Below are 51,699 nucleotides of genomic sequence, written 5' to 3'. Positions count from 1 at the left end.
TTTGAGTTGTGCCATGCTTAGCCATGTAGCAGGTGTACTAGCATCAGTATTTATATGCTATATAATATTTACATAGAAAATAAAAAGGTATATCTATCAGCAAAATATTAATTGACAATAATATATAAATTTTATAAAATTAATTTTAATAATAAGAGTAACCAAAATGTAAAAATAGTGTATAATACATAGTAGTTAAGATAAAACTAACAATATATACTAAAAAGCAGTGAAGAGAAGAGTAAATAGTAACTTTTTCTACAGAGAGCTAGTGTTGCTGAAATCTAGCGTTAAAGAAATTATTGAAGATGGCCTCAGAGCTTCTTATCTGAAATTATATTAGGATAAGGCGATTAGACCCGTTATAGTCTACTAAGATATCTAATCAATAATTTATAAGATTAGGTAAATTAGGGTGGTACCGCGTATAATCTCGCCCCTATGTATATCATAGGTGGCGAGTTTTTTAATTATATCAATAAATTATTAAAGTTAAATTGGCCAAGGGTGGCTGACATATAAGGAGGTAATAACTATGAGCAAGCCTAATTTTTATGTAACAACACCTATATACTACCCGAGTGGTAACTTACATATAGGACACACGTACACAACAGTTGCAGCAGATGCAATAGCAAGATTTAAGCGTTTCTCAGGATATGATGTAAAATTCTTAACAGGAACTGATGAGCACGGTGAAAAGATACAAAAAACTGCTAAAGAAAAAGGTATGACGGAAATAGAATACTTAGATGGAATGATAGCAGATATAAAAAAACTATGGAACACTATGGATATATCATATGATGATTTCATAAGAACTACAGAAGATAGACATAAAGTTATAATACAAAAAATATTTACTAAGCTTTATGAGCAAGGTGATATATACAAAGGAGCTTACGAAGGAAGATACTGTACTCCATGTGAAAGTTTCTGGACAGAATCTCAATTATTAGAAGGAAATAAATGTCCTGATTGTGGAAGAGATACTTATATAGCTAAAGAAGAAGCTTACTTCTTTAAATTATCTAAATATGAAGATAGATTAAGAGAATTATTCGCAGATCCAAACTTCTGCTTCCCAGTATCAAGAAAAAATGAAATGGTTGCAAACTTCTTAGACAAAGGTTTAGAAGATTTATGTGTAACTAGAACAACTTTTGACTGGGGTATAAAAGTACCGTTTGACGAGAAACATGTAATATATGTATGGGTAGATGCTTTATGCAACTACATATCAGCACTTGGATATATGAGTGAAGATGAGACTGAATACAAGAAGTTCTGGCCAGCAAATGTTCATATAGTTGGTAAAGAAATAATGAGATTCCATACTATAATATGGCCAGCAATATTAATGGCTTTAGGTGAAGAAGTACCTACACAAGTATACGGTCATGGATGGATATTATTTGATAATGATAAGATGAGTAAGTCAAAAGGAAATATAGTTTACCCAGAGCAAATGATAGAAAGATATGGAGTAGATTCATTAAAATACTTCTTATTAAGAGAATTTGCATTTGGTCAAGATGGAAACTATACTCATAGAAACTTTGTTACTAGATTAAACTCAGACTTAGCGAATGACTTAGGAAACCTAGTAAGTAGAACAGTAGCTATGGTTGAAAAATACAATTCAGGTATAATACCTATGGTTAATGTAAAAACTGATTTCGATGAAGATTTAAAAGAAGTTGCAAAAACTTCAGTAGAAAACTTCGAAAAAGAAATGGATAAACTTCAATTTAACGAAGCATTAGAAAGTGCTTGGAAATTAATAAGAAGAACTAATAAGTACATTGATGAAACTATGCCTTGGGCTTTAGCTAAAGATGAAGCTAATAAAGGAACTTTAGACACAGTATTATATAACTTATGTGAATCTATAAGAATAACAGCAACTCTTATAAATCCAATAATGAATGATACTGCTAAAAAGATATACACTCAATTAGGAATCACTAACGAAAACATAACAACATGGGAAAGCTTAAATACATTTGGACTAATAGGTGAAAACACTAAGGTAACAAAAGGTCAAGCATTATTCCCAAGACTAGACATCGAAAAGGAAGTGGAAGAATTGAACGAATTATTTGCAGAAAAGAAAGATGAAGTGGTAGAAGAAGCTCTAACTCACAAAGAAGAAATAACTATAGACGATTTAGATAAGATAGAATTAAGAGTAGGTAAAATAATAAGCTGTGAAAAGCACCCAAAAGCAGATAGACTTTTAGTTTCACAAGTTAAGTTAGGACCTGAAACAAGACAAATAGTATCTGGAATAGCTAAGTGGTATAAGCCAGAAGACATGGTTGGAAAAGAAGTTACTGTAGTATGTAACTTAAAGCCAGTTAAGCTAAGAGGTGTAGAATCTCAAGGTATGATATTAGCAGCTGGAGATGATGGAGACGATTTAGTATTACCAGAAACTAAGGGTGCTAAAGACGGATGCGAAGTTAGATAAGGAGAGTACAAAAATGTTATTTGACTCACACGCTCACTTAAACGATGAAAGATTTGATGAAGATAGAGACGCTTTAATACAATCTTTAAGAGAAAATAAAGTTGATTTAGTTGTAAATCCTGGAGCAGATATAGAAACATCAATAAGCAGTATTGAGCTTGCTAAAAAATATGATTTTATATATGCAGCAGTTGGAGTACATCCACATGATGTAGCTCAATTAGATGATACAGCAATAGATACTTTAAGAAAGTTAGCTACTGAAAATGAAAAGGTAGTTGCAATAGGAGAGATAGGATTAGATTATTACTATGATAATTCCCCTAGAGAAGTTCAAAAAGAATGGTTCAAAAAGCAAATAGAATTAGCGAATGAACTTAAATTACCAATAATAATACATGATAGAGATGCACATGGTGATACTTTTGAAATAATAAAGAATACTAAAAGCCCTGAAATAGGATGTGTACTTCATTGTTATAGCGGAAATGTAGAATTAGCTAAGGAATATATAAAAATGGGTTGCTATATTTCTATACCTGGAACAGTTACATTTAAAAACAATAAGAAGACGAAGGAAGTAGTAAAAGAAATTCCTTTAGAATACTTATTAATAGAAACTGATTCACCTTATATGGCTCCAGAGCCGCATAGAGGTAAAAGAAATGACCCATCATTAGTAGCGTTTGTTGCTGATAAGATTGCTCAAGAAAAAGGTATATCTTATGAGCAAGTATGTGAGGCTACTAAGGAAAATGCAAAGAAATTCTTTAATATAAAATAATAAATAAAGCCATCTAGATATAGATAAGTTTTAAAGCTTATAGATTATATTTAGGTGGCTTATTTTACATTTAAATGGTTGAAATAACCTATTAAAACAACCGATTAACCATAATGACGAATCCAAAATGGTTGATTAAAAGATATAATACAACCTTAATATAAAAATAAGATTTAAGCTAGAAAAAATAATAGAAGTCTAAATATGTAATAATATGTTTAAATATTAACGTTTTTCTGTTGAAAAAACAGCAAAACTGTAATAGAATAAAAAAGAAAATGATTTCATTGTTATAAATTTGGCATAGTTATTGCTTAATTAGTAAGTATAAAAATTTATAAGGAGGTGTAGTAATGATTTACGATTTTAACACAATAATGGATCGTAGTGATAACTACTCGGCTAAACATGATGAAGCAGCCAAAAAATTTGGGAGAGAAGATATAATACCTCTTTGGATAGCAGATATGGATTTAAAAACAGCTAAGCCAATAATTGATGCGATGATAGATAGAGCTAATCAAGGAATGTTTGGATATACATCAAGACCAGAAAGATATTTTGAGTTAGTTAAAGAATGGCAAAAAAAGAAAAATAATTGGGATGTAGATGTAAATTATATGTCTCACTCAACAGGTGTAATGCCAATGATGTGTCATTTCATGAGAGAGTTTTTAGGAAAAGGGGAAAAGGTTATAGTTCAACCTCCTGTTTATTCAGAGTTTTTTACAGCAGTAGAAGATTGGGGTGGAGAATTAGTATACAACCCTCTTGAGTATATAGATGGTGATTACTATATGGACTTTGATGATTTAGAAGCAAAGGCTAAACAAGGGGCAAAGTACTTAATAGTATGCAATCCACACAATCCAGTAGGAAGAGTTTGGACTAAAGAAGAGTTAACAAGATTAGGACAAATATGTTTAGATAATGGAATTATGGTTATATCTGATGAAATCCATTCAGATTTAATACTTTGGGATAATAAGCATATACCAATGGCCTCAATATCTGAAGAATTTGCTAAAAATACTATGACTTGTATATCAGCAACGAAAACGTTTAACTTAGCTGGACTACAAGTATCAACAACAGTATTCCCAACTATAGAACTTAAAGAAAAGTATGAAGATGTTCAAGGTAGATTAGATTCTAAAAGAAATAACTGTTTTAGTTTAGTATCTAATATGGCTGCATACGAATATGGAGAAGAATGGTTAGAACAATTATTAACATACATAGAAGGAAATATAGAGTATATTATTAATTTCTGTAAAGAAAATATACCACAAATAAAACCAAACAGACCAGATTGTACATATTTAATGTGGCTTGATTGTAAAGATTTAGGGTTAGAGGGAGATGACCTAGTGGACTTCTTTATAAATAAGGCTAGATTAGGACTAAATGATGGAAGAAGCTTTGGACAAGGTGGAGAAGGATATATGAGACTTAATGTAGCCTGCTCAAGATTATTATTAGAAAAAGCAATGAATCAACTTAAAGAGGCAATAATTAATAAATAAAATACATAAATAGGGGGAACAAAAATGGAAGCTAAAATGAAGCAAAAAGAGAAAAAAAGCTTTGTCTTAAAATCACTAGACGCAGTAGAAAAAGTAGGAAATTCTCTTCCTCACCCAGCTACACTTTTTATAATCTTAAGTGCAATAGTAATAGTAATATCAGCTATCATGGGTAGTATGGGTGTAAGTGTTTCTTATGATGCGGTAGACACTGCAACAGGATCTATAGTTCAAAATACAGTAACAGCTCAAAGTTTATTAACGGCAGATGGAATAAGATATATGTTCACTAACGTAATGGCTAACTTTACTGGATTTTTCCCATTAGGACCAGTATTTACAATAATTTTATGTGTTGGTGTAGCAGAAGGAACAGGATTCTTATCTGCAGGTTTAAGAAAAATTGCAGCAGTAACTCCAAGAAGATATGTAACAGCGATGGTTGTATTACTTGGAATAGTTTCAAACATAGCGTCATCTACAGGGTATGTTGTATTAGTTCCATTAGGGGCAATAGTATTTATGAGTTTTGGAAGACATCCAATAGCTGGACTTGCAGCAGCATTTGCTGGGGTTTCAGGGGGATGGAGTGCTAACCTATTAATAGGAAGTAATGATCCAATGTTTGCTGGTATATCCACACAAGCAGCTCATATGTTAGATCCTAACTATTTAGTTCAACCAACTTCAAATTGGTTCTTCATGGTAGTGTCAACATTCTTAATAACAGGAGTGGCTACTTATGTAACTGAAAAGATAATCGAGCCTAGATTAGGAGAGTATAAGCCAGAAAAAGGTGAAGGAGTAGTTGAAGATATAACTAATTTAGAAAAAAGAGGAATGAAATTTGGATTACTTTCTTTATTAGTGTATGTATTAGTAATAGCTGCATTAGTAGTACCTGAAAATGGTATATTAAGAAATCCAGAAACAGGTGGAGTTTTAACTTCTCCATTTATGAGTAGTATAATACCAATAATGGGTGGGGTATTCTTAGTACCAGGTTTATTCTATGGAATCGGTGCTAAAGTTATAAAAAATGATAAAGATGTAATTGACTTAATGATTAAAGGGATAAGTGGAATAACAGGATTCTTAGTACTTGTATTCTTTGCGGGACAATTTATAAAGCACTTTGAATATTCAAATATAGGAACAATAATATCTGTTAATGGAGCTCAATTCTTAGAAAATACAGGATTTGTAGGGTTGCCATTGATAATATGCTTCATAGTTTTAACAGCAATAATCAATATATTCATAGCAGTTGACTCTGCTAAATGGGTACTAATGGCCCCAATATTTGTACCAATGTTTATGAGATTAGGATTCTCTCCAGAATTAACTCAGGTTGTTTATAGAATAGGAGATTCTTGTACAAATGTTATAGCACCATTAATGCCATTCTTTGCATTAATAGTTGCATTCTGTCAGAAGTATGACAAAAAAGCTGGTGTAGGGACATTAATAACTACAATGATTCCTTATTCAATAGCATTCTTATTAGGATGGATAGTATTGTTTATAGCATGGTACTTCTTAAAGTTACCATTAGGACCAGGATCACCATTATTCTATCCTATGTAGTATCTGATTTTAAAATAAGATTAATCATATAAAAGAAAGAAGAGATTATCATGAAACCAAAGACTAGCAAAATAAAAAACTTACTTAAAAAACATAGCATAGATGGAGCTATAGTTAATTCTCCGGAAAATTTTACTTATATAACAGCATATTCTTCACATCAGCATACCGTATCTAGACAGCCTCACTTTGCAGTGGCTGTACTAGATAATAAAGAGGGAACAAAACCCGTAGCAATTGGTATGGATTTTGAGTCAGAAGCATTTTCTGATTACATGGATTGTATTGTAAAGAAATATAGTACGTGGGTAGGTGCAAAAACTTTTGATCAGGTAATAGCTAACCAAGAAGTAGCTCAAAACTCAAAATTTGTAACATCTTTAGATGTAGTTGTTGAGACAATAAAAGAGCTTGAGTTAGAGAATAAAATTATAGGTCTAGAATTAGACTATTTACCAGTAAACTACTATGAATCACTAAAGGAAAGATTGCCAGAAGCAAATTTTGTAAATATATCAAATATATTTTTAGAAGCTAGAGCAATAAAAGAAGATGATGAGATAGAATACTTTAGAAAGCTTGCAAGAGTTGCTGATGAAGCATTAAATTATACAAGTCAATTTGTAGACATTGGAGTAACGGAAAGAGAGCTATTTGATATTTACTGCAAAAAAGTAATGGAATCTGGTATATGTTTTCCAAGTGGATGGTCTTCTTTCTGCGCAGGAGAAAACTCAGGAAGGCTTTGTAGATCAACAGACAGAAAAATAAAAAATGGAGATATAGTAAAGTTTGATGGTGGGGTAAATGGTGATACTAACTTCTACACAACAGATTTTTCTAGAACTTGGATTGTCGGAGATGCACATCCAGTTGCTTATGAATTAAAAGAAAAACTTTGTGAGGCACAAAAGTTGATGATAGATGCTATTAAGCCAGGATTAACTTTTGCTGATTTATTTAAAATAGGATTTGATCATGTTAAGGCTGATTATAAATTCTATGAAAGAGGCCACTTAGGTCACAGTATAAGTATGGGACCTCAAACGGCAGATGCCCCGTTTGTTTCATTAAATGAAAAGAGAACTTTAGAAGAAGGTATGATTATTTGTATAGAAACACCATTTTATATGACAGGTTTTGGTGGATTTAACATAGAAGATATGATATTAGTTACCAAGGATGGGTGTGAGGTACTGACTCCACTTACTCCTCACTGGCAAAATAAAGATAACTGTAAATAAAACAAAAACTCTAAGGTGTAGACTACAAATCTTGCATCTTAGAGTTTTTTATATAGAAAATAGAGTACATTGAATCAATATAAAGAGATGGGTTATAATGAAGGCATCTTGTTAACAGCAGAGGGGAAACTTATGAAGAAAAAAGTATGTATAGTAACTTATGATAGGGATGCAGCTCTATTTTATGCAAAAATTTTATCCAAATTATTTGGAGATGTAATAGATATAGATACTATGTGGGTAGGAGAAAAACAAAGCTTCCAAAAAATTGGACATGATTTGTATGTAGTGACAACTTGTTCTTTTGGTGGAGATGTTATAGCAAAGTCAAAGTTATCAAACCAAAAAGATACAGTTATAATAGAAAGAACCATAGCTAAGAAAAGTTTAGAAAAATTAAAATCTGTTCCATGCGGAACAAAGGCATTAGTGGTGAATATAACACCTAGAATGTCGATAGAAACTATTGCTCATCTTACTGACTTAGGCATAAATCAAATAAAATTTATACCATATGATCCAGAAGATGATTATTTGCCAAACTATGATATTGTAATAACACCAGGTGAGACAAGATACACCAATAATCTTAGTAGGGAGATCATAGATATTGGTGATAGAGTTTTATCTATAAATACGATAGTAGAAATAGCTATCAAATTAGACTTGGAGAATTACTTGGAGACAGAAGCATTTAGAGAATATTTTCAAAGTCTTCCAAGAACCAATTATAGTATAGACCATCTGTTTAATAAATCTATATCTCTTGAAAGTAACTTCTCAATACTTCTTGAAATATTAGAGATGGGGATAATCGGTGTTGATGAAAATAATAATATCTATGCTTATAATCAGAAGGCAAAATCAATAACTAACCTAGACTCTAATAATATAATAGGTAAAAATGCAAATGATTGTTTAAGAGAGATACCTTTTGAAGAATGTAGATTAGAAATGAAAGAAATAAATAATAAGCTAATAAGGATAAATAACTTTGATATAGCATTATCTATAAGACCTGTTATTAGAATGGGGAAATATATGGGTGCTTTTGCTATTTTACAAAAATTTATAGAAGAAGAAAATAAGCAACTTAAAATGAGAGCTCAGCTATCAAATAAGGGACATTATGCTAAATATACTTTCGATGATATTTTAGGTGAATCTATTATCATTGAAAAAACAAAAAAAATGGCTAAAAAAATGGCTACTTCAAATGCTTCAATAGTGATTACTGGAGAAAGTGGAACAGGTAAAGAATTATTCGCCAATGCCATTCATAATGAATCATTAAGAAGAGAAAATCCATTTGTAGCAATAAATTGTGGAGCTATACCTGATAATTTACTTGAAAGTGAACTCTTTGGATATGATGATGGAGCTTTTACAGGAGCGAAAAAAGGCGGGAAGTTAGGTTTATTTGAATTTGCACACAAGGGAACTTTATTCTTAGATGAGGTAGAGGCTATGAGTCCGATGTTACAGATAAAGCTATTAAGAGTACTTCAAGAAAAAGAAGTGATGAGGTTAGGTGGAGATAAGCTTATAAGTATAGATGTAAGGATAATTGCTGCAACAAATGAAAAAATATCAGACTTAGTCGAAAAAGGCAAGTTTAGGAAAGATTTATATTACAGGTTATGTACTCTACCGATAGAGTTACCTCCTCTTAGAGATAGAGGTGAAGATATATTTTTACTAATAAATAAAGCTATGAAAGATTTTGGAGGGTGCTTCAAGCTTTCTAATGAGGTCGTAGATATATTTAAAGGACATAAGTGGGAAGGTAATATAAGAGAGTTAAGAAATTATGTAGAGTACTTTTGTTATATAGGTGATGAACTAATAAAATTAGAAGACTTACCAGTATCTTTTAAAGGAACTATAGGGTTAGAAGAAAGACCTATAAAAGTTAATGTTGCATGTGAAATAGATCAGTTAAAAAGAGTAGCTGGTAAGAGATTGGATCATTATATATTTGTATTAAATGAGGTAAACAAAGTATATAAGAGAAATATTTCGATAGGTAGAAAAGCTATTTCTGAAGAATCTAAACTAAGAGGAATTGATTTATCAGAGCAAGAAGTAAGGACTATACTTACAAAACTAGAAAGTATCAATCTAATATCTATTTCAAAAGGTAGAGGAGGTACTAAAATTCTTGAAGATGGAATTAGGTTGCTAGATAAACTATAAATAAAAGAGTTAACATTAATTAAAAAGAGAGTTCATCTTAATGATTAAAATCATTGTGACAAACTCTCTTTTTATATTATTTTAATAACAAAAACATCTTTTTTTCGATGAAATAAAGTCTATGAAAATTTGTTCGTATTTAGTTAATTTATAATTCTTACGATATACAACGTAATAGTTAAATTCAATATCAAGGTCAACTATACTTATCTTTTTTAAAGTAGAGCTTCTAAGTTCCTGTCTTATAGATACCTCAGGTAAAAATGAGAAGCATTTTTGTAATGATATAGAATTTTTAATAGCTTCTTGGGAATTAAGAGAATAAATAACATTTAAATTATTAAAATCTAATCCTTTTTTATTAAAAGCATCTTCTAATATGCTTCGAGTAGCAGATCCTTCTTCTCTTAAAATTAATTGTAAGTCTAAAAGATCATCTAGAGTAATCTTGTTCATTGGCTGATCATATCCACCTACCAAAGCTAATTTGTCAGATAGAAGTGGTATAGAAACGATATCCTCGCCAATGTTATGTTCTTGTATTATCCCAATATTTATATCGTGATTTCTTAATTTTTTTATAACCGTAGAAGAATTATTTAATTCTAGGGAAATATGTATATTCTCATGTATTTGTTTAAATGTATATATGCTACAAGGTAGAGCATATTCACCAATACTTTTACAAGAGCCTATTAAAAGAGGTTCAACATTATTTTTAAGATTTCTAAGTTGAGTGTGTAAATCATCTTCTAAAGATAGAACTTTATTTGCATATTCAAAAACTATCTTACCTTCCTCAGTAAGTTCAACACCTCGATAACTTCTCTTTAACAAGCTAGTACCCATCTCACTTTCAAGATTTTGTAATTGCATACTTAGTCCTGGTTGTGTCAGATGTAGTTCTTTAGCTGATTTGGATATACTTTTGTACTTGGCAGTCATATAAAATGAGCGTAAGTGGTCAAGATTCATGTAATCACATCCTACAATATTATGATAAAAATATTATATTTTACTTTGAGAAACTAGTCAAATTAATGTATGTAGATAGGTATAAGAAATATCTATCTATGTATAAGTAGCTCTTATTATCTATAACTACATATTTATAGTAAAATAGACTTATGAAAACATTAACACTAAGGGAGTGACTATAAATGAGTAAAAAGATTTTAATAGTTGGGGGAGTTGCAGGAGGAGCATCAGCTGCAGCTAGGCTAAGAAGACTAGGTGAAGACGATAAGATAATAATGTTTGAAAAAGGACCACACGTTTCATTTTCTAACTGCTGCTTACCATACCATTTAAGTGGAGCGGTAGAGAGTCATGAAGATTTAGTGCTTATGCATCCAGAGAAGTTCTTTAATCAATATAGAATAGATGCAAGGGTACATAATGAAGTTATTTCTATAGATAGAGAAAATAAATCAGTTAGAGTCTTAGATGTAATAACAGATAAAGAATATACTGAAACTTACGATAAACTAATACTATCACCAGGAGCAAAAGCAATAGTTCCTCCGATAGAAGGAATAGATAAGGTAGATTTATTTACAGTTAGAAATGTTGTAGATATAGCAAAATTAAATTACTTCGTAAAAGATTTAGAAAGTAAAAACATATCTGTAATAGGTGGTGGATTTATAGGTGTAGAGGTTGCTGAGAATCTAAAAGAAGCAGGATATAATGTTACTTTAATAGAAGCAGGCAAACAAATAATGAAGCCATTTGATTATGATATGGTTCAAATATTACACAAAGTGTTAGATGACAATGGAGTTGATTTAGTATTAGGAGATAAAGTAAGCTCGTTTGAAGAAAATACTGTGGTACTAGAATCAGGAAGAAGAATAAATTCAGATGCGGTAGTTATGGCTATAGGTGTAGCACCAGAAACTAAATTAGCTGTTGAGTCAGGCATAGAATTAGGTGAGACAGGAGCTATAAAGGTAGATCAAAACTATATGACAAATGATAATGACATCTATGCAGTAGGAGATGCTATTGAGGTATATCATGCACTGACAAACTCTACTACTAGATTAGCGTTGGCTGGGCCAGCTCAAAAACAAGCTAGAGCTGTTGCGAATCATATAAATGGTATGTCTGTAAAAAATACAGGATTTATAGGATCATCTGTTATAAAAGTATTTGATTATAATGCGGCATCTACAGGATTAAACGAAGGATTAATAAAGGCGTTAGGGTTAAATATAAAGTACGATGTAGTAAGAGTGATACCATCTGATAGAGTTGGATTAATGCCAGATGCTGCTCCAATGCATTTTAAATTAATATATGAAGTACCAACAGGAAAAATCCTAGGAGCTCAAGCTATAGGAAAAGGAACTGCTGATAAGAGAGTAGATGTAATAGCTACGGTTATAAAGTTTGGTGGAACTTTAGAGGATTTAACTGATTTAGAATTATGTTATGCACCTCCTTTTGGAACAGCAAAGGATGTTGTTAATCACGCGGCTTATGTTGGATCTAATCTACTTCACAAGAAATTTAAACAAGTATACGTTACACAGGTTAGGGAACTAGTTGAACAAGGCGAATGCATAATAGATGTTAGAGAAGAAAGTGAATATGAACAAGGTAATATAAAAGGAGCTATAAACATACCCCTTAGCCAATTAAGAGATAGATTAGAGGATATTCCTACAGATAGACCTCTGTACATACATTGTAAGAGTGCTCAAAGAAGTTACAATGCATCTCTAGCATTACAACAACTAGGATTTAAAGATGTATATAATGTAGCTGGAGGATTTTTAGGAATTTGCTTAAATGAATATTTCAACGATAAATCTACTGGAAGAGAACCAATAGTTACAAAGTATAACTTTAAATAAGATAATAAATTATAAGTGTATAATATAGATTTATAACCAGTGATTAATATAAAAAGTCCGCTCAAGAACAATTTGAGTGGACTTTTTATATTAATATTTTTAAGTGAAGATTTTTAATTTGATGAATAAGTAGACAAGCCTGTGAATATAATCTATGGAAAATAACTATAGATGAAGAGTTTGATATACATATGAGGGGGGAATTTACTTATGGGATTAAAGGATTCACTTAAAGATTCTATGATATTATTAGTAGGAGCTACGGTAGTAGTATTAGGATGCTATTCAGATCTTAATAAAGAGGTTAGTTTAAATGTAGATGGACAAGAATATAAATATAATACATTTTCTAAAAATGTGACTGAATTCTTGCATAATAAAAAGATAGATGTTAATGAATGGAGTAAAATAGATCCACCGATGGATGCAGAGATTAAAGATGATATGAAGATCACTATTGATAATAGATTTTCAATTAATATAAAAGATGGAAAAAAAGAAAAAGAATATTTGGTTAATCAAGGAACATTGGAAAATACGTTGGAGTCTTGTAATATATCTCTAGGAGAAAAAGATATACTAAATAAAGAACTTGATGAACATGTAAAACCAGACGAGACTATAGAGATTGTGAGAATAGTAGAAAAGGAAGAAGTAGCATTAGAAGATATATCATATAATGTAAGTAGCATAAAAGATAGTAATTTATTAAAGGGGAATACAAAAATAGTCTCAAAAGGCCAATCAGGACAAAAAGAGGTTAAATACAGAGTAACTTATAAAGATGGAACTAAGATTTTGAAGGAAAAACTATCAGAGAATATAATCAAAGAACCTATAGATGAAGTTGTAAAAATAGGAACACTAGAAGCTGAGACTATATAAATATTTTAAATAGTTATTTTTAATAATTAAATTGTTAAAAATATAAATGAAGCTATGGAATATAAACCATAGCTTTAACTTATGGCTTGATAAAATCCTCTAAAAACCTTAAAATATAAAGATATAAGTTTCTAAAATAAACAAAAAGGTGAGTTTATAATGATAAAAGAGATAATAGTAGTAGAAGGTAGAGACGATGTAACGGCAGTTAAAAGAGCTCTTGATGCAGAGCTTATAACTACAGGTGGATTTGGCTTTCCAAAAGGAGTTATGGAACGTATTAAATCTGCTCAAGAAAGATGTGGAGTAATAATATTTACTGATCCTGACTTTGCAGGTGAAAAAATAAGAAAAAAGATAGCAGCAGAAGTGCCGGGATGTAAGCATGCTTTCTTGCCTAGAGAAGAGGCTAAGAAGGATGGAGATATAGGAATCGAAAATGCTACTCCAGAAAGTATAATAGCAGCGCTTAATAAAGTTAGAACGGAAAGTGTACAAAAAAGAGAAGAGTTTACACAAGTAGATTTAATAAGAAACGGTCTTATAGGAAATGAAGATGCATCAGTTAGACGTGATGAACTGGGTAAAATACTTGGAATAGGGTACGGAAATGCCAAGCAATTTTTAAACAGACTTAATAACTATGGTGTAAGTAGAGAAGAGTTTAATAAATCATTAGAAAGCTTATAAGATTATTAAAATATAAACAAAAGGAGAACTAAAATGGACAGACTTTCTTCGCATAGAGCGACCAAAGAAGTAGTACAAAAACATGGTTTTAAATTTTCAAAGTCTTTAGGACAAAACTTTTTAATAGACGATAACGTTATAGATAGAATATTAGAAGGGGCTAGACTTTCTGAAGGCGACCATATAATAGAGGTAGGTCCTGGAATAGGTACACTTACTCGTGAAATGGGAAAAGTAGCAGACAAGGTAGTTGCTATAGAAATAGATAAGACTTTAATACCAATATTAAAAGAAACTTTATCAGATCTTGAAAACGTAGAAGTAGTAAATCAAGATATACTTAAGGTAGATGTACAAGAATTAATAAAAGAGAAGTTAAATCATGGACCAGTTAAATTAGTAGCTAACCTTCCATACTATATAACTACTCCAATAGTTATGAAGTTTTTAGAAGAAGATATACCAGTAACTGATATAGTTGTAATGGTTCAAAAAGAAGTCGCAGATAGAATGAATGCAGGCCCAGGAACTAAGGACTATGGTGCATTATCTGTTGCAGTACAATATTACTGTGATACAGAAATAGTAGCTAAAGCTCCTAGACACATGTTTGTTCCTCAACCAAATGTAGACTCTACAGTTATAGGTCTTCATGTAAGAGAAGAAATAAAATATCCTGTAGATAATGAAGAAATATTCTTCAAAACAGTAAAGGCATCTTTCGGACAAAGAAGAAAGACTCTTTTAAATGCTCTAAGTGGATTAGGATTCTTAACTAAAGATGAGATAAGAGAAGTATTACAAGAAGCAAACATAGATGAAAAAAGAAGAGGAGAAACTCTTAGTATAGAAGAGTTTGCTACTCTTTCAAATAAAGTTAACGCAAAAGTACCTTCTAAATAGAAGGTACTTTTTTTATACGACTAAACATATACTATCTAGAGAACTTATGTTAAGGGGGGATTAGAGTGGGCTCTAAAAGAAAATTCAAGAGAGATTATATAATTCTTGAAGCAAAAGATGCAAACTTTAGATATAAAGAACGTGTCCTACCAAAGGCTTTTGCAAAAGTCGAGGTGAACGACGATAAATCTGTGGTAGCGCTATATGTAGAAAACCTTAAACATATGAGAGATGGATATAGAGTAGTAGCTATACAAAGTGATTATGAAACCATAGATTTAGGAAAGATTGTATTAAGTGAACAGGGAAAAGGTGAATTTGTTTTAGATCTGGAGAAGGATGATGTAGATATAAAGGGAGTTGCACTATTATATGAAAAAACTGTTCCGTTAATTGGATTTAAAGGCAGCAAAATAGATAATTATGAAGATATATTATTTATGGGGGAAGAAGACGAATATGTCGACATGGAAGATGAAGACGAATACGAGGAATATGAAGAGATAGAGTATATAGAAGTAGATGATGATGAATATGAAGACGGAGATGAATACGAAGAAATAGAATATATTGAAGTAGAAGAAGATGACGATGATTACGACTATGAAGATAATCATGATGAATATGAAGAAGATATTGAGGATGATAGAGAAGTAGAACCTGCAAGAAATGAATATTGTAGAGCAGAACAATATACAGAACCTAGACAAAATAAATTTACAAATACAAATAATGAACAAATAAATAAAGAAAAAGTAAATAGAGAAAAGGCTAAGCAAGTTCAATACAAACCTAAACAACCTCAATATTCTAGACAGCAGGCCACTCAAGAAATAGATCAACAATCAAGTTATCAAAGTTATCAAATGAACAATCACAACAATATGGAAAATAAAAAGACTCCAGGAGCATTATTAATGCCAAGACAAATTAAAAAAGGTCTAAAACACTTTAGAGAAGTAAAACCTTTTGTAGAGGATTATATTGATGACACTAGATGGTGGAAAATAGAGATAAATCCAGCAACAATATGTGGATATACAATGCCTTTCTTAGGATATGTTAATACTTTAAATTATACAATGTATAGCGATGCAATAATGAGCTCATACAAGTATAGACACTATTTATTTGGAGTTCAATACGATGAGTATAATAAGAGAAAAAACTATATCTATGCAGTACCTGGAAATAAAAATGAACAACCGGATAAAGGCCATACAGGGTTTACCGTATATCAACCTTGCGACAATAGAAATGATAGCCTAGGTTATTGGTTATGTTTTATAGATTCAAGAACAAGAAGAATAATAAAATAAATACTGAAACGTTTTCCCTATTGCTAATATTATGTAAATGACCTAAAATATAAATTGTAAGTATTTATAATATTGGAGGGGTCATTATGATAAATGAACAAAGAGTACTTAATGAATTTCTTGAGTTAGTTCAAATAGATAGTCCGACATCTAAAGAAGGAAAAATAGCTCAAGTATTAGTAGAAAAGCTAAAGGCAATAGGATGTCAAGTAACGATAGATGATGCTGCAGAAAAAACAGGAGCAGAAACTGGCAATGTAATAGCTACATTAAAAGGAAATAGAGAAGGCAAAAAATTATTATTCAGTTCTCACATGGATACAGTTAGCCCTGGTATAGGAGTAAAGCCTATAGTAGATGAGTCTAATGGAATAATAAAGAGTGATGGAACTACAGTACTAGGATCTGATGATAAGGCAGGAATAGCTGCTATATTAGAAGGTATGAGAACTATAAAAGAAAATAATATAAATCATGCAGATATCCAAGTGGTATTCTCTATATGGGAAGAAGGCGGACTTCGTGGAGCTAAATCTCTAGATTACTCTAAGTTAGACGTTGATTATGCTTTTGTTTTAGATAGTGGCGGCTCTCCAGGAGAAATAATAGTAAAGGCACCTGCACAAGATGCAATAAAAGTTAAGATAACAGGAAGACCAGCACATGCAGGTTTACAACCAGAAAATGGAATAAGTGCTATAATGGTAGCTGCTAAAGCTATAGAAAATATGAACTTATTAAGAATAGATGAAGAAACTACTGCTAATATAGGTGTAGTAAATGGTGGAATAGCTACAAACATAGTTATGCCAGAATTAGAAATATTAGCTGAGGCTAGAAGTTTAAAAGAAGATAAGTTGGATGCACAAACTAATCATATGGTAGAAACATTCAAAAAAGCTGCACAAGAGTTTGGTGCTGAAATAGACATACAAGTAGATAGAGCTTACACTCCACTAAATGTATCTGAAGATGAAGACATAGTTAAGCTTGCTAAAAAAGCTTTTGCAAACATGAACATAGAAGGATACACTGCATCTACAGGTGGAGGAAGTGATACTAATATCTTATCTAAGCATGGAATAAAAGCTGTAAATTTAGGTATAGGTATGAAAAAAGCTCATACATTAGAAGAGTATATTGCAATAGAAGATTTAATGAATTCTGCTAAAATGGTAGCAGAAATAATAAAAGAAGCTTAAAATAAAAATAAATCTATAATATTTTATAAATCGCCTAGCTAACGCTAGGTGATTTTTCATTTTAGGGCTAGTGATAATCTCTATTGAACGGAAAGTGTATCCATTTGCAGATAAGAATGATTTTTTTGTTTCAATATAGATTAGTATGAGTAATAATAAATAGGAATGAAATTTTAGGAGGGATAAATATGAAAACCAGGTATGAGGAAGCTAGTAAAGTTACCATACAGTCTATAGTGTGGAACTTTGTGTTAACTATAATAAAGGTAGTTGCAGGGATTTTGGGTAGATCTAATGCGATGGTAGCAGATGGGATACATTCAGCATCAGATATTATAAGTTCAGTTGGAGTTTTGATAGGGAATTATGTATCTTCTACACCTGGAGATAAGGAGCATAATTATGGTCATGAAAAAGCTGAAACTTTAGTATCTTTTTTACTGTCAATATTACTTATAGTTGTTTCGTTATCAATAGGTGCAAGTGCATTTAAATCTTTATTTAACTTAGACCAATTAGAGATACCTACAGCATTACCATTAATAGTTGCAATAATATCTATTTTAATAAAAGAATATCAGTATAGAATAACGATTAAAGTTGCTAACAAAATTAATTCACCAGCATTAAAAGCAGATGCATGGCATCATAGATCAGATGCTTTATCATCAATAGCTGCATTTGTAGGTATAGGAGGCTCGATGCTTGGATTTAAAGCATTAGACCCTATTGCATCTGTAGTAGTCGCTTTATTTGTTGCAAAGGTAGGTATAGATATATTAATAAGTTCTGTAAATGAACTTATGGACGTATCTATGGGTGAATATCAAGAATATGAGATAAAAAATATAGTAAGCAACACATTAGGAGTAATGAATTTAGGGGAGATGAAGACTAGAAAACATGGGGCTATGGCATATGTGGATTTAACAATATGTGTTGATGGAGCATTAACAGTAAGACAAGGTCATGACATAGCGAATAAGCTAGAAGAAGATATAATAAATAGCATGGAATTTGTAAAAGGAATTACAGTTCACGTAGAACCATGTAACAATTGCCCAGGAAATACTTGTTTTTAAGGATAAAAGTAATATAATTGTCTTATAAGATATTTTCCTAGGGGTGATTAAATGACTAAAAAAAGAAAATTAAAGAAAGAAGCTATAATTTTAATTGGGATAGTCGGTTTCTTTGTGATATACTTTATTGCTTTCAGTCAAGGTGTAAAGATGGAAGCAATACCAGAGCCTACACCTAATAAAACGAATTCTGAAGAAGAGTCACAAGTACCACTTATGACTCAGATTAAAAAGAACAAAAAGATATATTTATCAGATGAAGGAAATAAAAGTATAGAAGGTGTAAAAATAGAGGAAGGCTACTGGGAGGAAATAAAGTATTTTCTTAATGAATTCAGTGAAGTAAGATCAGTAGATTCATACTCTGCACTATACACTGGATACTCAGAGGACGGAGTTAGATTCTCAACAGATCTTAATTTCTTTAGAGTGTATACTGTTAATAAGGAAGAATACTACAAAGTACCTGTGTCAATGAAGCAAGAGTTTGAAAAGATTGTAAAAGAAAGTATGTACACATCTTTTGACTCAGTTAAGCAATATAAGACATGGGAAAATGTAACTATAGAGTATGGTGACAAAACTAAAAAAGTTAGTAAGTGGAAGTATGATGATTTGGCTTACAAGATGGTTTCTAAAAGAATGGTAGGTAAAGTTCAGCCAGAAAAGAGTAAAGAAAGAAGTGATTATAACTTTACAATTAAAATAAAAGGCAAAAACTATGAAACAACTGTAGAAACTATGGGGAAAGATTATGCAAAAGTAACTTCTCAAGGCGCTGATACTTATTATGAGGTTCATACCGGATTATTTGATTATATAAAGGCAGATATATTTAAAATAGAAGAAGATACTAAAGAAAATAAGTAAAAATAAAAAAGGATACCTTATGGAAGTAAAACTACCAAGGTATCCTTTTTTATTGAAATTATTATTTAAGCTTCAACTAATAAATCAGCAATTTGATAAACTGTACCTGCACCAGCTGTTATAACTAGATCGTTACTCTTAACATTTTGACGAAGGTATTCAGCTATATCTTCAAACTTACTTATGTATATAGCATCAACATTATTTTGATATAACTTTTCTACTAAGTCTTTTGAACTTATATCACCAGGATCATCTTCTCTAGCTGCATATATGTCAGTTATTATAACTTTATCAGCAGAGTAAAATGCATCTGAGAATTCATTTAAAAGAGCTCTAGTTCTAGTATACGTATGAGGTTGGAATATACACCATAACGTAGACTTCTTCATTTTCTTAGCAGCAGATAAAGTAGCCTTTAACTCTGTAGGGTGATGAGCATAGTCATCTATAACTAAAGTATCTTTGTAAGATCCTTTAACTTCGAACCTTCTACCAACACCATTATAAGCTTTTATATTTTTTCTTATAGTTTCTAATTCGATTTCTGAAACCACAGATGTAATTATAGCAGCAGTAGCGTTGTAGATATTATGAAGACCTGGTACTGAAAGCTCGAATGGTCCTAGATTTTCGCCTTTGTACTCTATTTCAAATATTCCATATCCGTTGTCATTAAAATCGATGTTCTTTATTACAGCATCATTACATAAATCTCTTCCATATTTTATAACATTAGCTTTAACATCATGTAAGATATCTGCTGTATTTTGGTCATCTCCATTGATTATAAAGTAACCATCTGGAGGAAGTAATTTACCAAACTTATTAAAAGAAGCCTTTATTTCATCTAGTCCAGAGAAATAATCAAGATGATCTTCTTCAATATTTAAAACTACAGAAATCTTAGGATTAAAGCTTAGGAAACTATCTACATATTCACAAGCCTCTGTAATGAAGTGGTCTGATTTACCTATCTTAACATTACCGCCTATAATACTTAGATTTCCTCCAACTAATATTGTTGGGTCTAATTCAGCATACTCAAAAATAGCAGAAAGCATAGAAGTTGTAGAAGTCTTACCGTGAGTTCCAGAAACTGCTATAGAATTCTTGTATTCTCTCATAATTTGACCTAAAAATGCTGCTCTGTTCATAACTAACTTATTTTGTTCCTTAGCAGCCATAAGCTCAGGATTATTAGGATGAACTGCTGCAGTATAAACAACCATATCTACTTTTTCTGATATATGACTAGCCTCATGACCAATGAAAATATCTGCGCCTTGAGATCTAAGCATATCTAGAAGGTATGATTCATTTGCATCTGAACCAGATACTTTATATCCTTTATTAATACATATTTCGGCTAAGGCGCTCATACTAATCCCGCCTATACCAATGAAATGAATATTCATAACAAAACCACCTTTCTTTTTTATTAAGCTCTACAATGTGAACTATATTTGTGGTATAATATAATAATGTTCAATATTTTATGAGTAATATACATATACTAGGCTATATATACAATATATTTAAAAAGAGAATAAAACATAACTAATATTATAGCATATTAAATATTGTTATGCATTACTTAGTTTGTAGGTAAACAGCCTAATCGTAGGAGGTGTTTTAGTGAAATTTAAGAGAACAGAAAGAATTGGGGCGATAGTAAAAATACTATCTGACAACCCAAATAAAATATTTACATTAAGTTATTTTACTAACCAATTTAATGCAGCCAAATCTACAATAAGTGAAGATTTACTAGTTGTTAAAAACGTATTTGAGAAATTATCTTTAGGAAGAGTAATAACTATATCAGGAGCAGCAGGTGGAGTTAAATACATACCAAAGACTTCAAAGGCAGAAAATGAAGAGTTCTTAATGGGATTATGTGAAAAAATAAGTGATCCATCTAGAATACTTTCAGGAGGATTCTTATATTTAATAGATTTAATTTATGACCCAAGTGTAGCTTCTAAGATAGGGAAAATATTTGCATCGAATATAGATTATGCAGAGGCGGATTATGTAGTAACTATGGAAACAAAAGGTATACCGATGGCTCTTATGACTGCTAAGGCTATGAACCTACCATTAGTTATAATAAGAAAAGATATAAAGGTGTCAGAAGGTCCTACATTAAGTATGACTTATGTTAGTGGAAATTCGAGCACAAAAGTTGAAAGTATGAGTTTACCTAGAAAAGCTCTAAAGCCAAACAGCAAAGTTATATTAATAGATGACTTTATGAGAGGTGGAGGAACTATTAAGGGAATGGTAGACCTTATGAATGAATTTGGAGCAGAAGTAATTGGTACGGGAGTCTTTATTTCTACTACAAATCCGACAGAAAAAATGGTGAAAGATTATATATCATTGATAGAATTAGATGTTAATGGTAATGAAATAATAGTAGAACCTAATTTAAAGACATTTAAAGATGAATATCAAAATGAAGATTTAGAAGTCGAGCATGAGATAGAAGATATAAGTGACGACGAAGAATAAAAATATAAAAAGTTACTAAATTTTCCAAAAAATAAGAAGGATATTAAAGAATGTCATAGAATTACTTATTAAAAGCAAAACTTATATTAGTAAATATAAATTAATTTTTGTCAAAATCAAAAGGGGGATATGGGGATATGAAGATTACTGACGTAAGAGTAAGAAAGATAACTGATGAGGGGAAAATGAAATGTATAGTTTCATTAACTTTCGATAATTTATTTGTAGTGCATGATATAAAAGTTATAGAAGGACACAATGGTCTATTTATAGCTATGCCAAGTAGAAAAGTAGGAGAAGGTAACTTCAGAGATATAGCTCATCCAATAAACGCAGAAATGAGACAAGTTTTAGAGGACTCTGTGCTAAAGGCATATCATGAAGCAGTTGCTCAATTAGAAGTAGCGGCAGAATAATTTTAAATATTAAAGAAACTTTGATTGAGCCGAACTATTCGGCTCTTTTTTATATTTAAAATCTTTATTAGATATGTACTTTTAATTTGAAAAGTGCTATATTAGTTAATGATGATGAAGATATTGTATACATAATGTAAAAAATTGACATAATATAGATTATAATAGATAAAAATTTATTGAATGGAGTGTAAAGATGAATTTTAAAGCTATAATCCTTGCTGCGGGCAAAGGAACAAGAATGAAATCAAAATACCCAAAAGTAGTTCATAAAGTATGTGGAAAAGAAATGGTGAATCATGTAATAGATGCATCTAAAAACTCAGGGGTTAAAGATATAGTTGCAATATTAGGACATGAATGTGACATAGTAAAAGAGAAATTACCAAAAGACGCTATGATAGCGATGCAAACAGAGCAGTTAGGAACTGGTCATGCAGTTATAATGGCGAAAGATTATATAAAAGATGAAGATACTATAGTAGTATTATGTGGAGACACTCCGTTAATAAAAGAGGAAACTTTAAAGAGGTTATTTGCTTACCATATAGAAAATGGATACCATGCTACAGTACTTACAACAAGTGTAGAAAATCCTACTGGATATGGTCGAATAATAAGAGATGAAGCTGGCGATTTACTTAAAATAGTAGAGCAAAAAGATGCTTCTGATGAAGAAAAATTAGCTAAAGAAATCAACTCAGGAATCTACTGTTTCAATGGGAAGAGCCTAAGAGAATCTTTAGATTTACTAGATAACAATAATGCTCAAGGTGAGTATTACTTAACTGATACTATAAAGATAATGAGAGATAAAGGTCACAAGGTTGGCGCTTATGAAGGTTCTACAATAGAAGAACTTATGGGTGTAAACTCTAGAGTGGAATTATCAAGAGCAGAACAAATAATGAAAGCAAGAATTAATGAGTCTCATATGGTAAATGGTGTAACTATAATCGATACAAATTCTACTTATATAGAGTCAGATGTCGAAATAGGAAACGACACTATAATAGAGCCTGGAGTTATGCTTAAAGGAAATACAAAAATAGGATCAAGCTGTGTAATAGGTATGAATTCTAGTATAACAAACTCAGAAATAGGAGATGCTACAGAAGTATTAAATTCAACAGTAATAGATAGTAAAGTTGGAGAGAATACAACAGTAGGTCCTTATGCATACTTAAGACCAAAGAGTAACATAGGAAACAATGTAAAAATAGGAGATTTCGTAGAAGTGAAAAATGCTACTATAGAAGATAACTCTAAAGCATCACATCTTTCGTATATAGGAGATGCTCATGTAGGAAAAGATGTAAACATAGGATGTGGAGTAGTATTTGTAAATTACGATGGAAAAAATAAATTTAAATCTGTAGTAAAAGATGGAGCATTTATAGGATCTAATTCTAACTTAGTTTCACCAGTAACAGTAGAAGAAAAAGGATATGTAGCTACAGGATCTACAATAACTGACAATGTACCTGAAGGAGCACTAGCAGTAGCTAGACAAAGACAGGTAATAAAAGAAGGTTGGGTAGAAAAGAAAAACGCAAAAGACTCAAAGAAATAATACCTTAGTTTGTTATTTTAGGCTGATAAGACTAGCTTAAAAATCATCAATAAATTATAATAGTTTTAAAATTTTCGGGAGGATTACAATGAATACTAGCGGAAGCGAAATCAAAATACTTGCAGGAAACTCATCTCTAGAGTTAGCTACAAAAATAGCTGATCATATAGGAGTGCCATTAGCAGACTGTCAAGTGGGAACATTTAGTGATGGCGAAATATGTTTAAACATGAATGAGACAGTAAGAGGTTGTGATGTGTTTGTAGTTCAATCAACAAACAGTCCAGTAAATGATAATTTAATGGAATTATTAATAATGATAGATGCATTAAAGAGAGCATCTGCAGGTAGAATAACAGCTGTTATACCTTACTACGGATATGCAAGACAAGATAGAAAAGCTAAATCAAGAGATCCAATCACAGCTAAGTTAGTTGCTAACTTAATAACTGCAGCTGGAGCAGACAGAGTATTAACTATGGATTTACATGCTGCACAGATACAAGGATACTTTGATATACCACTAGATCACTTACAAGGTGGAACTATATTAGCAGATTACTTCAACGAAAAGAACATAGAAGATTTAGTAGTAGTATCTCCTGACTTAGGAAGTGTTACTAGATCTAGAAAGTTCGCAAATTCTTTAGACGGTGAAGTGCCAATAGCTATAATAGACAAGAGAAGACCTAAGGCTAACGTATGTGAAGTAATGAACATAATAGGTGATGTTAAAGGTAAGAATGTTATATTATTAGACGATATGATAGATACTGCTGGAACTATAGTAAATGCAGCTAATGCACTTAAAGAATTCGGTGCTAAAGATGTTTACGCTTGTTGTACTCACGGAGTATTATCAGGTCCTGCTATAGAAAGAATAGAAGCTTCAGCTATAAGTGAGTTAATAGTACTTGATACTATACAACTTCCGGAAGAAAAGAAAATTGATAAGATAAAAGTTATGACTGTAGCTCCTTTATTTGGGAATGCTATAAAGAAGATATTCTCTAACGAGTCTGTTAGTGTATTATTCTAATTAGAAATTTATGATCTCTACAATATAATTTATATTGTAGAGATTTTTTATTTATATGATTTTATAATATTAAATTATACTTTAGTATATTTAGTAATGGATAATATTGACAAATTAGATTCTACTAAAGTATAATTTAAATAGATTTGAAACGAAGAAATACATTCTTTATTTGGGCGCTTGGAATGTATGGAGTTAGTAGCGCAACCGGCGACTATATTCAATTAATATTGAATTATAGTCATTTTTTATGCTCAAAAACGATTTAATAAGGATAAAAAAGGTATATATATTACTGATTAGTTAAGGGAGGGGTCATGAAAAAGAATAAAGGATTTACACTAGTGGAATTATTAGTAGTTATAGCAATTATAGGAATACTAGCAGTAGTAGCAGTGCCAGCTTTATTTAAAAATATTAATAAGGCTAAAATGGTAGAATTTAAAAGTGATATGCAAGCATTTAATACATCTGCAGTTGTATTTTACTCAGAACATAATAGATTACCTAAGGATAAGAATGAATTAGCGGAAAATATGGAAGATATGCCAACTACCACACCATTTACTTCTAGAGTAAGAAGTAAACAATATATAATCCAACCTATATATTCTCAACAAGTAGATGTAGATGGGAATCCGGTTTTAGATCAAAATGGTAAACCAGTGGATGATGAGAGTAAGTTGACGGAATTAAGAATCGGATTAGAAGCTAATAATAATGTAATAAGTAGAAGTTACTTTGATAATGATGAAGAACTAGCATCTAAGTGGCGTGTTGTGACAACAGATCCTAGTATACAAGACAATATATATGGAGTATATTTAACTATATTTGCTCCGAAGTAATAAAAATATTATAAATATATAAAAGGGGAAATTTGTATGAAAAAGAAAAATCAAAAAGGATTTACGCTAGTAGAGTTATTAGTGGTAATAGCAATAATAGGAATACTAGCTGTGGTGGCAGTTCCTGCACTATTTAAAAACATAAATAAAGCGAAAGTGGCAGATTTACAAGCGGACTATAGTGCATTTAAGAGTGCATCACTATCATATTACACAGATAAAAATGATTATCCAGATATAGATACTATAGCTGAATATATGGAAAGTGTACCTGGTAAATCGCCATTAGCTACAGACGGAGAGTATACAATAGAAACTGTAACTGTAGACGCTCAAGTAGGAAAAGAAGGCTCAGAATCATTAGCATTAGTAGCGACAGAAAATAAAATAAGCGAAGATCAAGCTGATAAGTTAATAAAAGAATTTGGTGTTGTTGTGGGTACAGTAACTGGAGAAGCAGATAGTCGTAAATTTGAAAAAGGAACAAAAGAGAGTCTTACAGATGAAAGTTCGGATATAGCATTACTTTTAATAAAGAACACAGAATCAATACCAGCATTATCTGAAGAATAATAATATAAATATGTAAATATTAAAAAGGAGCATAAATAAATGAAAAATAAAAATCAAAAAGGATTTACACTAGTAGAATTATTAGTAGTAATAGCAATTATAGGGATACTAGCAGTAGTAGCAGTACCAGCATTATTTAAAAATATAAATAAGGCAAAAGCAGCAGATTTACTAGCAGACTATAATGCATTTAAAAGTGCAACATTATCATATTATTCAGATACAAATGACTATCCACAAGGTTTAACAGGGCTAGTATCACCTAATGAATCTAAAGATTTAGATGAATATATGGAATCTGTACCGACTGATTCACCTTTTGGAGGTAAGTATGGTAAAGTTGATAATGATGATTTAACAGACGGAGCGAAGTTCCAAATAACATTTACTGCATCACAAACAATATCTGCAGATATAGAAACTAAATTACTAACTGACTCAAATAATGCTATAAAAATAGAGGGCAATAAAGTTACTATGACTATAATAAAAAATTAATAAATATTTAATATGCAAATAGCTATATTTACAATATAAATATAGCTATTTTCATATGCAGATTATACATTATATAATGCAACAAATAAAATAAAACAATGATATAATTATTTAGAAAAGAGGTGAAAAAATGTCACAAAAAGTAAGAATAGGAGATAAACTAGTTGAAAGTGGATACATATCCAACGATCAGCTAGAAAGAGCTTTATCCCTACAAAGAGGTACAGGAAAAAGAATCGGAGAAACATTAATAGAGCAAGGTCTAATAAGTGCAGAATCATTAACCTTAGTACTTACAGAACTTTTAAATATAGAAAGTGTATTATTAACACCATCAATAATAGATTCAAGAGCAACAAATTTAATACCAGAAAATATATGTAAAAGATACACAGTATTCCCATTTAAATTAGAAAATAACAACCTATCAGTAGCAATGGCAGACCCACAAGACAGAGTAGCCATGCAAGATATACGTCGTATATCAGGAAAAAATATAATACCATACATAGCAAGTATGGGTGAGATAAACCAAGCCATAGATGGATCTTATTCAAGTGCAGATTTAAACAAAGCAATTAACGAGTATGTACAAACTAAAAAAGAAAGTGCTCATGATGAGATAAATTTAGATGATGATATCAATGCAGCGCCAATAGTAAGACTAGTACATAGTGTAATGGAAAGTGCAGTTAGAATTAAAGCCAGTGATATACATATAGAACAAGATGGCGATTTTATGAGAATTAGATTTAGAGTAGATGGATTACTTAGAGAACATATGAAAACAAGTGCCAAGCCATATAAAGCAGTAGTTAGTCGTATAAAAATTATGGCTGGTCTTAATATATCTGAAAAAAGGCTTCCACAAGATGGAAGAATTATTCAAAGTATAGATAATAAAAGTATAGACTTTAGAGTATCAACAATGCCAACTAGTAAAGATGAAAAGGTAGTTATGAGGGTACTTGATAAAGCTAGTTTTATGGTTGGTAAACATGGTCTAGGTTTAAATGATAATAATATCAAAACATACGATGAATTATTATCGAAACCATATGGACTTATATTAGTTGTTGGACCGACTGGAAGTGGTAAAACAACTACATTATATTCAATGCTTAATCAACTAAATAGTATAGAGCAAAATATACTAACAATAGAAGATCCGATAGAATATGAATTGGAAGGTATAAATCAATCTCAAATAAATGTCAAAGCAGGTCTTGATTTTGCTAATGCATTGAGAGCATTTATGCGTCAAGATCCAGATATTATAATGGTTGGAGAAATAAGAGATTTAAACACAGCAGAAATTGCGATAAGAGCATCTTTAACAGGTCACTTGGTTTTAAGTACACTTCATGCCAATACCGCAGTAGGTGCGATATCAAGACTTATAGATATGAACGTACCAAGTTATTTAATTACATCGTCTGTAATAGGTGTTGTATCTCAGCGTTTAGTTAGAAAATTATGTGATGATTGTAAAGAAGAATACAGTGCTGAAATTGGAGAAAAGCAAGTTTTAGGATATTCTTCAGACGAAGAGCTTACATTATATAGACCATCAGGTTGTCCTAGATGTGGTAATCAAGGATATAAAGGAAGAGTAGGAGTTTATGAATTTCTTACATTAGATAAAGAAATAAGAAATTTAATAAATAGCAAAGCTAAAGAAGATGAAATATTAGACAAAGCTAAATCTCATGGAATGAGAGTTTTAAAAGATGATGCAGTAGAAAAAGTTTTAGAAGGAACTACGACAATAGAAGAAATGTTAAAGGTAACATTCACAGCTCAGTAAGAGGTGGTTAGATGAAAAATTACAAATATACAGCATTAATGTTAAGTGGTAAAAAAACAAAAGGCATTATAACTGCTAATGATTTTAATGATGCTAGGCGTAAATTAAAAGAAAAGAAAATAAGAGTATTAGAAATCAAAGAACATAAAGAAAATTCTTTACTTAGGAACAAGAAAACATCAAAAAAGAAGCTTAGATCAGATACAATAAGTCACTTTTGCAGACAATATGGGATTATAATTTCATCAGGAATAAATAGTATAACAGGGCTAGAAAGTTTAGCTAAGAGGTCAGGGAATAAAATTTTATCAGAAGAGATAATGAGATTAGTGAATGATATAAAATCAGGATCAACACTTGCAGACTCTATGCTTGATGATAAATCAAAGTTTCCGAAATTGCTATCAGCAATGGTTGCAACAGGAGAAGCAACAGGGACACTAGAAGAAGTATTAAAGAGTATGGCTACGTTTTATGAAAGAGAACATAGAATAACTCAAAAAATAAAGAACGCTTCTACTTATCCGATTATAGTTGGTGTAGTAAGTTTTGCTATGCTATTTATATTTACTAGTTTTATAATGCCACAGATGATGGAATCTATTATAGAAGTTGGGGCTACAATGCCACCTTTAAGTAAGCTTATCATGAATATAGGTATATTTATGAAAACATATTGGTATGTAGTTTTATTAGCAATAGTACTTGGATTTATACTACTTAAGAAATATATAAAAACGCCTGTAGGTAGACACAATAAAGATGTTTTAGTTACAAAGATACCTTTGCTTAACAAAGGGATCAATGCCATTATATCAATGAGATTTTCTAAGGCGCTTTATCTATTCGTATCAACGGGATTCCCTTTACTTCAAGGGTTGGATTATATAAGAGAGAGTTTAAATAACTCAATAGCAGAAAAAGCAGTACAAGAAGCAAAAGAGGGTGTTATAAGAGGAGAGGCTCTAGCAGACAACCTTGAAAAATCAGGATATTTTGACCCAGTGCTTATACAGATGCTATCTATAGGAGAACAAACAGGTCAATTAGAAAATATAAGTGATCAAATGTCAGAGTTTTATGAACATGAGTCAGAAATATATCTAAATAGAATGGTATCAATGATAGAACCAATTATGATAGTAATGGTTGGTGTAATGGTAGCATTTTTAGTGATAGGTGTATTCTTACCAATGATAAGTATTTATGACGCTATTTAGGAGGAAATATACAAATGAGTAAACTTTATATATCCTACTATGGAGACTTTGTTTCTGTAGTTGATGGATATTATAAGAAAGATAAATTTATTATAGATGATGTATATTTTTTATCATCAGATGACATAGAATCAAATTTTACAGATAAATATAATTTATTAAAACACGCTCTTAAGAAAAATCAATCAAAAGCTAAAAGCGCTGTTTTATGTTTAAATACGCAAGATGTAATTGTTAAATCTAATAAAATTAATAAGATAGACCCCAAAGACTTAGATTCAATTATGTCTATGGAAATAGATGAGATGATCTCTCTTGAAAGAGAAGAATACACTTTCTCATATGAAGTAATAAGAGAATTTACTGAACAAGGTGAAGACTATTTAGATTTAATATTAGCTGGTTTATATACTAAGGAAGTAGAAACTATAATAGATATTTTTACAGAGAATAATTTAAAACTTGAGTGTATAGATATATTACCAGCAGCGTATTCCAGAGTATTAAAAGAGATTGAGTATACTGATATTATGATTGTTGATACTGGAGACTATAGTACTGCTATAGAAATATATAAAGAAGATTCTCTTTATATTCACGATAATGTACCAGTTAGATTAGGTCAAAATGCACAGGAATATGACTATATGAGACTAGTTGACGAAGCTAATGGTCTAATGAATTATTATTCATCAAGAAACTTTGGTAAGATAGTAGATACTATTTTAATAGTTGGTAAGTATGCACATAATGAAGAAGTAAGAAGAAACTTCTCTAAACTATTCGGTAGTGAAATAATACCAGGTATAGAAAATCTATATGATATATATACAGATATAAAAGGTGATATTCAGAGTAATGAGCTAAATATGATAGTTGAGACTATAGGATGCATGTTAAGAGAAGTAAAAAAACATCAATACTATAGAATGAACTTATTACCAACAGAAATGAAGAAGCAAGAAGAAAGAAATAAACAATTATTAAAAACTCTAAAAGTAATTCCAATAGTACTGGTAATACTTTATATACCAATACTTTCATTAACTATGATGAAAAAATTGACTGATGACAAATTGAACGAAGTTAACAGTCATATAGAGCAAATTAAAGAGGATCATAAACAAATTAGTGATATAGATAATAAGATTAGATTAAAACAAGAAGAAATAGAGATATATGATATGCTTATAAAAAAAGAACCTAGATGGGGAGATATTCTTACATCTATAGATAAAAATATTCCGTATAAAGTTTTCTTAGAAAATCTAAGTTTAAGTTATGTGCCGCAAGAATCAAATGTGCAAGAAAGCACAGATAATAGTGGTAATGCAGATATTACATCTGATAATGGACAAAATCAAACTGAAGATAGTTCATCAGAGAATAAAGAAACTCCAATCTATGATAAAATACCTAATCTTATAATCATGAGTGGAACTGTAGCTACTCCAAGCGATGCTGGTAAATTTGTATATAACCTAAAATCATTGCCATACTTTGAAGAAGTTAAGTTCCCAGGAATAACGGAGAAAGTATCTGGAGATGAGAAAAATAAAAAAACTTCCTATAGTTTTAGTATAACGGCTAAATTGAAGGAGGGAATAGTAACTAATGAATAAAGACACAAAAGATCCTAGTAAATCTATAAAAGGGAAAAAAAGTATACTAGAAACAGATATAAAGGACCTATTTAATGATGATATCTTTAAGAAAGAAGTAAGTACTAAAGGTATATTTATTTCAATAGGTGTGGTTTTAGTTTTAGGTTTATATGGATATTTTCTTATATATCCTAAATTTAATGAATTTAGTTCATCTAAAAATAATTTAGAAAGCGCTGTAAGTGAATTAAATAAATATCAACAAGAGCTAGAAGAACTACCAATAAAGAAAGAACGATTAGATGATTTAACGAATGAAGCTAAGATAAAAAGCCAAAAACTAAGTCATGATATGGAAGATGGTTTATTTTTAATAGGGCTTGATAAGATTATAAAAAGTCTAGATATAAGATTACTTAGCTATCAGATATCTGATAGTGTAGATTATACTAATTTCTATGCTATACCAATGTCATTAAGTGTAGAAGGTGACTATAGAAGGGTGAGAGAGTTAGTTGATTATTTAGAAGAACAAAAAAACATAACTCAGGTAATGGACTATAGTATGAGTGCAAAAATGACAGAAATAAAAAATGAAACTTCTAAAAGGGTATATTGGACTAGAGAAGATACCAAATACCATTTAGATAAAGGTTGTAGTAGTATGCCTGAAGGGAATGTTCTATATGGAACATCAAGTCAAAGTGGAGGTAGACAACCAGATCCAGACTGTGTAGGAGATATATCTAATACAATAGAGGTAGAAGTAACTTCAAATGCGAGTGGAGATATATCTGCTAATATTAACTTTATTGTATATAGCTCAGATAGAGATATTATTAAATTAGATACAGATAACCCGTCAACTTGGAAACCGGGTAAATATAATCCATTCCAGGATACATTGAACTAGAATATAGTGTATATAAAATATAAATTGCATCTTATAGCTGAAATCTATTAAGATGCAATTTATTTATAAGTAGTATTTTAATTAACGTAATTAATTAGTAGCGTTAGGAAGTGAATTACATTGAAAAGAAATAAAGGATTTACTTTATTAGAGGTTTTAGTATCTTTAGCGATAATTATATCAATAATGTTTGCATTTTTTAAAGTATATAACAGTTCTATAAGAGTTAATACAAAAAATGATAGAGATATAAAAGCATTAAATTTAGCTCAAAGTGAATTAGAGAATCTAAGAAGTCAAATAAAAAACTTAAAAAGGTCAGAGGAAGATAAAAAAATAGAAATAAATATAGGTGAGAAACAAATTGATATAGACAGCTTAAATAAAACCACTGTTACTTATGAAAAAAACTATACAGATGAAGATGATATGAAAGAACGTGTATATAAAATAAATCTTACCTTAGAAAAGTCTAATGTAACTAATCAAATATATATGTTTAATATAGACATAGATATAAAATTAAAAGATGAATATTTTAGCAAAAGGAAGACCGAGCTATCAACATCTATACTGAGTAACAATATTAATGATGAGGGTCAATCGTCACCAACTCCACCTGAAGAAGAACCTAATTTTAAAGATGGAGTTTCATTTATAAGGTATCAAAATTCCAATTTAGTACGTGGATATGATATATCAAATTTAAATGATGTAAGAAGTTTCCAAACAAATAATGCTAATATAAAAAAAATAAAGATATTTTTTAAAAAAAAGATAGAAGGAAATAAAGAATATATAGATATCTATGTAAAAATAAACGATATAGATAATGAAATAAGGGTTGGAGATCAACAGTCATTTAAAGATAAGAATTATTATCCATGTAAATCGATTAGATTTGATGTGAATACATGGAATGGTGGTAATGTAAATACTATATTAAAAGACATAAAAATAAATGGTAAATTAGTTAAAACTGAAATTTCGTCAACTGAAAGTAGATATTATGATTTTAATCTGGATGAATCAGGAGATTTTGAATTAGAATTTGATATAGTTTCAAATACTGAATCAAATTCATATTTCACAGTTATATTTGGAAAATAGGATTAAAGAAAGGTGAGGGATAATGAATATATTTAGTTTATTAGAGATAGCAGTAGAGCTGGGAGCATCAGATGTACATATAACGGTAAACTGTCCGCCAAGAGCAAGGATAAAAGGTAAATTTGTTAACCTTAGAGAAGAAAATTTAACTTCTCAAGATACAGAAGATATGTCTAGAGAAATAACAACACCTAAAAACTTTAAGAGATTGCAAGAACATGGAGAAGTAGATTTTTCTATTGCACTTGATAATGGAGATAGGTTTAGAGTTAATGCATATAGGCAAAGAGGGTATTATGCAATAGCAATAAGAACAATCACAGCCACTATACCAACATTTCAAGCATTAGGGCTACCAGATGTTATAGCTACATTTGCAGAAAAGCATAAGGGATTGGTACTAGTTACAGGTCCAACAGGGAGTGGTAAGAGTACAACTTTAGCAAGTTTGATAGATATAATAAATACAAATAAGGAAAGACATATAATAACATTAGAAGATCCAATAGAATATGTACATAACCATAAAAAAAGTATAGTAAATCAAAGGGAAGTTGGAAGCGATACAGAAAGCTTTAATTCAGCTCTTAGAGCAACTCTTCGTCAGGATCCAGATGTTATTTTAGTTGGAGAGATGAGAGATCCTGAGACTGTTTCTATAGCTTTAACGGCTGCGGAAACAGGACATTTAGTATTTTCGACATTACATACAATCGGATCAGCTAAAACTATAGACAGAATAGTAAATATGTTTCCGGCAGAGCAACAGCAACAAATAAGAACTCAGTTATCTACAGTTTGTGAAGGTATAGTGTCACAACAATTAATACCAACAATTGATGGTAGAAATAGAGTGGCTGCACTTGAAGTTATGATAACAACACCTGCTATAAGGAATTTAGTAAGGGAAAACAAAACATATCAAATACAAAATATAATACAAACAGGATCTAAATTAGGTATGCAGTCTATGGATCAAGAGTTAGCAAACTTATATAGACAAGGTAAAATATCAAGAGAAAGTGTCCTTAGTAGATGCTCTGATTATGAATATACATCAAGGTTAGTCGGAATCAATAATTATTAGCAGATAGTGAGGTGTTTACTATAAAAGATAAATTAGATAATAAAAAAGGATTTACTTTATTAGAAGTGATTATTTCTATATCAATAATCACAATAATAATGCTAATTGGATATAGGATATTAAACAATAATATAAAACATACTAAAAACCAAAGTACAATAACACAAGGTCAACAGTCAGCAAATTTAATTAATAGATATTTGAATAGTGACTTAGAGCACAGTAAAAAAGTTAGTTTTAGTAGTGATGGTAACGATGGTTATATGTATAATATAGAGACGAATGATAATAGAAGTATTAAATATATAGTTAAAAAAAACAATGGTAAATATAGTTTAATAAGAGAAGAGGATGAAAGTGCATTTGACTTAGTACAAAACTATAAAGATTTCAATATGGATAAACCATTTTCTATAAATTTAGATGATGATTTATACAAAGTATCAATTGCTACTGGATACCAGGATAATTATACATTTGATATATATAACAAAGTGAGTAAGCCAGTATTTGTAGAGGAAATATATAATCTGGATATAGTATTAGAATCGGAAAAAGATAGAAATGAAGCCAAAATTACAGTAGGAAATGATGTTATTGTAGTAGGTCCTCTCAAAGATGTTTTTAAATTTTTAGAAATTAAACTAGATTTTGAAAACAGCAAGATTAATATAAGAGAACCTTATGGATCTAATGTTTGGGAATGGGAATTTGAGCCTATAAGTATAAAAAAACTTAAAGATAAATACGTAAAATCTTCCATAATTAAATTTGTTAGTGAAGGAGACCTTGTTGTAAAATTAGGGAATGTAGATATAAAAGGTAAATATAATGAAGAATTAATCGAAAATAATTATAGCGATGATAAAGGGCCTGTTTTTTATTTGAAAAAGGATAAAGAAATATCATATATAGTGTTTAAATTAGACATGGACGATAAAACAACAGTTATTTTCGAATAAAATTAAATTTATCTAGTAGAGAGGATAAAGTAAATGTGTAAAAAATTAAATTCAAATAAAGGATCTATCTCAGTATTAACATTATTTATTTTAGCTTTAACTATACTATTTATAGGGCTCATTTCAAATCAAATATTAAATCAAATAAAAACAAATAAGAATACGGAATCATATATGGAAAATAAATATTTAGCTGAAGCTGGTATTGAGCAAGGAATAGCTACATATATAAAAAAGTATTGAAATCAATGGTATTATCTCAGATGATATTAATAAATTTAATGGCCTAAATATAATAAAACAATATTTACTACAAGCTAAGTATATAAATAATAATAACGGGATTATAGAGGATACGATAGATAATATTATATCTAATATAGATCAACAAATAAATTCAAATAAAGTAAATCTAGAAACTATAAAAGGTTTGATAGAAAATCTTCTTAATCTAGAAAGCTTGCACTCTAATAATGCTGAAAAGAAGCTTGTCAAAAATGAAATATTAATAGCTCATTCTTATTTATTGAATATGATGGATCCGAATAAAACATCAATATCTAATATTAAGTACATAATAGAAAGATTAAACTCTAATATAGATTCATCAAAGATGGATGTAGATGATAGTTATAAAATGTCTGATAGTGAGACTAGTGTAGATAATTACTTAGGAGATTTAAAAAATAAGTTGCTAGATGTTGGTAATAAATTGAACTCTATAGAGCAAAACCCCTCAGATATTAGTAATATTAAAAATCTAGAGGAAAGTATAGTTAATCTAAAAGAATATATTGAAATAACGAGAAGAATAACTCAAGTAAAAGACTATAGTATTTTAGATAAGACATCAATGGAAAATAAATATGGTAATCGTAAAGATGATAATTTAATGGATATAGTATTAAATAGAGTAATTACAATAAATATAGAATTAGAGCTTATAAATGAGTATATGCAAGATATGATAGATTCAATGAATAAAAGTGTATATTCTGATAATAAGTTATACTTACATATTAGATATAACCAGGCTGATAATAAATTATATGAAATAGAAACTATATATAGTGATTTTATATATGACATACTAAGTGTAAAAAAAGAATCAAATACACAATATGAGATTACTCAAAAAGGAGCATATATTAAAATACCAATAATAGTTGATAGTGTATCAGATAAATATAAGTTACAAGCTAAAGTAGAGATAGTAGTTAAAAATATATTATCAGAAGATAATTACACTATAGATTATGAAATAATAAGTTGGAAAAAGAAATAGCATAGGTAGGTGATATGTAGAAATGGAATACATTATGATGATATATATGTATATAATAGGAACTATATTTGGAAGTTTTTTCAATGTATGTATTTTTAGAATACCAAATAACCAATCGATATCTAATCCACCATCACACTGTTACAATTGCAATAACAGACTAAAGCCACTAGATCTTGTGCCAATACTAAGCTGGGTATTTCTAAAAGGACGATGTAGATACTGTGGAGAAAAAATATCTCCAAGATATGCACTAGTAGAGTTGCTAACAGGAGTATTATTTGTATTAGTATATAATGTTTATGGATTAAATATTATAACGTTATACTATCTAATTTTAGTATCATTACTTGTAGTAATAACATTCATAGATATAGATCACTATATAATACCAAATGGTTTAATAATATTTGGGTCAATATTTGGAGTATTATTCAGCCTAATGGGTCAAGGTATAGAACTAAAAGATAGCATATTAGGAGCTATAATCTCTGGAGGAGGTATGTTCCTCCTAATATATCTAATAGAACTAATAGTAAAAAAAGAAGTGATGGGTGGAGGAGATATAAAGCTATTTGCGATGATCGGATTATTTCTAGGTGTTGAGGGTGGATTGTTAACAATATTACTAAGCATATATGTAGGAGCAATTTATGGAGTAGGAATAATATTGTATAGTAAAGCAAAAAAGAAAGACTATAACTCAGTGATACCATATGGACCCTTTATATCAGTTGGATCGATTATAGTTATACTGTATGGTGATAATATAATAAATTGGTATCTGAATATGTTCTCTTAAGATCTAAATGAGATAGTCTATATAAAGATTATCTTATTTTTATTTACAAAGAAATTAATTTAAGATTTACAAAAAAACATACATATATGATATAACAATAGTTAATGGTATAATTATTTAAGGTACAATTTTTCTAATGATTATAAATTTTAGAACTGGTTATATAAAATACATTATATATAAAATATTTATTTTTGACATAATAATATAAAACACTAAGGAGGGCACTATGTACGTAGTAGTAGGTCTGGGAAACCCAGGAAAACAATATGATAAAACAAGACACAACGTTGGATTTGATGTTATAGATATTTTAGCGAAGGAATATGGCATAAGCGTGACGAAGATTAAACATAAGGCTTTAATTGGAGAAGGAAGAGTAGGCACTGAAAAAGTCCTATTAGTTAAGCCTCAAACTTACATGAATTTAAGTGGAGAAACATTAATAGATATATATAAATACTATAAGGTAGATTTGAGCAATATAATAGTAATATACGATGATATAGACTTAGATGTAGGAAAGATAAGAATCAGAAAAAAAGGTAGTGGAGGAACTCATAATGGTATGAGATCTATTACTAAGTGCCTAGGCTCTACTGACTTCCCAAGAGTAAGAGTAGGAGTTTCTAAACCTACGCCAGGACAAGACTTAGCGGACTTTGTACTATCAAGATTTAGAAAAGAAGAAAATGATAGTGTAGAAGAAGGATTAGATAAGGCATATCGTGCAGTAGATGCTATTATAAGAGAAAATATAGATATATCTATGAATAAATATAACGGATAGTGAAAGGGAGATTTATATGAATGACGTTTTTGTATACCCTTTGCAAAACTCTAAAGAATATAAAGAAATAATTAATTGCATAGATAACAATAAAGGCTCATTATTAATTAATGGCCTTTTACCAGTGCAAAAACCTCATATATCTTATTCTATTTTCAATGATCTATCAAGACAAATGGTCTTTATAGCAAGCAGTGATTTAGAAGCGAAGAAAGTATATGAGGATTTAAGTTTTTATATGAAAGATAAGGTATCATATCTTGGATTCCAGGATATATATTTTTATCATCTAGATGCAAAGGATAGATCTGAAGAAGCAAAAAAATTAAAAGTGCTTTTAAAATTAGCTAAAAAAGAAAAAATGATTTTGGTTACTTCTGTAGAAGCTATACTAAAGAAATACATACCTAAAGAGGTTTTATTAGAAAATATATATACCTATAAGATCGGTGATGTTGTAAATATAGAAAAATTAAGTGAAACATTGGTGAACCTAGGCTATGAGAGAGTTTCTAAAATTGAGGGATTTGGTCAATTTAGTATAAGAGGTGGAATTATAGATATATTCTCTTTAGAATATACAAATCCAATTCGTATGGAATTATTTGATGATGAGATAGATTCTATACGAACTTTTGACGTTTTCTCACAAAAATCTATAGACAAAGTAAAAAAATTCTCGATAACTCCTTCAAGAGAATTTATATACCCTGAAAATACGGCAGAAGCTGTAGAAAGGATTAAAAAAGACACTGGAAAACATACTAATGATGATGTATTCCAAAATATAGATAACATAGCAAATAAGACTTATTTTGAAGGTATAGAGAACTATATAGATTATATTTATACAGATGAAAATAAGAGTTTATTCACTTATCTTAAAGACGATGCTTTAGTTTTCATAAATGATATAACAAGACTTAAAGAAAGATGTGAAAACTATCTAAATGAATTTAAAGATAATTATAATTTAAATCTTGAGAGAGGTTTAGCTATAAAAAATCAAGGAAAACTGCTATATCATTATACTGATATAGATTTTTTAGTAGGCACTAAAAAACTTATAATAAATACATTATTGCCAAAACCAATAAATGATTTTTCAGTAAAGTCCATAATAAATTTTGAATGTAGGGAAGTACCTACTTTTAACGCCAAAATGGATGTTCTTGTAGAAGAATTAAATAGACTTAAATATAATGGATACAAGATAATATTAGCTACTAACACTTTAGATAGAGCAAAAAAACTTAATAAAGAGTTATTAGACTTAGGTCTAGAGACCACTGTGGTAAAGAAAAGAGATACGGAGATAAAATCTTCTCAAATAATAATTACACCTGCGCAAATCAGTAGCGGATTCCAATATAAGTCTATTAAGTTCGCAATAATTACAGATAATGAGATGATAGGTGTTCATAAGAGAGTATCTAAATCTAAGAATAAAAAAGCTAAAAAAGGGAAGAAAATAGAATCCTTCTTAGATTTAAATATAGGAGATTATGTAGTTCACGAAAATAGTGGGGTAGGTAGATATACAGGTATAGAACAAATTACTGTAAATGCTATCAAAAAGGACTATATGAAGGTTGTATACCAAGGTGGAGACAATCTATATGTACCAATAGATCAAATGGATAAGGTACAAAAATATATTGGTTCAGATGTAGAAAAAGTTAAATTAAATAAATTAGGTGCAAGTGAATGGTCTAAAGCTAAGGCTAAAGTTAAAAAAGAAATAGAAGATATGACCAAAGATCTTGTAGAGCTTTATGCTAAGCGTGAGAAGGTAAAAGGTTATAAGTTTTCAAAGGATACTCCTTGGCAAAATGAGTTTGAATCTTTATTCCCTCATCAAGAGACAGAAGATCAGCTAAAAGCTATAGAAGAAACTAAAAAAGATATGGAATCAGATAAGGTTATGGATAGACTTATTTGTGGAGATGTTGGTTATGGCAAGACAGAGGTAGCTATAAGGGCTATATTTAAGGCTTGTATGGATCAAAAGCAAGTTGCAGTATTAGTTCCTACAACAATCCTTGCTCAACAGCATTACAATACATTTAAAGAAAGATTTGAAAACTATCCAATAAGAGTTGAGGTACTTAGTAGATTTAAAACTCCAAAACAACAAAAACAAATAATAGAAGATGCTAGAAAAGGATTAGTAGATGTGCTTATAGGTACTCATAGAATAGTATCTAAAGATATAAGCTTACCTAGTTTAGGGCTTGTAGTAATAGATGAGGAGCAAAGATTTGGAGTAAGACATAAGGAATCTCTTAAGAAGATAAAATCTACTGTAGATGTTCTTACTTTATCTGCTACACCTATTCCAAGGACATTACACATGTCTTTAAGTGGAATAAGAGATATGAGTGTTATAGAAGAGCCTCCTCAAGAGAGACATCCTGTAATAACCTATGTAACAGAAGGTAAGGAAAGTATAATTCAGGATGAAATAGAAAGAGAATTAAGTAGGGGTGGACAAGTATTTTTTGTTCATAATAGGGTGGAGAACATTGAAGAAATGGCAAGTATGGTACAAAGACTTGTACCAGATGCTAGAGTAGCAGTAGCTCATGGTAGAATGACATCTAAAGACTTAGAAAATATTATATTAGGATTTTTAAATAAGGAATATAATGTGTTAGTTTGTACAACTATAATTGAAACAGGTATGGATATATCAAATGCTAATACAATGATAGTTTATAATGCAGATAAAATGGGTCTTGCTCAGCTTTATCAGTTAAGAGGTAGGGTTGGAAGAAGCTCAAGACAAGGTTATGCTTACTTAATGTATGAAAAGGATAAGGTACTAAGTGAAATAGCAGAGAAAAGGTTAAAAGCTATAAGGGAATTTACTGAGTTTGGTTCTGGGTTTAAAATAGCCATGAGAGACTTAGAGATAAGAGGAGCAGGAAATATACTAGGTTCTCAGCAACATGGTCATATGGCTGTTATAGGATATGATTTATACGTAAAGATGTTAAATGAAGCAATTAGAAAAGTTAAGGGAGAACCTGTCATAGAGGAAGTAGATGTAGAAATTGACTTAACTGTCAATGCATATATTCCAGATACTTATATATATGACGAATTAACTAAGATAGAAATGTACAAGAAAATTGCATCTATAGAAAATAAAGAAGATATGGCAGATGTACAAGAAGAATTAGAAGATAGATTCTCTGATATACCTAAACCTGTACAGACACTTCTTACTATTGCATATATAAAAACCCTATGTAAAAAATTAAAAATAGAAAAAGTTAGACAGTTAAAAGATGAAATAATATTAGTTCCTATAACAAAATATAAGACAAAGGAAAAAATAGGGTATAATATAGTTACAGAACTAGAAGAACTTCTAGAAAAAATGAGTAGTATAAAATAAACGAAAGGGTGTTTTTAATTTGAAAAAGATAACAATGTTATTCATCTCTGCTATAATGGCTATAACTATGACGGCTTGTAGCGGTGTTAATAAGGATGATACTGTGGCAACAGTAAATGGTACTAAAATAACTGTAGACCAATATGAAAAGACTTTGGCTTTATACAAGCAGTCTATTGAGGCTATGTATGGTAATACTATTTGGGAGCAAGAGGTAGAAAAAGGGGTAAAATACAAAGATAAATTTAAAGAAATAATACTACAACAAATGGTTGATACACAAGCTGTTTATGATGTAGCAAAGAAAGAAAATTTACTTCCATCTAAAGAGGATGTAGATAAAAGCTTTAAAGAATTAAAGACAAATATTGATGCAGATGAAAATTACAAAAAACAACTGGAATCAATAGGAGTAGATGATGCTTTTTTAAAGGATCAACAAGAGAAAGATTTAGCTTGGCAAAATTATAAAGCTAACTTTGATAAAATTACTAAAGTAACTGATAAAGAGATGCAAGAATACTACGATAAGAATAAATCTGAGTTTTATAAAGATGAAGTAGATGCTTCTCATATATTAATATCTACTGTAGATGAAAACAACAAAGCAATATCAGAAGATAAAAAGAAAGAAGCGAAGAAAAAAGCTGAAGATGTCCTTAAAAAGGTTAAAGATGGTGGAGACTTTGCAAGCTTAGCTAAAGAATACTCAGATGATAAGGGATCTGCTGAAAAAGGTGGAGAATTAGGATTTTTCGGCAAAGGAGATATGGTTCAGCCATTTGAAGAGGCAGCTTTTGCATTAGATAAAGGAAAAGTATCTGATTTAGTTGAGTCACAATTTGGTTATCACATAATAAAGGTAAATGATAAAGTAAATGAACAAAAACCTTTTGAAGAAGTTAAAGATACTATAAAGGGAACTATATTATACAATAAATATGCAGAAAATATTAAAGGCATATCAGAATCAGCTAAAGTTGAAGAAAACAAAAACATAGCAAAGAAAGTAAAATTATAGAAAAAAAGCTATATCCTAATTGGATATAGCTTTTTTTGCATATTTTTCTTAGCAATGGTAAAAATAAACTTAAAGTTAGCAATGGAGGGATAAATTACGTATGAGAGCTACAGGAATAGTTAGAAGAATAGATGACCTTGGAAGAGTGGTTGTTCCAAAAGAAATAAGAAAAACACTAAGAATCAGAGAAGGTGACCCTTTAGAAATATTCACAGCAAAAGATGGAGAAGTAATTTTAAAGAAATACTCTCCTATAGGTGAATTAACTGAATTCTCTCAAGAGTACGCAGAAACATTGGGAGAAACTACTGGATACGGCGTAGTAGTAACGGATTTAGACTCTGTAATATCTGTTTCAAAGTTACCAAAGAAAGAATACAAAGAAAAAAGTATTAGTGATGAGTTAGAGCATTTAATAGAAAATAGAGAAGTTAAATATGCTAAGGATAATAAAATATTACCTTTCCATAAAGATGACTCTATGGAATATAGTTCTCAAATCATAATGCCAATAGTTAGTACATCAGGAGACTGTATAGGTTCTATTTCGCTAGTTACTAAAGAAAGTGAGACACTTTCAGAGAATGATGAACGAATATTAAAAATAGCGGCTAACTTCCTAGGAAAACAAGTTCAATAGTTTTTTAAAAAAAAGACCCTAAATTTAGGGTCTTTTTAAGTTTTCTACTAATATATTGAATATACTATTAAATATATGATATATTAAAATTTGTTACACAAATAGTTTGGAGGTTGTGTTATGGATAATAACAGAAACAAAGACTCGTTTTTAAAGGGGGCCATTATACTTGGATCAGCAGGTATAATAGTTAAAATAATGGGTGCATTCTTTAGAATACCTCTAGGTAATTTAATAGGATCAACTGGTATGGGATATTATCAAGCTGCATATCCTGTGTACACTTTATTTTTAACACTGGCAACAGCTGGATTTCCAACTGCTCTTGCAAAATTAGTGTCTGAAAAAACCGCGATTGGAGACCATAGAGGAGCGCATAAAATATTTAAGGTAGCCTATACTGTCTTATTTATGACAGGGATCGTATCCTTTGCAATATTCTTCTTTGGAGCAGAATACATAGTAAAAAATATAATGAAAAATCCTGGTGCTTACTATTCAATGTTAGCTATAGCTCCAGCACTTATATTTGTACCGGTAATGTCTTCTTATAGAGGATATTTCCAAGGTAAAAGAGATATGAGTAAGATAGCTATATCTCAAATAGGTGAGCAATTCTTTAGAGTTATATTAGGTATAGGTCTTGCTTATGTATTAATGAATTTATATGGAGAAGAAATGGGAGCAGCAGGAGCTATAGCAGGAGCTACTGTAGGAGCCATAGCATCTATATTATATTTAATATTTGCATATTTGAGAGATGGAAAATCACGTAAAGCACAAATTAAAGCAAGTAAAAGATTTAGAGAAGAAAGTACCTCTAGAATATTGAAAAAAATACTAGTAGTTGCAATTCCTATAACAATAGGTGCATCAGTAATGCCACTAGTAAATATGATAGATAACGTAATAGTTATAAGCAGGCTTGAAGCAGGTGGATATTCCAATGTGGAGGCTGTAGCGCTATTTGGACAGCTAACAGGTATGGCTATGGCAATAATCAATTTACCGTCAGTAGTAACTGCTGCAATGGGTATGAGTTTAGTTCCATCGATATCAGAAGCTTATGCACTTGGAAATAAGGGTAGAGCAAGAAAAGATACTAGAAGCGCTATAAAGGTAACATTATTATTAGTATTACCATGTGCATTTGGTTTAGCATCGCTAGCATCTCCTATAATGAAACTTTTATATCCAAATGAATCTGGTTTAGGGACTATATTATTAGTACTTACGCCTTGTGTAGTATTTTTAGGATTAATGCAAACTATGAACGGTATACTTCAAGGTATGGGTAAACCAATGGTTCCTGTAGTAGCCTTGATAATTGGGATGCTATCAAAGATAGTAATAAGTTTTACATTGACTGTAAATCCGGATATAAACGTAATAGGTTCAGCAATAGGTACGGTATCTGCGTACTTCTTAGCTGCATTAATAGAGTTTACATACATAAAAAAATATATGAACATGAAGTTTGGAAAAAAAGAATTTGTTATAAAACCTTTAATAACAGTATTAACAATGTTTGTAATTGTTAAACTAAGCTATGGATTATTTAATGGTATGTTAGGCAACAGTTTAGCTACAATAGTATCTATAGGTATTGGTGGAATTGTTTATGGATTAGTACTTTTGGGAATAGGTGGAATAAGAAAAGAAGAACTTTTAACTATGCCAAAAGGAAATAAGATATACAATATCCTAAGAAAATTAAAACTTATGAGATAGAATAGAATATTTATACAAATAAAGGAAATAATTATCTTGTAGCAAATTTCCTTTATTTGTATGAAAAATAAAAAATGAATTATACTACGAGGAGTGACGATATGGGTAAAATAAGTATAATAGGACTTGGCCCAGGAGATTACTCTCTTATAAGTCAAGGTGCATTAGAAGCCTTGAAATCAAGTTCTAGAATTTATTTAAGAACAGAAAAGCATCCTACAGTGGACAAGCTTAAAGAAATTATAGAATACACTTCTTTTGATTATTTTTATGAAAAAGAAGATAATTTTGAAAATGTATATAATGAAATATCTAAGTTCATAATAGAGACATCTAAGGATGGAGATTTGGTATATGCAGTTCCTGGACATCCTAGAGTTGCAGAAAAGAGTGTAAGCATAATTGAGGCAATGGCCAATGAAAAGGGAATAGAAGTAGAAACAATAGCTTCTATGAGCTTTGTAGACGCTATGTTTAACTATTTAGCTATAGACCCGGCTAATGGATTTAAGCTGGTAGATGCATTTGAGATAGAAAATGCATACATAGATACAAATACAAGTATGATAATTACACAAATTTATGATCACTTTATAGCATCTAATATAAAGTTACAACTTATGGAATATTATGATTTTGATCAAGAAGTATGTATAGTAAATGGCGCAGGTGTAAAGAATCTAGAAAGTAAGACCTATGTTAAATTATTTGAGTTAGACAGAATAGAAAATGAATTTAACTATTTAACCAGTTTATATATACCAAAAAGTTACAAAAAGATGTATAATACATTACATGACCTAGAAAAAATAATGGATACTTTAAGAGGTCCAGATGGATGTGACTGGGATAAAAAACAAACTCATCAATCTTTGAAAAAATACGTAATAGAAGAGGCTTACGAGCTTTATGATGCTATAGATAATGAAGATATTGATGAAATGATAGAAGAACTAGGAGATGTGCTTTTACAAGTAGTTTTCCATGCCCAAGTAGGAAATAGTGAAGGTTTCTTTGATATGAAGGAAGTAATAAACACTATTTGTAAGAAACTTATTCATAGACACCCACATGTTTTTAATAATGTAGAGCTAGATATGAATGAATTTGGACGAACTTGGGAAGAGTTAAAAAAGGAAGAGAAAGGTGAAAGTACTACAACTGAAGGCTTAAAGAGGATTCCAAAAGCTCTACCAGCTTTAATAAAAGCTGAAAAAGTACAGCATAAAGCCGCTCTTGTTGGTTTTGATTGGGATGATATAAAGGATGTATTTAAAAAAATTGATGAAGAATATCAAGAATTACTTGACGAATGTGAAGTTGGAAATATAAAATACATAAAGGAAGAACTAGGAGATTTATTATTTTCTATAGTAAATTTATCTAGATTTTTAAAGATAGACCCAACAGAAGCGTTAAACGGCACTACTAATAAATTTATTAAAAGATTTGAATTTATAGAGCAAAGTGCTTTAAATCTAAATAAAGATTTAGAAGATATGACGCTTGAGGAAATGGATGAACTTTGGAATAAAGCCAAAAAAATATAAGTTTCTAGAAGGGATATTGTCAAAAATCTAGAATTTTTACCACAAGGTAGAATTAATTAGTATATAAACATTTTTAGGAGGTAAGTACCGTGAACAAAGCTGAATTAGTATCAAAAATGGCAGAAAAGAGTGAATTAACAAAGAAAGAAGCAGAAGCTGCATTAAACGCATTTATGCAATCTGTTCAAGAAGCATTAGTTGAAGGAGATAAAGTTCAATTAGTTGGATTTGGAACATTCGAAACAAGAGAAAGAGCTGCTAGACAAGGAAGAAACCCAAGAAACCCAGAAGAAGTTATAGATATACCAGCTTCTAAAGCTCCAGTATTCAAAGCTGGAAAAGGGTTAAAAGATATAATAAACGGATAATACATAGATAAAAGTGTGGGATATAATTGCCACACTTTTTCTATATAATAATATATATAAAGTAATTAGCTAGGAGGTAATGAGTATGAGATTAGATAAATTTTTAAAAGTATCTAGAATTATAAAAAGAAGAACAGTGGCTAAAGATGCTTGTGATAAAGGTATAGTTACAATAAATGGGAAAGTAGCAAAATCTTCTTCAGAAGTAATAGCAGGCGATTTATTAGAGATTCAATTTGGTGAGAAGAAGATGAAATTTAAGATAAGTGATATAAGAGAACACGTATTAAAAAATGATGCTAAAGAAATGTACGAGATAGTAGAATAAAATAGTCACAACCTCAGTATATTTATAGTAGTATAAATAGAAATATTACTGGGGGGATAATATGGAACATAGTATAAGCTTAAAGGAAAGATCGAATCTAGTTATTTCGGGGGTAGAACATATATATTCTTTCAACGATACAAAGGTTGAAGTTAGAACATCTGCTGGCGAGATGATAATAGAAGGCGAAAATTTAGACATGAGTAAACTAAGCTTAGATGAAAATGTAATTAGTGTAGATGGTACTATAAATTCAATAGTATATGCAAAAGCTAAAAAGCCACAAGAAAATTTCTTTAAGAAGGTATTTAAATAGATGCCTATACTTACTAGAGATCTAAGTGTGTTTATAGGGACTATTTATGGTGGGATTATTATAGGTTTGCTGTTTGATGTTCATAGAGCCTTAAAGTTAAACTTTAAGCTCGTGAAACATCTATCTATAGTATTTGATATGATGTTTTGGACCTTGGTTACATTTATAACCTTTATAACCGTAAATGCTATCGAAAACTTTGATTTAAGATATTACCATTTTGTGGCTTTATTTATAGGTTTTATCTTATATTATAACACCATAAGTAAGTTTATTTTGGCAGCAATTAATAAAGTAATTAGTTTAGTGACAAATTTATTGAAAAAAACACTATACTGCATGCTCAGTATTTTGAATAATTTGTATTACGTTATTATCTACTCACTGCACTTTATTTTTGATATCATATTCTATATACCTAATATGTTAACAGCAACTACGAGATTTATAAGAAGGAAATATAGAAAAGGATTAAAAATTAAGAAAAGGGTGTAGTTAAATGAATCTTATGAAAAAATTTTCTGGTCAGGCTGTAGTTATCTCTATGTTTTTAATGTTTTTAATATTAAGCATGGCATCTGGGTTTATCTTTCAATATGTAAAATTAAGAGAGTACAAAAATGAAATATCGAGTATTAATAATCAGATTAAAAAGACTGAAGAAGAAATTAAGCTATTAAAAAACACAGATGGAAATAAAGATCTAGAAAAGATTGCTAGAGAGCGACTTAACATGGTAAAGCCTAATGAAATTGTATACATAGATATGGGAAAAGAGGGTAACTAAGTTACTCTCTTTTTAAGCATATAATTTAAACGTATGAATAGGACAAAAGATTATAAACTGGAGGATGAATATGAAAATAGGCACTATAGACATAGGAACGAACTCTATGAGGCTATTAATAGCTGATTATATAGATAGCAAAATAGAAAATAGGAAAAAGTATGTAAACACCACTAGGATAGGTCAAGGCGTAGATGAAAATGGATATATTAGTGATGAGGCTATAAAAAGAAATATAGATGCACTAAAAGATTTTTCAGATATGTGTAGAGAAGAGGGATGTAGATCAATTTACTGTATGGGAACATCAGCACTTAGAGATAGTAAAAATGGTCAAGAATTTGTGAAGATAGCAAAGCAAGAGGCAGGTATAGATGTAGATATAATAAATGGTCAAGAAGAATCTAATTTAGGCTTTAGGGGTGTTTTAGAAGGTATAGATGGAAGTAAGGAGATATTAGTTATAGATATCGGTGGAGGATCTACAGAATTTATAATAGGAGATGTTAATGGTATTAATTTTTCTAAAAGTGAAAATGTAGGAGCGCTAAGAATGACAGAAAAGTTTTTGATGACAGATCCTATAGATGAATATGAATTTGAAAGCATGTCTAAATTTATAGAAGATGAGATCTCAGGTACTTTGGAAATAATAAAAGAGAGAGAAATAGATAAACTTGTAGGTATAGGAGGGACTATAACGTCGTTATCTGCAATAAATCAAGAGCTAGAGGAATATTCTATGGAAAAAATACACAATAGCCAAGTGAGTAAAAAAGAAATAGAAAATATTCTACAAAATTTAAAAAAGATGACATTAAATGATAAAAAGAACTTAAAAGGACTACAGCCAAAAAGAGCAGATATTATAACAGCTGGTGTAAAAATTTTAAACATAATAATGGAAAAGCTAGAAATAGAAAGTATATATGTAAGTGAATACGATAATTTGGAAGGCTTAATGTGTCATAAATCAAAAACTATGTCTTAATATTTTATGATTTAAAAAACCGAATATGACAAAAAAGAATTCTTCCCTTTGGTACAATCTCAGTATAAATACCAAAGAGGGGGAATTTTTTATGCAAAGAAGTGCGCCAACAATAAAAAATAAGAATTTTAGTACCAGCAATATTAAAATAGACAGATATATTGATTTTAATACGATAATGTTTGTACTAATGGGATTTTTATTAAGTAGATCAATATTAATAGGAGCTGTAGCTCCACTAGGAGTAGCGTTTTTTATATGCATAGCAAAAATTGATAAATATAGAATCCCTGTATTTTTGTCTGCATTAATGGGAATAATTTTATCATTCAATAACACAGTCTATATGATTAAATATGCCGTATGTTTAATGATATTTATGATTATAAGTAAAAAACTTAAGGAGATAAATTCCACATCACGGATGGCACTTATTGGTACAGCAATAGTTCTTCCTATATCTATTGGACAAGCTTTACTATCTAATAGAACAGTATATGATTTCTTTATGTGTGGAGTAGAGAGTATAATTGTATTTGTTGCAATATACACATTTTCTTTTGGCGTAAACTTAATAAATAACTCAAATAGTAGAATATCTATAAAAACAGAAGAAACTATATCTATATCTCTTCTGATGGTTTTTAGCATAATGGGAATAGGTAATATAGCTTTATTTGGTATATCAGTACGAGCTGTACTTTCTACTATGCTAATATTAGTTGCAGCAATAGTTGGTGGAGAAACTATGGGGGCAACTAGTGGAGTAATAGTCGGGATAGCTTTTTTAATAAATAATGTAGCATCATCTATTTATATGGGGATATATGCTTTTGCCGGATTAGTCGGTGGAGCATTTAATAAAATAAATAAATATGTTTGTATATTAGGATATATATTAAGCTGGGTAATAATTTATGCATATACTTCAGGGATTGATTCAAATATTATGGAGCTTAGAGATATATTACTAGCATCTTTAATAGTAATTCTATTACCAAATAAATTTTTTGAAAAAGTTGAAAAAATAATAAAAAGCAATGTAGCTTCAAATGAGGTAGTATACGATTATATAACAAGAACTAAAAATGTAACTAATAACAGATTAGTAAGTATATACAAAACTTATGATGAGTTAGCAAATACTTTTGATAGAATAAGAGAAAAAGACAAAATATTAGATCAAAGAGATATTGCAAGTGTTATAGATATGATACATAACGATGAATGCAAAGGTTGTGGTATGAAGAGAATGTGTTGGGAGTCTAGATTTCAACACACTTATTCAATGATATACAATATATTAGAAATACTTGAGGAAAAAGGGCAAGTAACTATTAATGATTTACCGGAAGACTTTAAAAAGGAGTGCTTAAGAGCTGAGCCGATAGTTAAAATATCGAATTATTACTATAAGATGTTTGTTTTGGACTATAATTGGAATGTAAAATTCTCAGAAAGTAGAAAACTAATAGCAGATCAAATAAGAAGTATATCTAAGTCAATAGAAGGTATGTCTAAGGATTTTGAAAATAGTGTGATTTTAGATTTAGAGAAAGAAAAAAATATTTATGATGAATTACAAAGACATAATATTGATGCTAACAAGGTAAACTACATGACTAGTGGCGAAGATGATTTTGAAATAACTATAGAAAATAGAGTTTGTAGTAGTGGAAGTATGTGTGATGAAGCTATACTAGATGTTGTTTCTAACTTTACAGGGGAAACATTATCTATGCAAAAAATGGGATGTAGTTGTTTAGGAGAAAAATGTAGCGTAAAATTCACGAAAGCTCAGAAGTATAAAGCAATAACCAACGTATCATCAATGTCTAGAGATGGTCATATACTATGTGGTGATAATTACACTTATATGGATATTAATGACGGAAAAT

46 protein-coding genes, 1 riboswitch and 1 other annotated feature are annotated in these 51,699 nt (G+C 30.1%); of the genes, 44 read left to right on the top strand and 2 right to left on the bottom strand.

Going from position 1 to position 51,699, the window contains the following annotated elements; all coding sequences use genetic code 11:
* Positions 1-220: 220 nt before the first annotated feature.
* Positions 221-444 (top strand) — a binding site (T-box leader).
* Positions 445-535: 91 nt separating this feature from the next.
* From metG to CHL78_RS12590, 6 genes are all read left to right on the top strand, one after another.
* On the top strand, positions 536-2,473 hold the full coding sequence (gene metG / locus CHL78_RS12615) for a methionine--tRNA ligase (RefSeq protein ID WP_094366849.1): 1,938 nt from the start codon (positions 536-538) through the stop codon (positions 2,471-2,473).
* 13 nt (positions 2,474-2,486) lie between these two features.
* Positions 2,487-3,257 (top strand): TatD family hydrolase, encoded by a 771-nt coding sequence (locus CHL78_RS12610; RefSeq protein WP_094366850.1) that lies wholly within the window; start codon positions 2,487-2,489, stop codon positions 3,255-3,257.
* A gap of 353 nt (positions 3,258-3,610) precedes the next feature.
* On the top strand, positions 3,611-4,783 hold the full coding sequence (locus CHL78_RS12605; protein WP_094366851.1) for a MalY/PatB family protein: 1,173 nt from the start codon (positions 3,611-3,613) through the stop codon (positions 4,781-4,783).
* A 24-nt stretch (positions 4,784-4,807) separates the two neighbouring features.
* Positions 4,808-6,370, top strand: a complete 1,563-nt coding sequence (locus CHL78_RS12600; protein ID WP_330408627.1) for an AbgT family transporter — start codon at positions 4,808-4,810, stop codon at positions 6,368-6,370.
* A gap of 50 nt (positions 6,371-6,420) precedes the next feature.
* Positions 6,421-7,614 carry a M24 family metallopeptidase gene (locus tag CHL78_RS12595; RefSeq protein ID WP_094366852.1) on the top strand — a complete coding sequence of 398 codons (1,194 nt, stop codon included), beginning with the start codon at positions 6,421-6,423 and terminating at the stop codon, positions 7,612-7,614.
* Positions 7,615-7,746: 132 nt separating this feature from the next.
* Positions 7,747-9,810, top strand: coding sequence for a sigma 54-interacting transcriptional regulator (locus tag CHL78_RS12590; RefSeq protein WP_158540697.1), 2,064 nt, complete (start codon positions 7,747-7,749; stop codon positions 9,808-9,810).
* A gap of 81 nt (positions 9,811-9,891) precedes the next feature.
* Here the strand turns inward: CHL78_RS12590 and CHL78_RS12585 are convergent, their stop codons facing one another.
* Complete coding sequence (locus CHL78_RS12585; protein WP_094366854.1) at positions 9,892-10,785, bottom strand: LysR family transcriptional regulator; 894 nt, start codon at positions 10,783-10,785, stop codon at positions 9,892-9,894.
* A gap of 185 nt (positions 10,786-10,970) precedes the next feature.
* On the opposite strand from CHL78_RS12585, the gene CHL78_RS12580 reads away from it, so the two are divergent.
* The 8 genes from CHL78_RS12580 to CHL78_RS12550 all read left to right on the top strand — a co-directional run bounded on the left by CHL78_RS12580 (position 10,971) and on the right by CHL78_RS12550 (position 19,622).
* Positions 10,971-12,671, top strand: coding sequence for an FAD-dependent oxidoreductase (locus CHL78_RS12580; protein WP_116041495.1), 1,701 nt, complete (start codon positions 10,971-10,973; stop codon positions 12,669-12,671).
* A gap of 210 nt (positions 12,672-12,881) precedes the next feature.
* Positions 12,882-13,556, top strand: coding sequence for a G5 domain-containing protein (locus CHL78_RS12575; protein WP_094369578.1), 675 nt, complete (start codon positions 12,882-12,884; stop codon positions 13,554-13,556).
* 159 nt (positions 13,557-13,715) lie between these two features.
* Positions 13,716-14,246 carry a ribonuclease M5 gene (gene rnmV / locus CHL78_RS12570; RefSeq protein ID WP_094369579.1) on the top strand — a complete coding sequence of 177 codons (531 nt, stop codon included), beginning with the start codon at positions 13,716-13,718 and terminating at the stop codon, positions 14,244-14,246.
* Between the two features lie 33 nt (positions 14,247-14,279).
* Entirely contained in the window at positions 14,280-15,149 is an 870-nt protein-coding gene (gene rsmA, locus CHL78_RS12565; RefSeq protein ID WP_094369580.1) for a 16S rRNA (adenine(1518)-N(6)/adenine(1519)-N(6))-dimethyltransferase RsmA, read from the top strand.
* Positions 15,150-15,214: 65 nt separating this feature from the next.
* Entirely contained in the window at positions 15,215-16,468 is a 1,254-nt protein-coding gene (locus CHL78_RS20795) for a hypothetical protein (RefSeq protein WP_094369581.1), read from the top strand.
* An 86-nt stretch (positions 16,469-16,554) separates the two neighbouring features.
* Positions 16,555-17,670: a M20/M25/M40 family metallo-hydrolase gene (locus CHL78_RS12560; RefSeq protein ID WP_094369582.1), complete on the top strand. Its 1,116-nt coding sequence runs from the start codon at positions 16,555-16,557 to the stop codon at positions 17,668-17,670.
* Between the two features lie 188 nt (positions 17,671-17,858).
* On the top strand, positions 17,859-18,752 hold the full coding sequence (locus CHL78_RS12555; protein WP_094369583.1) for a cation diffusion facilitator family transporter: 894 nt from the start codon (positions 17,859-17,861) through the stop codon (positions 18,750-18,752).
* Between the two features lie 51 nt (positions 18,753-18,803).
* Positions 18,804-19,622 carry a hypothetical protein gene (locus tag CHL78_RS12550; protein ID WP_094369584.1) on the top strand — a complete coding sequence of 273 codons (819 nt, stop codon included), beginning with the start codon at positions 18,804-18,806 and terminating at the stop codon, positions 19,620-19,622.
* A 65-nt stretch (positions 19,623-19,687) separates the two neighbouring features.
* Here CHL78_RS12550 and murC read toward each other — a convergent pair whose 3' ends face one another.
* Complete coding sequence (gene murC, locus CHL78_RS12545) at positions 19,688-21,040, bottom strand: UDP-N-acetylmuramate--L-alanine ligase (RefSeq protein WP_094369585.1); 1,353 nt, start codon at positions 21,038-21,040, stop codon at positions 19,688-19,690.
* Between the two features lie 220 nt (positions 21,041-21,260).
* Here murC and purR point away from each other — a divergent pair, with 220 nt between their 5' ends.
* The 30 genes from purR to CHL78_RS12395 form a co-directional block, all read left to right on the top strand.
* On the top strand, positions 21,261-22,139 hold the full coding sequence (gene purR / locus CHL78_RS12540; RefSeq protein ID WP_094369586.1) for a pur operon repressor: 879 nt from the start codon (positions 21,261-21,263) through the stop codon (positions 22,137-22,139).
* Between the two features lie 137 nt (positions 22,140-22,276).
* The gene (spoVG, locus tag CHL78_RS12535; protein ID WP_094369587.1) at positions 22,277-22,555 is read left to right on the top strand and encodes a septation regulator SpoVG; all 279 of its coding nucleotides are present in this window, start codon (positions 22,277-22,279) and stop codon (positions 22,553-22,555) included.
* Between the two features lie 196 nt (positions 22,556-22,751).
* Positions 22,752-24,128, top strand: coding sequence for a bifunctional UDP-N-acetylglucosamine diphosphorylase/glucosamine-1-phosphate N-acetyltransferase GlmU (gene glmU, locus CHL78_RS12530; protein WP_094369588.1), 1,377 nt, complete (start codon positions 22,752-22,754; stop codon positions 24,126-24,128).
* Between the two features lie 88 nt (positions 24,129-24,216).
* Positions 24,217-25,167 (top strand): ribose-phosphate diphosphokinase, encoded by a 951-nt coding sequence (locus CHL78_RS12525; protein WP_094369589.1) that lies wholly within the window; start codon positions 24,217-24,219, stop codon positions 25,165-25,167.
* Positions 25,168-25,305: 138 nt separating this feature from the next.
* Positions 25,306-25,389: riboswitch (cyclic di-GMP riboswitch) on the top strand.
* 95 nt (positions 25,390-25,484) lie between these two features.
* Positions 25,485-26,015 carry a type II secretion system protein gene (locus CHL78_RS12520; RefSeq protein ID WP_094369590.1) on the top strand — a complete coding sequence of 177 codons (531 nt, stop codon included), beginning with the start codon at positions 25,485-25,487 and terminating at the stop codon, positions 26,013-26,015.
* Positions 26,016-26,051: 36 nt separating this feature from the next.
* Positions 26,052-26,588: a type II secretion system protein gene (locus tag CHL78_RS21155; protein ID WP_243446434.1), complete on the top strand. Its 537-nt coding sequence runs from the start codon at positions 26,052-26,054 to the stop codon at positions 26,586-26,588.
* A gap of 39 nt (positions 26,589-26,627) precedes the next feature.
* Positions 26,628-27,086 carry a type II secretion system protein gene (locus CHL78_RS12510; protein WP_094369591.1) on the top strand — a complete coding sequence of 153 codons (459 nt, stop codon included), beginning with the start codon at positions 26,628-26,630 and terminating at the stop codon, positions 27,084-27,086.
* Positions 27,087-27,216: 130 nt separating this feature from the next.
* Positions 27,217-28,893, top strand: a complete 1,677-nt coding sequence (locus tag CHL78_RS12505) for a GspE/PulE family protein (protein ID WP_094369592.1) — start codon at positions 27,217-27,219, stop codon at positions 28,891-28,893.
* An 11-nt stretch (positions 28,894-28,904) separates the two neighbouring features.
* The gene (locus CHL78_RS12500) at positions 28,905-30,113 is read left to right on the top strand and encodes a type II secretion system F family protein (RefSeq protein WP_094369593.1); all 1,209 of its coding nucleotides are present in this window, start codon (positions 28,905-28,907) and stop codon (positions 30,111-30,113) included.
* A 14-nt stretch (positions 30,114-30,127) separates the two neighbouring features.
* Positions 30,128-31,735, top strand: coding sequence for a pilus assembly protein PilM (gene pilM / locus CHL78_RS12495; RefSeq protein ID WP_094369594.1), 1,608 nt, complete (start codon positions 30,128-30,130; stop codon positions 31,733-31,735).
* Positions 31,728-32,630 carry a type 4a pilus biogenesis protein PilO gene (gene pilO / locus CHL78_RS12490; protein ID WP_094369595.1) on the top strand — a complete coding sequence of 301 codons (903 nt, stop codon included), beginning with the start codon at positions 31,728-31,730 and terminating at the stop codon, positions 32,628-32,630. Before pilM ends, pilO begins: the two co-directional genes overlap by 8 nt.
* 120 nt (positions 32,631-32,750) lie before the next feature.
* A complete protein-coding gene (locus CHL78_RS12485; RefSeq protein ID WP_158540696.1) occupies positions 32,751-33,740 on the top strand; it encodes a type IV pilus modification PilV family protein in 990 nt (329 codons plus the stop codon).
* A 22-nt stretch (positions 33,741-33,762) separates the two neighbouring features.
* Complete coding sequence (locus tag CHL78_RS12480; protein ID WP_094369597.1) at positions 33,763-34,827, top strand: type IV pilus twitching motility protein PilT; 1,065 nt, start codon at positions 33,763-33,765, stop codon at positions 34,825-34,827.
* An 11-nt stretch (positions 34,828-34,838) separates the two neighbouring features.
* Positions 34,839-35,789 (top strand): prepilin-type N-terminal cleavage/methylation domain-containing protein, encoded by a 951-nt coding sequence (locus CHL78_RS12475; RefSeq protein ID WP_094369598.1) that lies wholly within the window; start codon positions 34,839-34,841, stop codon positions 35,787-35,789.
* Positions 35,790-35,822: 33 nt separating this feature from the next.
* On the top strand, positions 35,823-36,032 hold the full coding sequence (locus CHL78_RS12470) for a hypothetical protein (RefSeq protein WP_094369599.1): 210 nt from the start codon (positions 35,823-35,825) through the stop codon (positions 36,030-36,032).
* A 187-nt stretch (positions 36,033-36,219) separates the two neighbouring features.
* Entirely contained in the window at positions 36,220-37,074 is an 855-nt protein-coding gene (locus CHL78_RS12465) for a hypothetical protein (protein ID WP_094369600.1), read from the top strand.
* 22 nt (positions 37,075-37,096) lie between these two features.
* Positions 37,097-37,876 (top strand): prepilin peptidase, encoded by a 780-nt coding sequence (locus CHL78_RS12460; protein ID WP_094369601.1) that lies wholly within the window; start codon positions 37,097-37,099, stop codon positions 37,874-37,876.
* 229 nt (positions 37,877-38,105) lie between these two features.
* Complete coding sequence (gene pth, locus CHL78_RS12455) at positions 38,106-38,666, top strand: aminoacyl-tRNA hydrolase (RefSeq protein WP_094369602.1); 561 nt, start codon at positions 38,106-38,108, stop codon at positions 38,664-38,666.
* A 16-nt stretch (positions 38,667-38,682) separates the two neighbouring features.
* The gene (mfd, locus tag CHL78_RS12450; RefSeq protein ID WP_116041493.1) at positions 38,683-42,069 is read left to right on the top strand and encodes a transcription-repair coupling factor; all 3,387 of its coding nucleotides are present in this window, start codon (positions 38,683-38,685) and stop codon (positions 42,067-42,069) included.
* A gap of 19 nt (positions 42,070-42,088) precedes the next feature.
* Entirely contained in the window at positions 42,089-43,090 is a 1,002-nt protein-coding gene (locus CHL78_RS12445) for a peptidylprolyl isomerase (protein WP_094368436.1), read from the top strand.
* Positions 43,091-43,190: 100 nt separating this feature from the next.
* Positions 43,191-43,730 carry a stage V sporulation T C-terminal domain-containing protein gene (locus tag CHL78_RS12440; RefSeq protein ID WP_094368435.1) on the top strand — a complete coding sequence of 180 codons (540 nt, stop codon included), beginning with the start codon at positions 43,191-43,193 and terminating at the stop codon, positions 43,728-43,730.
* Between the two features lie 120 nt (positions 43,731-43,850).
* A complete protein-coding gene (locus CHL78_RS12435; protein ID WP_094368434.1) occupies positions 43,851-45,461 on the top strand; it encodes a putative polysaccharide biosynthesis protein in 1,611 nt (536 codons plus the stop codon).
* A gap of 101 nt (positions 45,462-45,562) precedes the next feature.
* On the top strand, positions 45,563-47,011 hold the full coding sequence (gene yabN / locus CHL78_RS12430; RefSeq protein WP_094368433.1) for a bifunctional methyltransferase/pyrophosphohydrolase YabN: 1,449 nt from the start codon (positions 45,563-45,565) through the stop codon (positions 47,009-47,011).
* Positions 47,012-47,100: 89 nt separating this feature from the next.
* The gene (locus tag CHL78_RS12425) at positions 47,101-47,379 is read left to right on the top strand and encodes an HU family DNA-binding protein (RefSeq protein ID WP_094368432.1); all 279 of its coding nucleotides are present in this window, start codon (positions 47,101-47,103) and stop codon (positions 47,377-47,379) included.
* Positions 47,380-47,464: 85 nt separating this feature from the next.
* Positions 47,465-47,707, top strand: a complete 243-nt coding sequence (locus CHL78_RS12420) for an RNA-binding S4 domain-containing protein (RefSeq protein WP_094368431.1) — start codon at positions 47,465-47,467, stop codon at positions 47,705-47,707.
* Positions 47,708-47,768: 61 nt separating this feature from the next.
* A complete protein-coding gene (locus tag CHL78_RS12415) occupies positions 47,769-48,023 on the top strand; it encodes a YabP/YqfC family sporulation protein (protein ID WP_094368430.1) in 255 nt (84 codons plus the stop codon).
* Positions 48,024-48,518 carry a spore cortex biosynthesis protein YabQ gene (yabQ, locus tag CHL78_RS21495; RefSeq protein ID WP_094368429.1) on the top strand — a complete coding sequence of 165 codons (495 nt, stop codon included), beginning with the start codon at positions 48,024-48,026 and terminating at the stop codon, positions 48,516-48,518.
* 4 nt (positions 48,519-48,522) lie between these two features.
* Entirely contained in the window at positions 48,523-48,810 is a 288-nt protein-coding gene (locus CHL78_RS12405) for an FtsB family cell division protein (RefSeq protein WP_094368428.1), read from the top strand.
* A 70-nt stretch (positions 48,811-48,880) separates the two neighbouring features.
* Entirely contained in the window at positions 48,881-49,801 is a 921-nt protein-coding gene (locus CHL78_RS12400) for a Ppx/GppA phosphatase family protein (RefSeq protein ID WP_094368427.1), read from the top strand.
* A 91-nt stretch (positions 49,802-49,892) separates the two neighbouring features.
* The coding region (locus CHL78_RS12395) for a stage II sporulation protein E (RefSeq protein WP_116041490.1) at positions 49,893-51,699 on the top strand (1,807 nt) is incomplete at its 3' end.

This window comes from Romboutsia weinsteinii (assembly GCF_002250835.2).
GTDB classification, from domain to species: domain Bacteria; phylum Bacillota; class Clostridia; order Peptostreptococcales; family Peptostreptococcaceae; genus Romboutsia_A; species Romboutsia_A weinsteinii.
Note: the sequence above shows the minus strand (reverse complement) of the source record. Positions and strands in the feature narration are given on the sequence as shown.

Excerpts from the sequence above, each read along its gene's own strand:
- metG (WP_094366849.1), top strand. The coding sequence starts at position 536 with ATGAGCAAGCCTAATTTTTATGTAACAACACCTATATACTACCCGAGT.
- CHL78_RS12610 (WP_094366850.1), top strand. The coding sequence starts at position 2,487 with ATGTTATTTGACTCACACGCTCACTTAAACGATGAAAGATTTGATGAA.
- CHL78_RS12605 (WP_094366851.1), top strand. The coding sequence starts at position 3,611 with ATGATTTACGATTTTAACACAATAATGGATCGTAGTGATAACTACTCG.
- CHL78_RS12600 (WP_330408627.1), top strand. The coding sequence starts at position 4,808 with ATGGAAGCTAAAATGAAGCAAAAAGAGAAAAAAAGCTTTGTCTTAAAA.
- CHL78_RS12595 (WP_094366852.1), top strand. The coding sequence starts at position 6,421 with ATGAAACCAAAGACTAGCAAAATAAAAAACTTACTTAAAAAACATAGC.
- CHL78_RS12590 (WP_158540697.1), top strand. The coding sequence starts at position 7,747 with ATGAAGAAAAAAGTATGTATAGTAACTTATGATAGGGATGCAGCTCTA.
- CHL78_RS12585 (WP_094366854.1), bottom strand. The coding sequence starts at position 10,785 with ATGAATCTTGACCACTTACGCTCATTTTATATGACTGCCAAGTACAAA.
- CHL78_RS12580 (WP_116041495.1), top strand. The coding sequence starts at position 10,971 with ATGAGTAAAAAGATTTTAATAGTTGGGGGAGTTGCAGGAGGAGCATCA.
- CHL78_RS12575 (WP_094369578.1), top strand. The coding sequence starts at position 12,882 with ATGGGATTAAAGGATTCACTTAAAGATTCTATGATATTATTAGTAGGA.
- rnmV (WP_094369579.1), top strand. The coding sequence starts at position 13,716 with ATGATAAAAGAGATAATAGTAGTAGAAGGTAGAGACGATGTAACGGCA.
- rsmA (WP_094369580.1), top strand. The coding sequence starts at position 14,280 with ATGGACAGACTTTCTTCGCATAGAGCGACCAAAGAAGTAGTACAAAAA.
- CHL78_RS12560 (WP_094369582.1), top strand. The coding sequence starts at position 16,555 with ATGATAAATGAACAAAGAGTACTTAATGAATTTCTTGAGTTAGTTCAA.
- CHL78_RS12555 (WP_094369583.1), top strand. The coding sequence starts at position 17,859 with ATGAAAACCAGGTATGAGGAAGCTAGTAAAGTTACCATACAGTCTATA.
- CHL78_RS12550 (WP_094369584.1), top strand. The coding sequence starts at position 18,804 with ATGACTAAAAAAAGAAAATTAAAGAAAGAAGCTATAATTTTAATTGGG.
- murC (WP_094369585.1), bottom strand. The coding sequence starts at position 21,040 with ATGAATATTCATTTCATTGGTATAGGCGGGATTAGTATGAGCGCCTTA.
- spoVG (WP_094369587.1), top strand. The coding sequence starts at position 22,277 with ATGAAGATTACTGACGTAAGAGTAAGAAAGATAACTGATGAGGGGAAA.
- glmU (WP_094369588.1), top strand. The coding sequence starts at position 22,752 with ATGAATTTTAAAGCTATAATCCTTGCTGCGGGCAAAGGAACAAGAATG.
- CHL78_RS12525 (WP_094369589.1), top strand. The coding sequence starts at position 24,217 with ATGAATACTAGCGGAAGCGAAATCAAAATACTTGCAGGAAACTCATCT.
- CHL78_RS12520 (WP_094369590.1), top strand. The coding sequence starts at position 25,485 with ATGAAAAAGAATAAAGGATTTACACTAGTGGAATTATTAGTAGTTATA.
- CHL78_RS21155 (WP_243446434.1), top strand. The coding sequence starts at position 26,052 with ATGAAAAAGAAAAATCAAAAAGGATTTACGCTAGTAGAGTTATTAGTG.
- CHL78_RS12510 (WP_094369591.1), top strand. The coding sequence starts at position 26,628 with ATGAAAAATAAAAATCAAAAAGGATTTACACTAGTAGAATTATTAGTA.
- CHL78_RS12505 (WP_094369592.1), top strand. The coding sequence starts at position 27,217 with ATGTCACAAAAAGTAAGAATAGGAGATAAACTAGTTGAAAGTGGATAC.
- CHL78_RS12500 (WP_094369593.1), top strand. The coding sequence starts at position 28,905 with ATGAAAAATTACAAATATACAGCATTAATGTTAAGTGGTAAAAAAACA.
- pilM (WP_094369594.1), top strand. The coding sequence starts at position 30,128 with ATGAGTAAACTTTATATATCCTACTATGGAGACTTTGTTTCTGTAGTT.
- pilO (WP_094369595.1), top strand. The coding sequence starts at position 31,728 with ATGAATAAAGACACAAAAGATCCTAGTAAATCTATAAAAGGGAAAAAA.
- CHL78_RS12480 (WP_094369597.1), top strand. The coding sequence starts at position 33,763 with ATGAATATATTTAGTTTATTAGAGATAGCAGTAGAGCTGGGAGCATCA.
- CHL78_RS12470 (WP_094369599.1), top strand. The coding sequence starts at position 35,823 with ATGTGTAAAAAATTAAATTCAAATAAAGGATCTATCTCAGTATTAACA.
- CHL78_RS12460 (WP_094369601.1), top strand. The coding sequence starts at position 37,097 with ATGGAATACATTATGATGATATATATGTATATAATAGGAACTATATTT.
- pth (WP_094369602.1), top strand. The coding sequence starts at position 38,106 with ATGTACGTAGTAGTAGGTCTGGGAAACCCAGGAAAACAATATGATAAA.
- mfd (WP_116041493.1), top strand. The coding sequence starts at position 38,683 with ATGAATGACGTTTTTGTATACCCTTTGCAAAACTCTAAAGAATATAAA.
- CHL78_RS12440 (WP_094368435.1), top strand. The coding sequence starts at position 43,191 with ATGAGAGCTACAGGAATAGTTAGAAGAATAGATGACCTTGGAAGAGTG.
- CHL78_RS12435 (WP_094368434.1), top strand. The coding sequence starts at position 43,851 with ATGGATAATAACAGAAACAAAGACTCGTTTTTAAAGGGGGCCATTATA.
- yabN (WP_094368433.1), top strand. The coding sequence starts at position 45,563 with ATGGGTAAAATAAGTATAATAGGACTTGGCCCAGGAGATTACTCTCTT.
- CHL78_RS12420 (WP_094368431.1), top strand. The coding sequence starts at position 47,465 with ATGAGATTAGATAAATTTTTAAAAGTATCTAGAATTATAAAAAGAAGA.
- CHL78_RS12415 (WP_094368430.1), top strand. The coding sequence starts at position 47,769 with ATGGAACATAGTATAAGCTTAAAGGAAAGATCGAATCTAGTTATTTCG.
- yabQ (WP_094368429.1), top strand. The coding sequence starts at position 48,024 with ATGCCTATACTTACTAGAGATCTAAGTGTGTTTATAGGGACTATTTAT.
- CHL78_RS12405 (WP_094368428.1), top strand. The coding sequence starts at position 48,523 with ATGAATCTTATGAAAAAATTTTCTGGTCAGGCTGTAGTTATCTCTATG.
- CHL78_RS12400 (WP_094368427.1), top strand. The coding sequence starts at position 48,881 with ATGAAAATAGGCACTATAGACATAGGAACGAACTCTATGAGGCTATTA.